Origin of the sequence: Luteibacter sp. 3190, assembly GCF_031456385.1 — a bacterium.
Lineage (GTDB): Bacteria > Pseudomonadota > Gammaproteobacteria > Xanthomonadales > Rhodanobacteraceae > Luteibacter.
The window spans coordinates 564,734-622,404 of sequence record NZ_JAVDUO010000001.1 but is presented as its reverse complement, the minus strand read 5'-3'; the positions used below and the strand labels follow the sequence as shown (position 1 = coordinate 622,404).

Genomic DNA, 57,671 nt, shown 5'->3' with positions numbered 1-57,671 from the left:
GATACGTGTCGTCGTCGTACACGCCGACCGGACCGCCGAGCACGACCATGAGGTCGTCGGCGAGCGGGTCGAGCGCGGCCAGGTTCGCCACCGGCGCGTCGACGTAGCGGATGTCGTAGCCGCGCTCGCGCAGCAGCGGCTCGATGTAGCCCAGGTCTTCGAAATGGATGTGGCGCAGGGCGACGCACGTCGTCATGGTTCGGGTATCCGTGATGCCGTCAGGGAGGGCTCTGCCGGTCGTTCTCGGCTTCGATCTGCTGGAAATCGAGATCGCGCTCGAGATAGTGCAGGAGTTCGTCGTGGATGCGCCCGGAGCGATGCAGGCGCAGCAGTTCCGCACGGCCGGCGGCGATGGCGGCCAGCACCACGTCGTAGTGGTCCATGCGACCGGTGCCGAGCGTTTCCGGCGCCTTCGCGTAGCGCTCCGCGATCGATACCCGGTACGTGTATTGCTCGAGCAGGCGCGGGTGGATGAGCGCACCCGTCTCGTCGTAGGCACGCGCCTTGACGGCTTCGAGTTGCGCGGCGTCGACGAGCACGAGCGCCTGCGCCTCGGTGAGGTGTTCCGACGCCGAGCGCTCCACGCGATCGAGGCCCAGCCAGCGGATCACCGGCGCGATCGTCCCGCCCTGCACCACGACGGTGACGAGGATCACCGCGAAGGCGGCGGCAAGCGTGAGGTCGCGACCGGGCACCGCTTCGGGCAAGGACAGGGCGATCGCCAGCGTCACCACGCCTCGCATGCCGGCCCAGCTGAGCAGGAACGACGCCTTCGGCGAGGGCGGCGCGGGATGCCTGCCGACCAGGCGCCCGAGCGGCACGCGCAGGTAATCCGTGGCGTAGATCCAGAAGAATCGCGAGAGGATCACGGCGGCGAGCACGGCCAGCAGGGGGACGCCAAGGGAGTCGATGGCGTTGCCCAGGCCACCGAGACGCTCGACGACGCCACGCAGCGAGAACCCGATCAGGATGAAGACCAGCGCTTCGAGCAGGAAGATCATGACCTCCCAGAACGCCGTGCTGCGCACGCGGATGTTCGCCGTGAACACGTCGTGCTGGTACCAGCCGAACACGATGCCGCAGGCGACCACCGACATCACGCCCGAGACGTGCAGCGATTCGCCGCCGATATACGCGGCCCACGGCGACAGGCACGACGCGGTGATCGCCAGGAACACGTGGTCGATGTAGCGCAGGGCGAAAACGAGCAATCCGCCCACCACGAGACCGACGACGATGCCGCCGACGGCGAGCCCCGCGAAGCTCAGCACGGCGGCCTGCGTGCTGAAGGCGCCGGTGAGCGCGGCCGCGACCGCGAAGCGGAAGAGCACCAGGCCGGTCGCGTCGTTGAGCAGGCTCTCGCCTTCGAGCAGCACGAGCAGGCGCCGCGGCAGGCGCACCTTGCCCAGCACCGCCTTCGCCGCGACCGCGTCCGGCGGCGATACCACGGCGCCCAGCGCGAAGCACGCGGCCCACGGCAGCGACGGCAACACCCAGTGCACCGTCACGCCCACGACGAAGGTCGTGAAGACCACGGCGCCCACGGCGAGCCAGAGGATGCCGCCGAGGTATTTGCGGAATTCGGACCACACGGTATAGAACGCCCCATCCATGAGCAGCGGCGGCAGGAACACCGTCAGCACCAGCTCGGGATCGAAGCTCACTTCCGGGATACCCGGCAGGAACGCGATGGCGATGCCACCGGCCAACAGCGCGGCCGCGGACGGAAGGCGCAGCCGTCTCGCGATCAGCTCGAGGGCGAGGATCGCCACCAGCAGGATCAGGATGAACTTGAATGTCTCGGTCGACGCCATGCGTCTGGTCCCCTTTGCCAACGATGCATCTTAGCGCCCGTGGCGCCTTCCGGATTGAAAGCGCCACGCACGCTGCCGACAGATGGACAAGACACCGTGCCGGAAGTCATGCATTGTCCTGCCCCGATCGATTTGCCAGACTCGATGAACCGTCCCTGAAAAAACGAGCCTGCCGATGCGATCGAAGCGCCCTGCCCTCCACGATGCCAGGACCGCGTTGTCGGTCGGCGTCGCCACGTTCTTCCTGGCGCTCGCCGCCGGCCCCGTCGCCGCGCAGCAGACGACGCTGACGCCCGAGCAGAAGGCCATGGTCGACAAGCGCAACGACATCGAGCGCCAGCTCGAGGACGTCGCGATCATCGATCGCAAGGTGATGGTGAAGATGCGCGACGGCAAGCGCATGGCGGCCGACGTCTACCGGCCGAAGAACGCCGGCGGCAAGGTACCGACGATCTTCGTGCGCACGCCGTACAACTTCAACTTCTGGGACGTGAAGCTCGGCGCGCCGCGCGACATGAGCCGGCAGCTCGCCGCGGTGAAGCGCGGCTACGCGTATGTCGACATGAACGAGCGCGGCCACTTCTTCTCCGAAGGCAATTACGAGATCCTCGGCGCGCCGCTCAGCGACGGTGTCGACGCCGTGCGCTGGATGACCTCGCAGCCATGGTCCAACGGCAAGGTCGGCACCACGGGCTGTTCGTCCACCGCCGAATGGCAGATGGCCGTCGTCGCCGAGAACGAGCCCGGCCTTGCCACGTTCAACGTGCAGGGCTTCGGTGCCGGCGTCGGCAAGGTCGGCCCGTATTACGAGCAGGGCAACTGGTATCGCGGCGGTGCCGTGCAGATGCTCTTCATCTCGTGGCTCTACGGCGAGCAGAACCAGGTGCGTCCGATGTTCCCGCCAGGCACGTCGCAGGCGGACCTGATCCGCGCGTCGAAGGCGTTCGATCTCGCCGCCGCCATGCCGCCGGTCGACTGGGACAAGGCGTTCTGGACGCTGCCCGAGAAGGACATCATGAAGGCGATCGACGGCCCGAAGGGCATCTTCGCCGATGCCATGGACGTGCCGACGGGCGGCAACATGATCGCGCGCACGCCGAACAGTCCGAACTGGTACAAGGGCGGCCTGTGGCACGAGAACATGAAGATCGACAAGCCGGGCCTGTGGTTCATGAGCTGGTTCGATGTCTCGGTGTCGCCGAACCTCGCGGCTTACAACCACGTTCGCGAGACCGCGTCCAAAGCCGTCGCCGATCAGCAATACGCCGTGATCGCGCCGGTGCTGCACTGCGCGTTCACCCGCGCCACCGAGCACACCATGATCGGAGATCTCGACGTGGGCGATGCCCGGTTCGACTACGAGGGCCTCGTGTTCGGCTGGTTCGACAAGTTCCTCAAGGGCGTGGACAGCCCGGTCGTCGACAAGCAGCCCAAGGTGATGTACTACGTGATGGGCGAGAACAAGTGGCGTAACTCGCCCACGTGGCCGCCGGTCGGCGCCATCACGCGCGAGCTCTACTTCACCAGTGGCGGCAAGGCGAACACGCTCTACGGCGACGGCAAGCTGGCCGAAAAGCCGGCCGACACCGACCAGCCGGACAGCTTCCTCTACGATCCCGCCAATCCGGTCACCACGCTGGGCGGCGGCGGTTGCTGCCAGGGCACCGCGGTGAAGTTCGGCTCGTTCGACCAGAATCCGCAGCTCACGCGCAACGACATCCTCGTGTACGACTCCGAACCCTTCAAGGAGGGCACCGAGGTCAGCGGGCCGATCACGGTGACGTTGTATGTCTCGTCGGACGCGAAGGACACCGACTTCACCTTCAAGGTGATGGACGTGTACCCGGACGGCAAGGCGTACAACATCACGGAGAACATCCAGCGCATGCGCTATCGCGACGGCTACGGGAAGCCGCCGGTGTGGATGAAGGACGGCGAGACCTACAAGGTCACGTTCCAGCCGATCGACACCAGCAACTTCTTCGCCGCCGGCCACAAGCTGCGCGTGGCGGTGACGAGCAGCAACTTCCCGCGCTTCGACCGCAACCTCAACACCGGCGGCAACAATTACGACGAAGCCAAGGGCGTGGTCGCGCACAACGTGGTGCATCACGACGCGGCGCATCCGTCGAAGATCGTCTACACGGTGGTGCCGCGGAACACACCGTAACCGTAAGCGCGCTCCTGCCTTCGGGTAGGAGCGCGCGTCAGGCGCTCACGCGGGCTTGCAGTCTTTCGTCACCTTGTCGGCGTTCGTCGTCACGCACAGGGTAAACCCGGGCGGCAGTCCGTCGACGAGGCGTTCCTCCCGTGCCGCCAGCGAGAACGCGCGTACTTCCCTGCCCGCGTCGAACACGGTGTACCAGCAGCGATCGGCGCGGCTCGCCTCGCAGGCGAAGCGCGCGCGCCCCATCCGTACCTCGGTGCGGCTTTCCAGCGTGACGGTGCCGTTCTCGCGAGCGCTCGCGGTGAGCGTGCGGTTGCCTGCGTCCGTGCAGCCGGCGAGGTTCAGGAAGCAGTAGATGATGGAGAGGAACAGACGCATGGTGGACTCCTCGCCTACATGGCCCGGAAGATGGTCATGAAGGGCTGGCTGACGCCCAGGGTTTCCGGGCGGCCGCGCAGGTGCAGGCAGCCCTTGCCGGTGTCGTCGCGTTCGACGGATGCGACCTGACGCAGATTGACGATCGTGGAGCGGTGGATCTGGCGGAAGATCCGCGGATCGAGCTGACGAAGCAGGTCCCGGATGGGCCGCGTCAGCAGCGCGTCGCCGTCGGCCGTCGCGACGAGCGTGTACTTGTTGTCCGCGCGGAAATAGATCACGTCCTCCACGAGGATCAGGCGCGTCGCCCTGCCCGCGCTCGCGGTCACCCAGGTCAGCGGCTCATCGGGCGACGTATCGAAGCGCGGCCCGAGGTCCCTGGCCAGCTGCGCCGTGCGGCCCGCATGGCGCGCCGCGTCGGCGAGGCGTCCGCGCAGGCGGGTCACCGTCTGCGCGAGGCGATCCTGCGTCACCGGCTTGAGCAGATAGTCCACCGCCCCGCGCTCGAAGGCGTCGACGGCGTACTGGTCGTACGCCGTGATGAACACCACCAGCGTCGCCGGGCTGATGTCGGCCGCCGCCGCGGCGACCTCCATGCCCGTCAGGCCCGGCATGCGGATGTCGAGGAACGCGACATCCGGACGATGGGTGGCGATGGCCTCCAGCGCCGCGCCGCCGTCCTCGGCCACCTCGGCCACCTCGAGGTCCGGCCACGCCTGTGCGAGTTCGCGCTGGAGCGCCGCGGCGAGCAGCTTCTCGTCTTCGGCAACGATGCACTTAGGCATGGTCGGCCACTCCCGTCGCGGGCAACGTGATCGTCGCCGCGACACCGTTCGGAAAATTGTTGCCGATGGAGAACGTCGCCGCGCTCCCGTACATCAGCCGCAGTCGTTCGCGCAGGTTCTTCAGGCCGATGCCGGTGCCCGCGCCGTCGCTGCGGAAGCCGAGTCCATCGTCGGCCACCGTGAGCGACAGGCCCGCCCCGTCGACGCCCGCGCGGATCCAGACGCCGCCACCGCCAGGCTTCGGCTCGAGACCGTGCTTGATCGCATTCTCGACGAGCGTCTGCAGCATCATCGACGGCATCGGCACGTTCTGCGCGTGCGCCGGAACGTCGACATGGATCGTCAGGCGCTCGCCCATCCGCAGCTGCATGATCTCCAGCCAGGCCGTCGAGCGTTCGAGCTCCTCGCCCAGCGTGGACAACGAACCGTCCGTGCGCGGCAGCGAACGGCGCAGGTAATCGATGAGGTGACCGAGCATGCGGTCGGCACGTGCCGGGTCGGTGCGCACGAGCTCCTGCGCGCTGGCGAGCGTGTTGTACAGGAAATGCGGCTCGACCTGCGCCTGCAGCAGACCGAGCTGCGCGGCCGTGAGCTCCTTCTCCATCTTGCTCTGGCGCACGTCGTCGCGTTCGCGGTTGCGCCGCTCGGCGAGGCGCTGCGTCGTGGCGCGCACCAGCGTCTCGATGTATTCGAGCGACGCGCCACCGTCGGGATTGAACCAGTCGATCCACGCGCCACCGTCGGGCTCGCAGACGTACATGACGCTGCTCGAACCGTCCCCGGGCGTCACGGTGGCCACCACCTTCGTGCTCCGGACGACGATCGAATACAGCCTCGACAGGCGCCCGCGCTGCTGCTTCTGCGGAAGGTCGGGCGGAATCTCCGCCCTCACCTGCAAGCCACCGCGCGTGCTGCCGACATCGCGCACGTTGGGCAGTTCGCGGACCACCGCCTCGACGATGGCGAACGCCTCGTCCGCCGGATAAGGCACCTCGACGCGACGGCGCTGCCGATTGGACACCGTCTCCCCGTCGATGCGCCCGGCGAGCACGCGTACGCGATACAGATGCGTGGCGCCGCGTGCGAGCGCGACGAGCAGACCGACGAACCACAGCGTGAAGACCCACGGCAGCAGCCGCTCGCCCCAGCCGATCGCATTGAGCGCGACGAGGAGCACGCACCATGCGGCCAGCCATGCCACGACGAGTCGGATCACGAACTTCAGGCTTGCCATCTGGGGAGCTTCCGTCTTCGAGTGGCCGGGAGCATACGACGCGGTCATCCCGCGGATCACGGCGCTTCCGACGAAACGGCGCCTGACCCGACGAAACGCCTGCCATGCGTGTCGCATCTCCCAACGGTGGCTTGCGCGGCGCAGCATGACCTCGCGGCCCCCATGGTCCATGCTCGGGATACGGCCAGCGGTGGGGACCGCGGGCCACGACACACTTCAAGGGGTTAACGCATGGCTTTATTGCTCGTCGTTTTCGCTGTCGTCGTACTCGCCATCTACCTCGGCATCCAGATGTTGCCGAAGAACCATCCCGCCAACTGGCTGCTCGGCATCGTCGGCGGTGCCTGCCTCGTCCTGGCCTGGTATGCGATTTTCCGACCCATGTTGCTCGCGTCCGGCGGTGGCGATCCGTCGCTCGTCGCGGTCGGCCTGACCGCGGCCGGCATCGTATCGTGCGTGCTCGGCATCGTGTGCCTCGGCGTCTGCGTCTGGCGTGACCCGGCGCGCTTCTGGATGCTGTCGATCGTCTTCATCGGCGTCATCGGCGCCACGCAGGTCACGGCGCTTTCCTGAGGAAAAGGAACGATGCGGCCCGCGTGGGCCGCATTCGTACCTCGTTCTCCCCAGCGAATCAGGCGGACGCGACGGGCCCGCCGTTGGCCGCACCGGCATACGCGTAGTCGAACGCGGAAAGCGTGGCGGTGCCCGCGACGCACTCGAGCACGGCGTGCGCGCCGAACGGCAGCGTCCATTTGTCGCCGCCATGACCGAACGAGAGGCCGCGAAGGATCGGCAGATTGCAAGCCTTGCCGAAGCGTTGCAGGGCGTGATCGATGTCGTAGCCGTTGTCGTATTCGCTGACGCGCTGGCCGCCAAGCCCGCCGATCACGATGGCGCGCTGCCGCTCCAGCACCCCGGCGAGTTTCAGCTCGTAGAGCATGCGTTCGATGCGCCAGGCCTGCTCGCCGACTTCTTCGACGAAGAGAATGCCGCCGTCGATCCGCGGCAGGTACGACGTGCCGACGAGACTGCACAACGCGGAGAGATTGCCACCCCAGAGCGTGCCTTCCACCAGGAGATCGCGCTGATCGTCGGCGCACGTCCAGCTCATGTCCGTGCGCGGCGAGAGCACCGTATGCCAGAAATGCCGCCACGTGTTCTCGCGCAGGTAGGGGGCCCCGAAATCGGCGACCAGCATGGGCCCGTGAAGCGATCCGATCGCGCTGCGGGCGTAGAGCGCGCACTGCAGCACCGTGAAGTCGCCGTGTCCGACCAGCACGCACGACTCGTCGAGGAACCGCGCGGCCAGGCCGTCGAAGTCGATGCGATCGAGCAGGGAGATCGCGCCATAACCGCCGCAAGTGGCCATGACGAGATGCGGCAACGGCACGCCCGGGTCCGCGAGCTGGTTGAGGTCGGCCGCGCGTTCGGCGTCGGTGCCCGCGAAACGCAGCATCACCCGATCGAGGACGTCGGTACCGTGCACGGTGTGGCCGGCAGCCAGGAGTCGTTCGACGCCGCGCTCACGCGCCGCGTGGTCGTCCGCGTAGCCGGAAGGCGCGATGAGCCTTATATCGAGTCGTTTTGGCATGTGGAGCAAAGCATCGCTCCCCGCATGTCCGAAGGCAACCATAAGTTGCTGCGGACCCTCCCCTCCCCTTGGCACGGGCATGGCGGGAAGGGTCCGGTGTCGGGCTATGACGGGCCTGAGCCTACCAGCCGTCGTATTCCTCGGCAGGGGCGAGGTCCTCGGCCCCGGCGCTGCGGGTCAACGTCTCGCGGGGCTGCTCGCCGAACACGCTGCGATACTTCTCAGCGAAGCGGGACAGATCCCACATGCCGCAACTCAGCGCGACGGATTTCACGGACCGACGGCCGGCTTCCGCCGTGACCAGGCTGCGATGCGCCGTGCACAGGCGAAGCATGGCCAGATAACGGTTCGGCGGGATGCCGAGCAGGTCGTCGAAGGCGTAGCGAAGGCCACGCTCGCTCGCGCCCGCCGCCTGGCAGAGCTCGAGCGAATAGATGTCGCGGCGGAGGTTCGCGCGCATGAACCGCTCGGCCCGTCGCACGACCTGGTAATGGGCACGGCGTCCGCGCGATGCGACCGGTCGATCCTCCGACGACGACGAGAGCGCGACGCGGATGTGTTCGTCGAGCAGGTCTTCGATCGGCCCCATCGCCGGTTCGCCCTGCTCCCGCACCTGTGCGGCGATCTGCCGGTAGGCGCGCCGGAGGTGCTCCGACCGGACCGAGAACAGCCGCAGCCGCTGGGCGGCCATGTCGACATCCGCATGGTCCGATGCGAGGAAGCGCGCACGGAAGCGGGCGTACGGTGCCACCACCAGGGTGAGATGCGTGCCGCGCTCGAACATGAAATCGGTGGGCGTGCCGCGCAGCAGCGTCACCGCCATGTCCGATTCGACGCTGACACCCTGGCACCAGCTGCGCTCGCCGGCCTCGTGCAGGTAGACCAGCATGCAGGCGTCTTCGGGAACGGTCAGCGAGCCGCGCACGTCGAAGTCGATGTGCGCGGTCAGGTACGTCACGCCCTCGTGGGTCGTGGATGCGATGGCGGCGCGAGGTCGCGCCGGACTCAGCGTGAGCAGATCGACCTCGCAGAGGCCGAGCGCCGCACCGAGAGTGACCAGATCGTAGTCTTCCAGGCCGTGAACGTCGGAAGGACGACTCATGCCGTTATCTCCCTGCCATGTGCAACCCATGCGTTCCGCATCGGCGGGAATGCCGCGGTCACCCGCGAGCCATTCCCGGCAACGCCCCTACCGCTGCCCGTACAGTTCCCTTCGATTCGCACCCACACCATCACGCACCCCCGCGCTCATTCCCCGCGGGTTGCTCACCCGCCTCGTCCCTACGCCGAATCGGATTCCCTGAAGGGGAAACTGTCCGCCGACGCCTATAACTAACGGTGTATGGGACCAAATGCCAGCACTTTGTGAATTTGCCGATTCGGCGTAGCGAGTGGCAGAAGTATTTGACGAATTTGGCAAATTTGCTGCTAGACGAGCATCTCCGGCAGGGCGACACCCGCACCCGCTACACTCGCTGGACGACGAGCCACGAAGGAACTCCTCCGCCGATGCGACGCCTCGCCCTTGCCTGCCTCACGGCCCTGACGCTGGCGGCCTGCCAGTCCCACGACGAAGAAAAGACCCCGGCCGCCGCCTCGACGGCACCGGCCCGCGCCTCCACCTCGCCCCCGCCTCCGATGCCCGCGGTGGCCAACGAGCATCACGACTTCAGCCCGGAGATCACGGGCGACGACTTCGCGGCGCACCTGCGCGTGATCTCGTCCGACGAGTACGACGGGCGCAAGCCCGGGACCCTCGGGGAACGCCTGACGACGAACTACATCATCGAACAGTTCAAGCGCATGGGGCTGGAGCCCGGCAACAAGGGCGACTGGATCCAGACGGTGCCCGCCGTCTCCACCACGCTGAACGGGCAGGACACGCTGGCCCTCGATGTCGCGGAAGGCGGCGGCACCGAGAAGTTCGCATTCGGAAACGACATGGTCGTCGGCACGCTCCAGGCGAAGTCCGATGTCGATCTGAAGGACTCGGACATCGTCTTCGTCGGCTACGGCGTCGACGCGCCGGAAGCGCAGTGGAACGACTTCGACGGCATCGACGTCAAGGGCAAGACGCTGGTGATCCTGGTGAACGACCCGGGCTGGAACGGCGCGGACAAGGCATTGTTCAAGGGTCGCGAGATGACCTACTACGGACGCTGGACGTACAAGTTCGAAGAGGCCGCGCGCAAGGGAGCCGCAGCGGCGTTCATCGTCCACCAGACGGAACCCGCCGCGTACGGCTGGAATGTCGTCCGCAGCGGCTGGACGACGCCCCGCCTCGATCTGCCCGAGAGCGAGGACCCCGCGCCGCGCCTGCCCATCGCCGGCTGGCTGACGCACGAATCGGCGCAGCGGCTGTTCGCGAAGGCGGGCAAGAACTTCGACGATCTGGCGAAGCAGGCGGACGTGCGCGGCTTCAGGGCCGTGCCGCTCGACGCCAAGGCATCGATCCACCTGCAGAGCACGATTTCCCACTCGCTGAGCAACAACGTGATCGGCATGGTCAAGGGCACCTCGGAGCCTGGCGAGGCGATCGTCTACTCGGCGCACTGGGACCACCTCGGCCACGATCCGGCGCTGAAGGGTCACCAGATCTACAACGGCGCCATCGACAACGGCACCGGCATCGCCGCGATGCTGGAGATCGCCGGCAAGTTCGCGCAGGAAAAGCCGAAGCGCTCAGTGATCTTCGCCGCGGTGACGATGGAGGAATCGGGCCTGCTGGGTTCCAAGTACTACGTCGCGCATCCGCCGTTCCCGCTCGACAAGACGGTGGCGGACATCAACATGGACGCGCTGCCGATCACGGGCGCCACGCGCGACATGGAAGTGACCGGCCTGGGCCAGGGCGATCTGGAGGACATGTTCGCCGACGTGCTCAAGGCCGACGGCCGCGTCGTCAGCGGCGACGCGTCGCCGGAGAAAGGCCACTATTTCCGCTCCGACCACTTCAACTTCGCCAAGGCCGGCGTGCCGGCGCTGTCGGCGGGCGGCGGTACCGACATGGTCCAGGGTGGCAAGGCCGCGGGCCTGGCCGCCGAAGAGGATTACACGAAGAACCGCTACCACCAGCCGACCGACGTGTACGACATGCGCTGGAACTTCGACGGCGTGACGCAGAACGTGAAGGCGTTCTACGCGCTGGGCGAGAAGCTCGCGAACAGCGACGTCTGGCCCATGTGGAAAGAAGGCAGCGAGTTCAAGGCGGTGCGGGAGAAGTCGCTGGCTTCGGGAGCCTCGAAGAAGGCGAAGTGATGCGTCGTCGCCGTGGATAGCGGGACGCTCCGGCGCGTCACCCCGGCGAACGCCGGGGTCCACGGCGGGGCGATCGGTCGTCGCGATGACGTGCGCGCATGTGACGCCTCGCGAAACCGTGCACCGAGGCCGTGGATACCGGCGTACGCCGGTATGACGGTGAGGGGCGCCGCGGCGTTCCGCTTGCCACGACTCTCGGGCGCGTCACCCCGGCGCACGCCGGGGTCCACGGCCGGGCGATCGGTTGTCGCGATGACGTTTCCGGCGTGTGGCCCATCGCGAAAACCGTGCACCGAGGCCGTGGATACCGGCATTCGCCGGTATGACGGTGAGGGGTCCCGCGGCGTTCCGCTTGTGCCGCCATGACGGTGAGGGATGCCACGACTCTCGGGCGCGTCACCCCGGCGCACGCCGGGGTCCACGGCCGGGCGATCGGTTGTCGCGATGACGTTTCCGGCGTGTGGCCCATCGCGAAAACCGTGCACCGAGGCCGTGGATACCGGCGTACGCCGGTATGACGGTGAGGGGTGCCGCGACGTTCCGCTTGTGCCGCCATGAGGGTGAGGGATGCCACGACTCTCCGGCGCGTCACCCCGGCGCACGCCGGGGTCCACGGCGGGGCGATCGGTTGTCGCGACGACGCTCGCTGCGTGTGGCGCCTCGCGAAAACCGTGCACCGAGGCCGTGGATACCGGCGTACGCCGGTATGACGGTGAGGGGTAACGCAGTCCTCAGTAGTTGACCTGCAGCTGCACGCGCAGCAGCTGGCCATCGATACGGCGATACGGTGCGGCGCTGACGTCCGTGCGGCGCATGTTGGCGTAGGCCACCGCGAGTTCGATCGCGCTCGACGGCTGCCACTCGACGCCGGCCTCCACCTCGTCGACCTCCATGCGAGGCGCATTGGTGTCGAACTTCGCGGCACCGCGGTACGTCTGCCACTTCGCGTAGGGAATCAGCGAACCGTATCCACCATCGAACTTGTACATCACCTGCGCGTAGCCACCGCGCAGCGACTTCGTGCGGATCGTGCGACGCGCGACGTCGAGCTCCGGTCCCTTGCCCACGGTCCACTCCGCCTGGAAGCCGAACGGCTGCGGGTAGTACACGACGTGCGCGGCGACGCGGCGATCCTCCGAACCGTCCACGGTGCCATCGACACTCGGCGTGAAGGTCCGCCCGTCGATCGTCGCGGACGCGGTGGAGACCTTGTAGCGGCCCGTGTAGGCATCGGCGCCGACTTCCAGGAACTGGCCGTTGGCGAACTTGAAGGGATAGGAGAAGTGCACCACCGAATGGAGCTTGTCGTTGCGGTCCGGGCGATTGGCGCCCTGCCCGTTGTACACGCCGAAGCCGACCACGCCGTAATCGCCCGAGCCCTTCAGGCCGGATTTGACGAGGTAGGCGAAGCGCTCCTTCGCCACGAGCGGCGACCAGTAGGCGAACACACCCAGATCGCGCTCGTCGCGCACGGCGGAATTCAGCGCGTCGGCGCGATCGAAGGCGAGCCGGTTCTGGCTGGATTGCAGGTCTTCCCAGCCGTACGGGATCTTCGACTGGCCGGCGCGGATGCGCCAGGTCTTTTCCTTGTCGAGCCAGAGGTCGGCATAGGCGTCGCGCAATTGCGCGAAGTTCGTGGTGCTCGATCCGGAAGGCGTGCTGGCGAGATCGGGCTGGATGTAGATCGACATGTTGTCGGTGACGTCGCCGCTGATGACGACGCGGGCGCGACGGATGCCGAAGCCCTGTTCGCGGCCGATGAAGCGGTCGCCCGGCGATTTCAGGTCCTTCGCGTCTTCGCCCAGCTCATGGTTGTAGCGCATCTGCACGTATCCCCGGATGCCGATCTTCTCGTACCAGGCCTTCGTCGACGGCTTCGCGCTCGCCACGGCGGGTGCCGCGGCGACGGCATTCGTGGCCGATGGCGCCGGTCTGGTGGCGGATGCGACCGCGGGCGCCGCCTCGTCGCTGGCCTGGACGAACTTGCCGAGCCGCGTCCGTCCGGGCCCCGGCTCCGCGAAGATCTGCCGCGTAGCCGTGTCGACGTACAGCTCGATGGCCGCCTGGGGCGAGCCGTCGGCCGCCGCGGTCCCGCACATCGTCCAGAAGGCGGCTGCGGGGAGGAACTTCTTCATCGCGTGCTTGCTCCGAATGGATTGAGAAAATACTCAAACGTCGGCGATTGTGCGATTAAATGTGACCAACACGCCCGACGCCGCTTACGCCGCGCACGTTATGCCGGGTCTGTGTCACTTCCATGACAGCCGCGCGCTCGAGCCACGCCGCAAACCGTTACTGCGCCGCAACACTTTCGTCATGACCACGTAACGGGGGATAATTCGGCCAGACGCGCCCTCGCCAGGGGACCGGCTCGACCGCAGTTGGCGAGGCACTCTCCCACCCCAGGACCTCCCAGGCGGAACCAAAACCATGTCTCTCGCAAGCACGCGCCGCATGCCGCGACGTCTCGTCATTGCCCTGTCCATCGCCACGGCGCTCACCGCTGGCACGGCCATCGCCCAGGACGCCACGCAGGACACGCAGACGTCCGCTCCGACCAAGACGGCCACCCTGCAGACCATCAACGTGACCGCCGAAAAGCGCACGGAAGACCTGCAGAAGGTGCCTATCTCCATGACCGTGGTCACCGCCGAGAAGCTGGAGGCCTTCGGCCAGGCCGGCGACGGCGTGCTGCAGCTCGCCTCGCGCGCGCCCAGCGTCTACGCCGAAACCTCCTACGGCCGCGAATTCCCGCGTTTCTACATCCGCGGCCTCGGCAACAGCGACTTCGACCTCAACGCGTCGCAGCCGGTCTCGATGGTCTACGACGACATCGTCCAGGAGAACCCGATCCTCAAGGGCTTCCCGCTGTTCGACCTCGAGCAGGTGGAAGTGCTGCGCGGCCCGCAGGGCACGCTCTTCGGCCGCAACTCGCCGGCCGGCGTGATCAAGTTCGACTCGCGCAAGCCGACCCAGGAAACCGAGGGCTACGCCCGCGTCTCCTACGGCTCCTATGGCACGGCCAACGCCGAGGCCGCGATCGGCGGCAAGCTGGCGTCGAACTGGTCGGGCCGCGTCTCCGCCCTCGCCCAGCACCGCGACGGCTGGATCGACAACGACTACACCGGCAAGAAGGACGATCTCGGCGGCTACAACGACCGCGCCGTGCGCCTCCAGGCCCTTTACAAGGCCTCGGAAGACTTCGATGCACTGATCAACGTCCACGGCCGCTGGCTCGACGGCAGCGCCATGGTCAACCGCGCCAACTCGATCACCCTCGGCGGCGACCAGTTCGTGCCGGGCTTCGATCGCGATTCGGTGTCGCAGGATGGCCGCAACAAGCAGCACCTGTTCACCTGGGGCAGCAACCTGCACCTGAACTGGCACTTCGGCGATCTCAACTTCGCGTCGATCACCGGCCTCGAGCGCGCCACCACGTACAGCCTCGGCGACGTCGACGGCGGCTACGACGCGTCCGAGACGCCGGCGAAGCCGAGCTTCACCAACCGCGTCACCCCGTTCTACTCCGAAACGGCCGACGCGCTGCCGAAGGATCGCCAGATCACGCAGGAATTCCGCCTGTCGAACGACTCGGCCGAGCGCCTGAAGTGGCAGGTGGGCACGTACTACTTCGACGAAGACATCGCGATCACGAACTTCAGCTACGACACGCTCAACAACCACGTGCTCAACGGCTGGGTCGACCAGAGCCAGCGCACGAAGGCGTGGGCGGTGTTCGGTTCGGCCGACTACCAGTTCACCGACGAATTCGACGTGCGCGCCGGCGCGCGCTGGTCGCACGACAAGCGTGACTTCAAGGCCGAGCGCTTTCTCGGCTTCACCGGCCCGGTCGGCCCGCTGACGTCGGATCCGACCGACTCGCGCTGGAGCGGCGACGTCACCGGCACCTGGCAGCTGTCGAAGAATTCGAACGTCTACGCGCGCGTCGCGAACGGTTTCCGCGCACCCAGCGTGCAGGGCCGCATCAACTTCGCCAACAGCATCTCGACGGCCAAGCCGGAGACGATCACGTCCTACGAGATCGGCTACAAGTCCACGTCGGACGACAACAAGCTGCGTTTCAACGCCGACGTGTACAAGTACAACATGCACAATCAGCAGCTGACGGCCGTGGGTGGTGCCACCAACGTCACGCAGCTGATCAACGCGAAGAAGACCGAAGGCTACGGCGCCGAGTTCGATCTCGAGGCCTACCTGACGCCGAACTTCTACATGACCGCCGGCGGCAGCTACAACCACACGGAACTGAAGGACCGCAACCTCGCGGTCGCTCCGTGCGGCGGCGGCTGCACGGTCATCGATCCGCTCAACGCCACCGGCAACGCGCTGATCGACGGCAACGTGCTGCCGAACGCGCCGAAGTGGATCGGCACGTGGACCGCCCGCTACGGCATCCCGTACGGCGAGAGCGGCGAGTTCTTCGTCTACACCGACTGGAACTACCGCAGCGAAGTGAACTTCTTCCTGTACGAGTCGGAAGAGTTCCGCAGCAAGCCGTTCCTCGAAGGCGGCATCCGCATCGGCTACAACTGGGACTTCGGCAAGCGCGAGGTCGCGTTCTACGGCCGCAACATCACCAACAAGAAGGTGATCACCGGCGGCATCGACTTCAACAACCGCACGGCGTTCGTGAACGACCCGCGCATCATCGGCGTGGAGTTCCGCGCGGAGCTGTAAGTCGCTCCGCGGCGTGACGATGACGGGCCCTTCGGGGCCCGTTTTTTTTGCTCGTCGCACCGGCGCATGCCGGTACGACGGCGAGCATGCCTGCAACCTTTTAGGCGTTCAGCGCATCTCTACCGTGCCTGCCCACCAGCACACCCCGGCACGGCATAGGCCATAAGTCATATGGAAATCAACGAAATTTCCGTTGACGGCTAAAAATCTGGTGTTATAGTTCACTACAACACCGGTCACCCACAGCACCACAGGAGCAGACACCATGAAAAGCCCGAACTACATCGCCCTGGCCGCCTCCTTCGCCATCGCCGCTTCCGCCCTGGTCGGCTTCCACAGCACCTCGACCACCGCCGCCCCGCTGACCGAGATCAACGGCGCCAAGGTCACCGACCTCGCCCCGATCGTCGTCTACGCCGATGCCGGCGCGGATGTCGCCTCCCTGTAACCCCCAAGAGCCTCCACACGTCATCGGAGTACTTCCATGAAAGCGCCGAACCTCATCGCCCTGACCGCTTCCCTTCTGATTGCCGGCACCAGCGTGTTCGCCCTGCGCTCCTTCGATGACCGCGCCGCCTCCATGCTCGCCGCGCCGCACTTCGTCAACGGCACCCGCGTCGTCGACCTGGCCCCGATCGAAGTGCGGCCCACGGACGCCGAAGTGCGCCAGGCCATGCTGGCGAGCGAAGACACCCTGGATTCGGCCGCGGCCGCCATCAAGCGCAGCGCCGAAGATCGCGCCGCAGCGCTCATCGGCGCGCAGCTGGCCATGCCCTACTATTCGTTCGGTAACGCACTGCGCCACACGGCGAAGGAATGAACTACATGTCCATCACCTGGAACGACAGCGTCCCGATCTACCGCCAGCTCCGCGAACGCGTGGTGGCGATGATCCTGGATGGCGCCTTGAACGAAGGCGATCCGCTGCCGTCGGTCCGCCAGGTCGCGGGGGATTTCCAGATCAACCCGCTGACCGTATCGAAGGCGTACCAGGAGCTGGTCGACGAACAACTGGTTGAGAAACGGAGGGGTCTTGGCATGTTCGTTATCGATGGCGCGCGCGACGCGCTGCTGAAAAGTGAAAGGGAGCGCTTCCTGCGCGAGGAATGGCCGGCCCTGTTCGCCCGCCTGCAGCGCATGGGCCTCGACCTCAAAACCCTGATGCGTGAAGCCAACGGCTCCACGGAGGACCCGTCATGACCGCGGTCGTTACCGCCACCGGCCTGACCAAGCGCTACAAATCTTCCCTGGCGCTGGACGGCGCCAGCTTCCAGATCGGCGCCGGCCGCATCGTCGGCCTGATCGGCCCGAACGGCGCCGGCAAGACGACCGCCCTGAAGGCGATCCTGGGTCTGACCACGTTCGACGGTCAGCTCAGCGTCCTCGGCCTCGACCCGCGCAAGGATCGCGGCAAGCTGATGGAGCAGGTCTGCTTCATCGCCGACGTCGCGGTGCTGCCGCGCTGGCTGAAGGTGCGCGACGCCGTGGATTTCGTCGCCAACACCCATCCCCGCTTCGACCGCGCCAAGTGCGACGCCTTCCTGGCCCGCACGAAGCTGCAGCCGGGGCAGAAGGTGAAGCAGCTCTCCAAGGGCATGATCGTGCAGCTGCACCTCGCGCTGGTGATGTCGATCGACGCGAAGCTGCTGGTGCTGGACGAGCCGACGCTGGGTCTGGACATCCTCTACCGCAAGCAGTTCTACCAGAGCCTGCTGGAGGATTACTTCGACGAGGAGAAGACGATCCTGGTCACCACCCACCAGGTCGAGGAGATCGAACACATCCTCACCGACCTGATGTTCATCCGCGACGGGAAGATCGTGCTCGATACCGACATGGACAGCCTCGGCGAACGGTTCTCCGAAGTCCTCGTGGGTTCGGAACTGGCCGCCGCCGCGCGCGAACTGAAGCCCCTGGACGAGCGCCAGGTCTTCGGCAAGAGCATCTTCCTCTTCGACAACGTCAGCCGCCCGCAGCTCGAACGGCTGGGCGAGGTACGGCGACCGTCGATCGGCGACCTCTTCGTCGCCACCATGAAGGGCACCTACGCATGAAAACCTTCTACTGGCTGGTCAAACGCGAGTTCTGGGAAACCAAGGGCGGTTTCTTCTGGGCGCCGGTCGTCACCGGCATCGTGTTCCTGGTGCTCAACGGCATGGGACTGGTGCTCGGCGAGGTGTTCGGACGCCGGGAGAACCCGCACTGGTGGGGCGGACTCCGCTTCGGCGGCGACGCGCAGCTGCAGGCGCACATGCGCCCGGAAGACCTCCAGCAGGTCGCCGCCGGCGTCGACATCATGTTCTACGCCGTCGCGGGCGTGATCCTCTGCGTCACCGCGATCGTGATCTTCTTCTATTGCCTCGGCGCCCTCTACGACGACCGCCGCGACCGCAGCATCCTGTTCTGGAAGTCGCTGCCGCTGTCCGATACCTCGACGGTGCTGTCGAAGGTCGCCAGCGCGCTGCTCCTGGCCCCGGCCATCGCGGTGGTGGTGGGCGTGATCGTGGCGCTGGTGCTCGGCATCCTGATCGCCATCGTCGCCGCGATCCACGGCGTCGGCGTCTGGTCGCTTCTGATGGCCTCGCATCCCATCCGCGTCGTGATCAACATGATCCTGCTGATCCCGCTCTATGCGATCTGGGCGCTGCCGACCGTCGGCTGGCTGCTGCTCTGCTCCGCCTGGGCACGAGGCAAGCCGTTCCTTTGGGCGATCGCCCTGCCCGTCGGCGCCGGCGTGATCGTCTCCTGGTTCGGACTCATGGGCATCGCCGGCCTGTCGAGCAACTGGTTCTGGAAGAACGTGGTCGGCCGTCTCCTCGGCAGCCTGATGCCCGGCGGCTGGATCGGCAACACCTCGTCGCTGGCGGGCCTCGACGACGACAACCCGGCGTCGCTCGTGAAAGGCATGGATCTGGCGTACCACTACAGCGCCCTTGCCAGCCCCGCGCTCTGGATCGGCGCCCTGGCGGGTGCGGCGATGATCGCCGGTGCCATCTGGTTCCGCCGCTGGCGCGACGACACCTGATCGTGAATCGACCTGGACGGCTCCCTCGGGAGCCGTCTCCATCTGGGGAGGACGCATGATGCTTCGCTCGACGCTGCTCGGATCGCTGCTCTTCGCTGTCACCGCCACCGGCGCGACCGCCGCCGAAAGACCGCCGCTGCGCGGGGCCGCGCTGGACGCGCGGATCACGCAACTCATGAAGGACGCCAACGTGCCCGGCTTCGCGATCGCCGTCATCGACGACGGCAAGGTGGCCTCGGTCAAGGCCTATGGCATGCGCGATGTCGAGAAGGGCCTGCCGCTGACCACCGATACCGTCATGTACGCGGCATCGCTGACCAAGGCCGCGTTCGCCTACGCCACGATGTCGCTGGTGCAAGCCGGGAAACTGAGCCTCGACGAAAGCATCGCCGCCGATCTGCCGAAGCCCCTGCCCGAGTACAAGAAATACGCCGACCTCGCCGGCGACGAGCGCTGGCGCAAGCTCACGCCCGCGATCCTGTTGAGTCATCGCAGCGGCTTTCCCAACTTTCGTTTCTGGCAGCCGGGAAAGGCATACGACCCGGACGGCAAGCTCTCGTTCTGGTTCGATCCGGGCACGCGCTACGGTTACTCGGGCGAAGGCATCAACCTGCTGCAGTTCGTGCTCGAGAACGGCAAGGGCATCGATGTCGCCACCCTGATGAAGGATCGCCTGTTCGTGCCCTTCGGGATGACGCGGACGAGCATGACGTGGCGGCCGGACTTCGCATCGAACCTTGCGATCGGTTACGACGAGAACGGCAAGGCGCTCGGTCATGACGAGCGCGAGTCCGTCCGGGCGGCAGGCTCGATGGATACGACGATCGCCGACTTCGCGCGGCTGGTGGCGGCGATGTCCCGGGGCGATGGCCTCGACGCCGCCACGTATCGCACGTGGCTCACGCCCGTCGCCCGCATCCACTCGCCGAAGCAGTTCCCGACGATCGGTCTGCCGGATACGACGGCCTATGACGACATCGCGCTGGGCTCGGCGCTCGGCGTCGTTACCTTCCAGTCGCCGCAGGGCCCAGCGTTCTTCAAGGGCGGTCACGACGACGGCACGAACAACCTGTTCGTCTGCCTGGAGCGATCGAAGACCTGCCTGCTGATGATGAGCAACAGCTCGCGCGGCGAGTCGATCTTTCCGTATGTGATCGACGATGTGCTGGGGCGGACGTGTTTCCCGGTGGCGTGGAACGGGTACGTGCGGTACGACCGCCGCGACGAAGCCAACGCCACGCCGGCGTGTAAGAAGTGATCGGTCTTCCGTGGCGTCAACGGCGGTTGCCGGCAGCCTCGCCGCGACCACCCGGCGCCCCGCCGTAGGCACCGGCGTGCGCCGGTGCGACGTGAGGGGGCCGGTGCGCTGAACGCACGAGACCCCTCACGGTCATCCCGGCGTACGCCGGGATCCACGGCCCCGGTCGTCAGGCTCGCGACGACGCCGACGCTGCTCAGCCACCGCCACCGCCGCCGCCATGGATGCCGCCCTTGGTCAGCGCGGCGGGGTCGAGCAGCTTCGCCAGTTCCGCCTTCGACAGGCCCGTGGTCTCCAGCGCCACGTCCAGGATCGGCCTCTTCTCCTTATAGGCCTGCTTCGCGGTCGCCGCGCCCTTTTCGTAGCCGATCACCGGATTGAGGGCGGTGACGAGGATCGGGTTCTTGTCCAGCGCCGCGCGCACGTTGTCCTCGTTCACGCGGAACCCCGCGATGGCCTTGTCGGCCAGCAGCGTCGTCACGTTGGCGAGGATCTCGATCGACTGCAGCAGGTTGTACGCGATCACCGGCAGCATGACGTTGAGCTGGAAGTTGCCCGACTGACCGGCGATGGCGATCGTGGCGTCGTTGCCGATCACCTGCGCGGCGACCATCGCGGCCGCCTCGGGAATCACGGGGTTCACCTTGCCCGGCATGATCGACGAGCCCGGCTGCAACGCCGGCAGCTCGATCTCGCCCAGGCCGGCGAGCGGGCCGGAATTCATCCAGCGCAGGTCGTTGGCGATCTTCATGACCGCGACGGCGAGCGTGCGCAGTTGGCCTGAGAGCTCCACCGGACCGTCCTGCGCGGCCATGCCCGAGAAGTAGTTGTCGGACGATTCGAACTTCACGCCCGTCAACTTCGTCAGTTCGACCGCGACGGACGGGCCGAACTTCGGATCGGCGTTGATGCCCGTGCCCACGGCGCTACCGCCCTGCGGCAGGCGCCGGGTGCGTTTGAGGGTGTCGTTGATGCGCTCGATGGCGTCGCCGATCTGCGCCGACCATCCCGAGAGCTCCTGGCCGAACGTGATCGGCATCGCGTCCATCAGGTGCGTGCGGCCGGTCTTGACGACCTTCTTCAGCTCCTTCGCCCGGCCGTCGATGGTCTTGCGCAGGTGCTTCAGGGCCGGCAGCAGCCGCTCGGTGGTCGCCAGCGTGGCGCTGACGAGGATGGCGGTGGGAATCACGTCGTTGGAGCTCTGCCCCGCGTTGACGTGGTCGTTCGGGTGGACCTTCGTGCCCGCGGCTTCGGCGAGGTGCGCGATGACCTCGTTGGCGTTCATGTTGGAGCTGGTGCCCGAGCCGGTCTGGAACACGTCGATCGGGAAATGCTCGTCCACCTCGCCGGCGGCGACCCGGGCCGCGGCGTCGCGGATCGCCCTGGCCGAGGCCTCGTCGAGGTGTCCCAGCTTCACGTTGGCGTCGGCGGCGGCCGATTTCACGAGGCCCAGCGCGCGGATGAACTCGCGCGGCATCGTCAGCCCCGACACGGGGAAGTTGTCCACGGCCCGCTGGGTCTGGGCCCCGTAGAGGGCTTTGGCGGGGACCTTCAACTCGCCCATGCTGTCGCGTTCGGTACGGAACTTCGTCATGCGCAGAACTCCGGAGGGGGACGCCCCATTGTAGGAGCGCGCCTCGCGCGCGACATCTTTTCGCGAGCGAACCCGGATCCGGCGCGCGAGCTCGGGGTTCCCCGCGAAAGGCTGTCGCGCGCGAGGCGCGCTCCTACGGGGCCAAGGCGCTGGCGGCCCGGTATAATCGCCGATTGACCGCCCCCGCCCCAGGAACGACCCCATGTCCCACGCCACGCTGACCGCCCTCTCGCCGCTGGACGGCCGCTACGCCGCCAAGGCCGGCCCGCTGCGTCCGATCTTCAGCGAATTCGGCCTGATGCATCGCCGCGTGCACGTGGAGATCCACTGGCTGCTCGCGCTCGGCGCCGACCCGGGCATCGTCGAGCTGCCGGCGTTCTCGGCGGAGGCCGTGACGCGCCTGCTCGCCATCGCTAACGACTTCTCCGCGGAGGACGGCGAGCGCATCAAGGCGATCGAGGCCACCACCAATCACGACGTCAAGGCGGTCGAGTACTTCATCAAGGAAAAGATCGGCAACGACCCGGCGCTCGCCCAAGCGAAGGAGTTCGTCCACTTCGCGTGCACCAGCGAGGACATCAACAACCTCGCCTACTCGCTGATGCTGCGCGACGCGCGCGAGACGGTGCTGCTGCCGGCCATCGACCAGGTCATCGCCACCCTGCGCGCCCTCGCGCACGAGCACGCCGGTCTGTCGCTGCTCTCGCGCACGCACGGCCAGACGGCCTCCCCGAGCACCATGGGCAAGGAACTCGCCAACGTCGTCGCGCGCCTGGAGCGCCAGCGTCGCCAGCTGGTGGCGATCGAGATTCCGGGCAAGATCAACGGCGCCGTCGGCAACTACAACGCGCACGTGATCTCGTACCCCGCCATCGACTGGCCCGCGCTCGCCGCCCGCTTCGTCGACGGCCTGGGCCTCACGTTCAACCCGTACACCACGCAGATCGAGCCGCACGACGGCATCGCCGAGTTCGCCGACGTGCTGCGCCGGATCAACATCATCCTGATCGACCTCGCACGCGACATCTGGGGCTACATCTCGCTGGGCTACTTCCGCCAGGCGCTCAAGGCCGGCGAAGTCGGTTCCTCGACGATGCCGCACAAGGTCAACCCGATCGACTTCGAGAACGCCGAAGGCAACTTCGGCCTGGCCAACGCCCTGCTCGGCCACTTCGCCGAGAAGCTCCCGATCAGCCGCTGGCAGCGCGACCTCACCGATTCCACCGTGCTGCGCGCGCTCGGCACGGCGTTCGGTCATTCGCTGGTGGCGCTGGAATCCCTGATGAAGGGCCTCGGCAAGCTCAACGTCAACGCCGAACGCATCGCCGCCGACCTCGACGCGAGCTGGGAAGTGCTGGCCGAGGCCGTCCAGACCGTCATGCGCCGCTTCGGCCTGCCGGAGCCGTACGAGCAGCTGAAGGCGCTCACGCGTGGCCAGGGCATCACGAAGGATTCGATGCGCCAGTTCATCGACGGCCTCGACCTCCCGGCCGATGCGAAGAAGGCGCTCGCCGAACTCACCCCGGCCAGCTACATCGGCCTGGCGGACAAGCTGGCCAGGGCGATCTGATCCGCAACGTCAAGGGACACAACGAGAAGCCCGTCACAACCGGGCTTTTCTTCGCCCTCTGTTCGGATTGCTCCATAGACTGGCGTGTTACCGGTCAGGTACCGTCGCTGCGCGGACAAAGACGCACTCAGCCGATGCATCGACGAGAGCACCACCGTTTAGGACTCGGCTAACACGAACTCGCGGGAGCATCGAATGAGGGCCAGGAACGTAATACTGAGTGCGGCCGTACTGATATCGACAAGTATCTCGGCTCAATCAGCGCAGACAAGGACGACGCAGGCGATGCGGCACGGTGCACCGATGGGTCTGACCGAGTCGTTCTTCGCCTGCGTAAATAGCGCCGGTCTGGATGAATCGAAGGTCAGCGAATGCATCTCGACTGAAAGGAAGGGACAAGATGCGCGCTTAAACAAGGCCTACGGCGTTCTGATGACAAGTCTTGACCCTAAGGCGAGAGACTCAGTGCGTGCCGCTGAACGTGCATGGCTGGATTTCAACACGAAGTCGGTAGCAGCAGAGACGGCAATCGGTGGATCGAATCAGGTGGCCAACATTGACGTATCTCAAGCGGAACTTTTCAGATTCTGCGAGCGCGCGAACGTCCTCGAGAGTTACATCTCATCCATCGGCAAATAAGTAACCAAATACAGTCAAGGAGGAGTCATGCCGGGTCCTGACACGCGAGATCGAGAGGCACTCTCCGGCGCTATCTTTTTTATTGTCGGTCGAGGAACGGAGGGTGGTCCAGCATCGTACCGCCTGAGTGTCGCAGGCGTAACTGATAGCACGTGGGGCGATCCGTCCCGAGTCAGAGACAACAGCGGTTACTCGATCGGGACCATACAAGTGGACTTGGGCCAGCGAGGCACGTGGTCGCTAGGTTCCGCCGATGGGTCGTCCATCCCGGGAGCAAAAAGCTACGTCGATGCCATCATCGACGAGTCAGCCGCACACGCGAAAGAGCATGGAAGCGTGTTCCCCGATGATCGCGCAGCCCTGCGATCAACGCTCCTCACGCATGGCAACGGCCAGAACGGCCGATCCACCATTTCATTTATTGATTCCAGAACCCGAAATGCAATCAACCACTGGGCATCCTCGGAGAACGGAAAGCAATGGATCCATTCGAACGTGGACTTCCCGCAGATAAAGAATGCCACCGAATCTGCAGCTCGAATGGTGGAAACCCACGGAAGGAATATCACTGACGAGCATCGCCTCGAGACGATCGCCATTCTGGCCAAGAGAGCAAATCAATAACCGACGCAGCTCCCGGCCTTCAAACGTGTTCTCGAGAATGGTGGCACTTACGAGGACGTCATGAGCACCGCACTCGATATCAAGTCGCACCACAGGACCTACGCCGGGCCGGAGGCAGCCGACCTTGCCGCGCGGTACCAGGCCGCATTCGCCGATCCAGAAAAGGCGGCTGCGATTGAACGCGCCCAGACAAAAGTTGCCAGCAGCACCTTTGACCCCTCGTCACAGGCTGACGACTCCGATATTCGCGAAGCTCTCAGCGCGATAGGCCAGCGTGTGAGGGCGCACGCGCCCGAGTCCGGCTCGCTCCGCCAGCACTCGTCAGGCGAGTCTGTGCGAGCCTTGCAATCGCAACTTAGCGAGCTCGGCATAACCGACGCACACGGTCGCGCACTCGTTTCTGATGGTAGCTTTGGACCATCCACCAGAGCCGCCGTCGAGAGTTTTCAGCGAGCTCATGGATTACAGGCTGACGGGGTAGCGGGCACGAACACCCGGGAGGCACTCCAGCGCGACCTGAGTCGGGCGCACGAAGTCTCGCGCATGAGCCTCAGCGACGGCCGCCATCCCGGCGTGTCGCTCTACACCCAGGCCCTCGAGAGGGTACGGGGCATCGACGAGCAATGGGGCCGTGCCACCGATCAGGCCAGCTGCAACCTGGCGGGGTCATTGGCCGTGGCGGCATGCTCCGAACGGATGTGCCGCATCGACCACGTCGTCATGAGCGACAATGGATCCCGAGCCTACGCCGTGCAAGGCGATCTCAATTCGCCGTTCAAGGTGCACGCCAATGTCGACGTTGCCCAAGCGGTAAATACCCCACTCGAGCAAAGCGGCGCCGCGTTTTTGCAGGCGGCCCAGCAAGCGGCAAACCAGCAGCAAAGCCAGGTTCAGGTACAGGAGGCACCCAGTCACCAGCCTGCCTTGCACCGATAAGCGGGATCACGCCATCGCACGCGAGCGCGTCCCCTCACGCGCCGTGCGGTCTCGCGTGGTGTTGAGAGGCCTGCTGCCCGTTTACAATCGCGCCCATGGCCATCAAGACCCCCACCCGTAAAGCCCTCCCCATCGAAGTGCGCGGCAGCGCCAGCCAGCCGCTGGGCATGAGCGCGGCCCAGTTCCTACGCGATTACTGGCAGAAGCGCCCGCTGCTGATCCGCAACGCGATCCCGCACTTCGAGGCACCGATCCAGCCCGACGACCTCGCCGGCCTCGCCTGCGAGGAGGGCGTGCTCGCGCGCCTGATCGTCCACGACGAGAAACGCGACCGCTGGACGGTGAAGACCGGGCCGTTCGACGAAGCCGAGTTCGGCAAGACACCGAAACGCGAATGGACCCTGCTCGTGCAGGACGTCGACAAGTGGGACGCAGACGTCGCCGCGCTGCTGGATCACTTCGCGTTCCTGCCCACGTGGCGCGTGGACGACATCATGGTGTCCTACGCCGAGGACGGCGGTGGCGTCGGTGCGCACGTCGACCAGTACGACGTCTTCCTCCTGCAAGGCATCGGCCAGCGTCACTGGGCGATCAGCGACGATCCGGACGCACCGCTCGATTTCCGCGACGACGTCGAACTCAAGCAGCTCAAGACGTTCGAGCCCACGCACGAATGGCTGCTCGAGCCGGGCGACATGCTCTACTTGCCCCCGGGGGTGCCGCACGACGGCGTCGCGATCGGCGACTGCATGACGATCTCCATCGGCATGCGCGCGCCGTCGCAGGCGGAACTGACCGGCGACCTCGCCGACTTCCTCGCCGAGCGGATGCCCGAAGAGCTCCGCTACACCGACCCCGACCTCGCGCCCGCGAAGCGGGCCGGGGAGATCGACAACGCGGCCCTGAACCGCCTGCGCCAGGCCCTGCCCTTCGCCGCCGCGCTCGATCGCGACCTGCTGGCCGACTGGTTCGGCCGGTTCATCACGCGCTACCGCAACGCGCAGGACGCCGCGGCGCCGCCGAAGGCCACGACCGAGGCGGCGCTGGACAAGGCCATCGACGCCGGTGCGACGTTCGTCCGCCACCCGTTCGCCCGCCTCGCCTGGGTGAAGGGAAAGAACGCCGTCACCCTCTACGTCAGCGGCCATGCGTACGAGACCTCGGCCGAACTCGCGGAACGCCTGTCCGGCGCGCGCGAGGTGACCTTCGACCGCGTGCCGTCGAAGGCCGACCGGGCGACCCTGCTGGCCCTGATCAACGACGGCCAGATCGGCATCCGCAAGGGCCGCCGCCGGTGACCTCCGCGGGCAGGCCTCTGGCGGCGGACGACCGGGCGAGCCTCGAGGCCGCCCTTCTCCAGCTGCTGGCGGGTGCCCGTCACCGTCTCGCGATCTACCTGCCCACGATGGAGCCGGGCATCCTCGAGAGCGAGGCCGCGCTCGCCGAACTGCGCCGCCTCGCCACCGGCGGCCGCCACGCGCAGGTCCGCATCCTCACGCACGACGCCGAACGCGCGCACCGCGAAGGACACCGGCTGGTCGCGCTCGCGCAGCGGCTGCCCACCGCCATGACCATCCGCGTGCCGACCGATGAGAGTCATCTGCGCTACGCCTCGGCCTTCGTCACCGATCTCGCCGGTGGCTTTCTGTTCAGGCCGAGCGCCACCCGGTTCGAGGCCCGCGGCGACCTCGACGCCCCCGGTGAGACCTCTCGCCTGACGGCGTATTTCGACGAAGTCTGGGAGCGGGCCGAGCCCGCCTGGCAGATAAGACCACTCGGGATCTGAGATCGCCGCGGCACGCGAGATTGGGTTGGCGCGGCGCAGCAGCACGGCGCTATAATTAACGGATTCTTATGCCGCGGGCAGTCCCCACATGCCCCGTGGCAGCCCGTCCTTTTCGTGTGTGCCGGTGGTGACGTGAGCGCAAACCTGATCCGCGAGTTTTCCGAATCCTCCCAACTCGCCGGCGGCAACGCCGACTACGTAGAGCAAGTCTACGAGGCCTGGCTGGCCGATCCCGGCTCGGTTCCGGCGGAATGGGACGGCTACTTCAAGACCTTCAAGGGCCGCGAGGCCGGCGACGTCCCCCACTCCGGCGCCATCGCCCGCATCGAGGCCGCGCAGAAACAGCGCCGCTCGGCGGTCGCCGCACCGGCGGCGGGTTCGGCCGACGACGCCTACGCGCAGAAGCAGGCCGGCGTCCTCCGCCTGCTCACCGCCTACCGCTCGCGCGGCCACATCGCGGCCCAGATCGACCCGCTCGGCCTGAGCGTGGCGGATATCGACACCCCGGACCTCGGCCTCGCCTTCCACGGCCTGTCCGACGCCGACCTCGACACCGAGTTCGACACCGGCACCTTCGCGGGCGGCGGCCAGCGCATGAAGCTGCGCGACCTGCTCGCGAAGCTCAAGCAGATCTACACCGGCACCATCGGTGCCGAGTTCATGTACATCTCCGACTACGACCAGCGTTCGTGGATCTACTCGCGCCTCGAGAAGGCGGCGGGCAATCCGGGCCTGCAGAAGGCGGAGAAGGTTCGCGTCCTCGAAGCGCTGACGGCGGCCGAAGGCCTCGAGCGCTACCTGCACACGAAGTACGTCGGCCAGAAGCGTTTCTCGCTGGAAGGCGGCGACAGCCTGATCCCGATGGTCGACGACGTCGTCCGCGCCGCCGGCGACAACGGCGTCAAGGAAATCGTGATCGGCATGGCCCACCGCGGCCGTCTCAACGTGCTGGTCAACATCCTCGGTAAGGCCCCCTCGCAGCTCTTCAACGAGTTCGAAGGCAAGTTCGAGCACGACGACAGCCCGATCCACACCGGCGACGTGAAGTACCACATGGGCTTCTCGGCCGACGTCAAGACGCCCAACGGCGGCGTGCACGTCGCGCTGGCGTTCAACCCGTCGCATCTGGAGATCGTCAATCCCGTGGTCGCCGGTTCGGTCCACGCGCGCCAGGCGCGCCGTGGCGATACCGCCCGCGAGAAGTCGGTCGCCCTGCTCATCCACGGCGACGCCGCCTTCGCGGGCCAGGGCGTCAACATGGAACTGATGCAGATGTCGCAGGTCCGCGGCTTCGCGGTCGGCGGCACGCTGCACATGGTCGTGAACAACCAGGTCGGCTTCACCACCTCGCGTCGCGACGACTCGCGCTCCACGCTGTACTGCACCGACCTCGCCAAGATGGTCAACGCGCCGGTCTTCCACGTGAACGGCGACGACCCGGAAGCCGTCATCCAGGTCACGCGCCTGGCGTACGAGTTCCGCAAGCAGTTCAAGAAGGACGTCGTCATCGACCTCGTCTGCTACCGCCGCCACGGCCACAACGAGGCCGACGAGCCGGCGGCCACGCAGCCGCTGATGTACCAGGTGATCCGCAAGCGTCCCACCACGCGCGACCTCTACGCGCAGGCGCTGGTCAAGGGCGGCACCATCGCCGCCGACGACGGCCAGAAGATGCTCGACGACTACCGCGGCCGCCTCGAGAAGGGCGAGCCGCTGATCTCCATCGATCCGAACCCGCAGCGCGACATCTCGGTCGACTGGACGCGCTTCCACGGCAACAAGCTGTCGATGGACGTCGATACCGGTGTGTCGCGCGAGACGATGGGCAAGGTGCTCGACGCCCTGCTCGACGTCCCGACCGACGTCACGCTGCATCCGCGCGTCGCGAAGATCTACGAAGACCGTCGCAAGATGGCCGCCGGCGAACTCCCGGGCGACTGGGGCTTCGCGGAGAACCTCGCGTACGGCACGCTGCTCGCCGAAGGCAACGACCTGCGCGTCGTGGGCCAGGACGCCGGCCGCGGCACGTTCTTCCACCGTCACGCGGTGCTGCACGACCAGAAGAGCGACGAGTGCTACATCCCGCTGCGCAAGGTCCGCCAGGGCGCGCGCGTGGAGGTCATCGACTCGCTGCTCTCCGAAGAAGCCGTCATGGCCTTCGAGTACGGCGAAGCCACCACCTCGCCGGACCAGCTCACCATCTGGGAGGGCCAGTTCGGCGACTTCGCCAACGGCGCCCAGGTCGTGATCGACCAGTTCATCAGCTCGGGCGAAGCGAAGTGGGACCGCCTCTGCGGCCTTGCGCTGTTCCTCCCGCACGGCTACGAAGGCCAGGGCCCGGAGCACTCCTCCGCGCGCCTCGAGCGCTTCCTGCAGCTGTGCGCCATGGACAACATGCAGGTCTGCGTGCCGACCACCCCGGCGCAGGCGTTCCACATGATCCGCCGCCAGCAGGTGCGCCCGGTGCGCAAGCCGCTGATCGTGATGACGCCGAAGTCGCTGCTGCGCCACAAGCTCGCCGTGTCGTCGCTCGACGAACTCGCCAACGGCCGTTTCCAGCTGGTGATCGGCGAGCATCGCGATCTGCCGGCCAAGAAGGTCAAGCGCGTCGTGCTCTGCTCGGGCAAGGTCTACTACGACCTGCTCGAAGACGCCGAGAAGCGTGGTCTGAACGATGTCGCCATCGTTCGCGTCGAACAGCTCTACCCGTTCCCGCGCCCGGAAGTCTCGGCCGAACTGGAAAAGTACGCTTCCGCCAAGGAAGTGGTGTGGTGCCAGGAAGAGCCGATGAACCAGGGCGCCTGGTTCCAGATCCGTCACCACCTGCAGGCCTGCATCGGCCCGAAGCACAGCCTGTCGTACGCCGGCCGTGCCCGTTCCCCGTCGCCGGCCGCCGGCCACCTCAACACCCATATCGCCGAACAGACGGCGCTCGTCGAACAGGCGCTGGTCGCGCCGGTCGGCACCGATCACGCAGCGGAGTAAGACAAGCATGTCCATCGAAGTCAAAGTCCCGGTCCTGCCCGAGTCGGTCTCCGACGCGCTCATCGCCACCTGGCACAAGAAAGCCGGCGACGCGGTCAAGCGCGATGAAAACCTCCTCGACCTCGAGACCGACAAGGTCGTTCTCGAAGTGCCGGCGCCGGTCGACGGCGTGCTGAAGGAAATCAAGTTCGAGGAAGGCGCCACGGTCACCAGCAGCCAGGTGATCGCCGTGATCGAGGAAGGCGCCGCCGCTGCCGCGCCCGCCCCGGCCGCCGCGCCCGCCGCCGCCGAGGCGCCGAAGGCCGCGAAGACCGAAGCCGCCGAGCCGAAGGGCGTCGACGAGCTCTCGCCGGCCGGCCGCCGCGTCGCGGTGGAAGAGAACATCGACCCGTCCACGGTCGCCGGCACCGGCCGCGACGGTCGCGTGACCAAGGAAGACCTGGTCAACGCCGGCAAGGGTGGCGCTGCCGCCCCGGCGGCGGCCGCCGCGCCGGCCGCGAAGCCGACGCCGGGTTCGCGCCCGGAAGAGCGCGTGCCGATGACCCGCATCCGCACCCGCATCGCCGAGCGCCTGATGCAGTCGAAGAACTCGATCGCGATGCTCACCTCGTTCAACGAAGTGAACCTCGCCGAGGTCGTCAAGCTGCGCAAGTCGCTGGGCGAGCAGTTCGAGAAGGCGAACGGCGTGAAGCTCGGCTTCATGAGCTTCTTCGTCAAGGCGGCCACAGAGGCGCTCAAGCGCTACCCGGTGATCAACGCCTCGGTGGACGGCAGCGACATCATCTACCACGGCTACCAGGACATCTCGATCGCCGTGTCGACCGACAAGGGCCTCGTCACGCCGGTGCTGCGCGACGTCCAGGACATGTCGTTCGCCGACGTCGAGAAGGGCATCATCGGTTACGCCAAGAAGGCCCGTGACGGCAAGCTCGGCCTGGACGACCTCCAGGGCGGCACCTTCACCATCACCAATGGCGGCACCTTCGGCTCGCTGCTCTCCACCCCGATCGTGAACCCGCCGCAGAGCGCCATCCTCGGCATGCACACGATCAAGGAGCGCCCGGTCGTCGAGAACGGCCAGATCGTCGCCGCGCCGATGATGTACATCGCCCTGTCGTACGACCACCGGATCATCGACGGCCGCGACGCCGTGCTGTTCCTGGTCGACATCAAGAACCAGCTCGAAAACCCGCAGCGGATGCTGCTGGGGCTGTAATGGCCGGCTGAACCCACATGTGAAGGCGGGAGTCGCGAGACTCCCGTTTTCATGTCCAGACCCCATATATGGGCGGTAGGCAATACCGCAGTGATATCCGGAGCTAAGCAATGAGCGACAAGTTCGACGTCATCGTCATCGGTGCCGGCCCCGCGGGCTATGTGGCCGCGATCCGCGCCGCGCAGCTGGGCCTGAAGACCGCCGTGGTCGACGCCTTCGTCGGCAAGGACGGCAAGGCCGCCCTGGGCGGCACCTGCCTCAACGTCGGTTGCATCCCGTCCAAGGCGCTGCTCGATTCCTCGAAGCAGTTCCACAATCTGACGCACAACTTCAAGGATCACGGCATCACCGCCGAGAACGCGAAGATCGACATCGGCACCTTCATCGGCCGCAAGGACAAGATCGTCAAGCAGTTCACCGGCGGCGTGACGATGCTGTTCAAGGCGAACAAGATCACCTCGTTCTTCGGCAAGGGCAAGCTGCTCAAGGGCAACCAGGTCGAAGTCACGGGCAACGACGGCAGCGTCCAGACCCTCTCGGCCACCAACGTCATCCTCGCGTCCGGCTCGGTGCCCATCGAGCTGCCGTTCGCGAAGTTCGACGGCAAGCACATCATCGACAACGCCGGCGCGCTGGATCTGGCCGAGGTGCCGAAGCGCCTGGGCGTGATCGGTGCGGGCGTGATCGGCCTGGAACTCGGCAGCGTGTGGAAGCGCCTCGGCGCCGAGACCACCGTGCTCGAAGCCCTGCCGAAGTTCCTGCAGGTCGCCGACCAGGACATCGCCAAGATGGCCGCCCGCGAGTTCGCGAAGCAGGGCCTCGACATCAAGGTCAACGCCAAGGTCACGTCGGCCGAGGTCAAGGGCGACGAAGTCCACGTCGGCTACACCGACAAGGACGGCAACGCGCAGACCCTCGTCGTCGACAAGCTGCTTGTCGCCGTGGGCCGTCGCGCTTACACCGCCGGCCTGCTGGCCGACGACACCGGCGTGAAGCTCGACGAGCGCGGCCGCATCGTGGTCGACGAGCACAACCACACCGGCGTCGACGGCGTCTGGGCGATCGGCGACGCGGTGCGTGGCCCGATGCTCGCGCACAAGGGCTCCGAGGAAGGCGTGATGGTGGCCGAGCTGATCGCCGGCAAGCCGGGTCACGTCAACCTGGATACCGTGCCCTGGGTCATCTACACCGAGCCGGAAATCGCCTGGGTCGGCAAGACCGAAGAGCAGCTCAAGGAAGAAGGGATCCCGTACAGGACGGGCGCCTTCCCGTTCGCCGCCAACGGCCGCGCCGTGGCGATGAACGAGGGCATCGGCCAGGTGAAGATGATCGCCCACGCCGAAACCGACCGCATCCTGGGCGTGCACATGGTCGGCCCGGCGGTGTCCGAGCTGATTCACGAGTGCGTCGTGGCGATGGAGTTCAAGGGCTCGTCGGAAGACCTCGCCCGCATCGTCCACGCCCACCCGGCGCTCTCGGAAGTCGTGCACGAGGCCGCCCTGTCGGTCGACAAGCGCGCCATCCACAAGGGCAACTGATCGCAAGCCACGAACGAAGCCCGCTCATGCTGTGTCGCATGGGCGGGCTTTGTCGTTTTCGAGCCACGGTGTCTTTGTAGGAGCGCGCCCTGCGCGCGACATGTTTTGAGGCCGAGCCCCGGAGCTGGCGCGCCGGGTTGCAGGAAGCGGCGAAAAGATGTCGCGCGCAGGGCGCGCTCCTACAAAAACATCGGAGAGAATGAGCATGCGTGAGATCACATCCCTCTGCGTCTACTGCGGCTCCAGCAGCGGCGCGCACCCCGAATACACCGAGGCCGCCTGGGCCTTCGGCACGCGCATGGCGCAGGAAGGCATCGCGCTGGTCTACGGCGGCGGCAAGGTCGGCCTGATGGGCACCGTGGCCGATGCCGTCATCGCGGGCGGCGGCCGCGTCATCGGCGTGATTCCGCGCCAGCTCGTCGAGAAGGAAGTCGCGCATACGGGGCTCACCGAACTGCATGTCGTTGAGACGATGCACCAGCGCAAGACGCGCATGTACGAGCTGTCCGACGCGTTCGTCGCCCTGCCGGGCGGCTTCGGTACGATGGACGAGATGTTCGAGATGCTGACCTGGGCACAGCTCGGCCTGCACACGTATCCCTGCGCGTTCCTCGACGTGCGGGGCTTCTACCGCAGCCTCGCCGCCACCATGGACCACATGGTGTCCGAGGGCTTCGTCAAGGCGGTGCAGCGCGACCAGGTGTGGTTCGGCGACGGTATCGACGCGCTCTTCGCGTGGATGCGCAGCTACGAGTCCACGTATGTGCCGAAGTGGATCACACCGACCTCTGTCGATAGCATCGGCTGATCGAGCCGGCCAGGGAGACACCCATGACATCGTTCCGAGCGTTCCGTATCCACCAGGACGGCGCCGGCCACCGCGCCGGCATCGAAACCATGGACACCGATAGCCTCTCGCCAGGCGAGGTGCTGGTCCGCGCGGAATGGTCGTCGGTGAATTACAAGGACGCCCTCGCCGGCACCGGCAAGGGCAAGATCCTGCGCACGTACCCCCTGAACGGCGGCATCGACGTCGCCGGCACGGTGGTCGCGTCGTCCGATCCCGCCTTCCGCGAGGGCGACAAGGTGCTCGCCACGGGCAGCGGCCTCTCGGAGACGCTCGACGGCGGCTACGGTGAGTACGTGCGCCTGCCCGCCGCCTGGACGGTCGCCCTGCCCGCCACGCTCACCACCCGCGAGGCCATGATCATCGGCACCGCCGGCTTCACGGCGGCCCTCGCGCTGCTGCGCATGACCGAGAACCGCCAGACGCCGTCCCTGGGGCCGATCGCCATCACGGGCGCCACGGGCGGTGTTGGCATGCTCGGCATCGACATCTTCAGCGGCGCCGGATACGAGGTCCATGCGATCAGCGGCAAGCCCGATCGCTTCGACTTCCTGCGCGGCATCGGCGCCACCACCTGCGTCGACCGTCACCAGCTCGCCTTCAGTGGCAAGCCCATGGAATCCGCCCGTTACGGCGGGCTGCTGGACAATGTCGGCGGGGCGACGCTCGCCGGTTTCCTGCCGGCCATCGCGCCGTACGGCAATGCGGCCATCTGCGGCCTCGCCGGCAGTCCGGCGCTCGAAACGACGGTCATGCCCTTCATCATCCGCGGCGTCAGCGTACTCGGCATCGCCTCGGCCGGCACCGCGCGCGACGTTCGGGACGAGGTGTGGAAGCGCCTCTCCTCGGAGTGGAAGCCACGCCACCTCGACACCATCTGCACGAAGGAAGTGGCACTTGAAGACGTGGCAGGCGTCTTCGGTGCGATGCTCGAGGGAGGATCCTTCGGTCGCACGCTCGTCCGGATCGCTTCCTGATACCTGCCTGGGCACGTTTGTGTTGCCGCACCATTGATACGGGCGCGGTGGCCGGTAGAATGGCCGCTCGCCAAGGGCGCCACGCGCGACGTTTTTTCGTCACCGCGGATCCGCGACACCTGCCGGGACGGCAGGCGTCTTCAAAGAACACATCGGGCACCGACCCGGGGGAAAGTGAATGGCTCGCATCCTGATCGTCGACGACTCGCCGTCGCAGCTGCTGGGTATCAAGCGCATCGTCGAAAAGCTGGGCCACGAGGCCATCACCGCCGAAGACGGCGCGCAGGGTGTCGAGGTCGCGAAGCGCGAAGTCCCCGACCTGATCCTGATGGACGTCGTGATGCCGAACCTCAACGGCTTCCAGGCCACGCGCACCATCAGCAAGGAAGAAACGACGAAGCACATCCCCATCATCCTGGTGACCACGAAGGACCAGGACACCGACAAGGTGTGGGGTCTGCGCCAGGGCGCGAAGGCTTACGTCGTCAAGCCGATCAAGGAAGAGGAACTGGTCGCGGCGCTGAAGGAACACCTGCCGGGCTGAAGAATGGACGGTGGTGCAGGAGCACGGCCGCCCGCCGTAGGAGCGCGCCCTGCGCGCGACAGCTCTTCGCGAAATAGCTCAGGACCTCAGCGTCCGGCCCAAAAGCTGTCGCGCGCAGGGCGCGCTCCTACAGATCCCCGGCAAGCGGTCCGTCCGGCGGTAAGCGTCACCCCCGCCGCGGATCGAACCCCGCGAAGGCATCCTTGAATTCCGCGTAGGCCGCCTGCTCCTCGTGCGTTTCCGGCACGGGCACGCGGATCTCCAGCACGACGATCTGGTCGCCCGGCTCCGATCCCGGCAGGCCACGCCCCTTCAGGCGCAGCTTGCGTCCCGACTGCGAGCCCGCGGGAATGCGCAGGTCCACGTGCCCGCCGAGCGTGGGTACCGGGACGGTCGCACCGAGCGCCGCTTCCCACGGCGTGATCGGCAGCACATGCGTCACGGTGCGTCCGTCGAGACGGAACCGGCTGTCGTCGCGGATGGCGATTTCCAGCAGCAGGTCGCCCGAGGGGCCGCCGCCGGTGCCCGGATGGCCCTGGCCACCCAGCCGGATCGTCTGGCCCGACGTGATGCCGGCCGGAATCTTCACCTCCAGCACCCGCTCGCCACCCGCAGAGTCGTTCAGCACCACACGCGTCTTGCCGCCGTTGTACGCGGTCTGCAGGTCGGTCTCGATCCGGGCCTGGATATCCCGCCCGCGGCGCGCCTGCGCCTGCTGGCCGCGCCCACGGCCGCCGCCGAACAGGCTTTCGAAGAAATCGCTGAAGTCGCCGCCACCGCGGCCACCCATGTCGCCGAAGTCGAACCCGCCGCCCTGCTGTCCCCAGCCCGGAGGCGGCCGGAACTGCTCGCCCTGCCGGTAGCCACCCGCGCGGAACTGGTCGTACTGCCGACGCTTCTCCGGATCCTTCAGGGCCTCGTTGGCCTCGTTGATGGCCTTGAACTTCTCTTCGGCCCCCGGCTCCTTGTTCTTGTCGGGGTGATACTTGCGGGCAAGCTTGCGGTACGCCGCCTTGATCTCGGCGTCGGTCGCTTCGGGCTTGACCCCTAGTGTCTCGTAGTAATCCTTGAACTCCACAGGCTCTCCCGCGCTTGTGTCGACCTGCCAAAAATACGAAATGCCCGCGGTGGACGGATCCACCGCGGGCCGGACACCTAAGCTTAGGCCGTTTTAGCCCGCGGTGTTGATCGCGATGCGACGGGGCGCGCTCTGGGCCTTCTTCGGAATCGCGATTTCGAGCACGCCGTTGCCACCGGACGCGGTGATGCCCTCGGCGTCGGCGCTCTCGGGCAGCGTGAAGCTGCGCTTGAACGCACCGGCCGCGCGCTCGACGCGGCTGAACTTGCCCTCGGCCTCGCTGGCGTACGCCTTGCGCTCACCCTTGATGCTGAGCACGTTCTTGTCCATCTGGATCTCGATGTCCGCGAGGTCCACGCCCGGCACGTCGGCCAGGATCAGGAAACGGCCGTCTTCCTCGCGAATGTCGACGCGCGGCGCCCAGGCGCTGGCGCTCGCCGTCGGGGCGGCGATATCGCTGCCGAAGAACGTCTCGAAGACGTTGCGGACGTCGCCGCCGAACACCGGCGCACGACGGAACGAAACCTGACGAAGCTGGTTCATCTGTTTGACTCCCAAGAAGTTTTCCGGCCCCTCGGCCGTCTGGAAACAAACATATGACCGGCGATCCGCGATTCAAGTGCCCCGCCGACGCGGTTGTCTTCGCTTCAGCCGGTGCCCCCTTCGCTTACACTCGGGGCTTTCCCCATCGCAGGAACGAACCATGACGATTGCCGTCGGCGACCGCATCCCCGAAGCCACCGTTGCCACCTTCAAGGACGGCATCGTGACCCACTCCACCCTCGACCTGCTCGGCGAGGGCAAGGTCGTGGTGTTCGCCGTCCCGGGCGCCTTCACGCCGACGTGCTCCAACAAGCACCTGCCGGGCTACATCGAGCACATGGCGGATTTCGAATCGCGCGACGTGAAGGTGTTCTGCCTGTCGGTCAACGACGCCTTCGTCATGGACGCCTGGGGCAAGGACCGCGGCATCCCGCCGAAGCTGCACATGCTGGCCGACGGCAATGCCGCGTTCGTCCGCGCGCTGGGCCTCGAACTCGACGGCACCAAGAACGGCATGGGCATCCGCGCGAAGCGCTTCGCGATGTACATCGTGGACGGTGTGGTGAAGGTGCTGAACATCGAAGCACCGGGCGAGTTCCGCGTGTCGTCCGCCGAGGCGATGCTGGAAGCGATCGACGCGTAACCTAGGCCGCCCCACAGGCCAAGAAAAAGCCGCCTTTCGGCGGCTTTTTCTGTTTACGCTTCGGCGTTGTCGCCGCCGTCCACCGGGCCGCTTTCGATCGGCGGCATGTCGGCAGCGGCCTCGCCTTCCGGCGTTTCGCCTTCGCCTTCGATCTCTTCCTCGGCCTCGAGGCGCACGACTCCGATCAGCTTCTCTTCCTTCGGCAGCTTGATCAGCGTGACGCCCTGCGTATTGCGGCTGAGCTGCGAGACTTCCGACACGCGCGTGCGCACCAGCGTGCCCTGGTCGGAGATCAGCATGAGCTGCTGGGCTTCCGTGACCTGCGTCGCGGCGACCAGGTTACCGTTGCGCTCCGAGCACTGGATGGCGATGACGCCCTGCGTGCCGCGGCCCTTCTTCGGGAACTCCTCGAGCGCCGTGCGCTTGCCGTAGCCACGCTCGGTCGCCGTCAGGATATCGCCCTCACCCGCCGCCACGATCAGCGACACCACTTCGGCGTCGTCCGCGAGGCGCATACCGCGCACGCCCGTCGCGGTACGGCCCATCGAGCGCACGCTGCCTTCGTCGAAACGCACGGACTTGCCGTTCGAGGCGAACAGCAGGACGTCGCTCTCGCCGTCCGTCATGGCGACATCGACCAGCGCGTCGCCCTCGTCGAGGTTGATCGCGGCCTTGCCCTTCTGCAGCTGGAACGCGAACTCGGTCAGCGGCGTCTTCTTCACCGTGCCGTTGCGCGTGGCGAAGAACACGAAGCAGCTCGGGTCGTAATCCCGCACCGGCAGCAACGCCTGCACCTTCTCGCCCTCACCCAGCGGCAGCAGGTTGACGATGGGCTTGCCGCGCGCGCCGGGACCGGCTTCCGGCATCTGGTACACCTTGAGCCAGTAGACGCGGCCGGTGCTGGTGAAGGTGAGCAGCGTGTCGTGGGTGTTGACCACCCACAGCTGCTGCACGACGTCTTCGTCCTTCAGCGCCGAGGCCGAGCGACCCTTGCCGCCACGACGCTGCGCGCGGTAGAGGCTGGCCGGCTGGCGCTTGATGTAACCCGTGTGCGAGAGCGTGACCACGACGTCTTCCGGCGCGATCAGGTCGAGGACGTTGAGGTCTTCCTGCGAATGCTGGATCTCGGTGCGACGCTCGTCGCCGTAATCCGTGCGGATCTGTTCCAGTTCCTCGCGGATGACTTCGAGCAGGCGGGCCGGGTTCTCGAGGATCTCGATCAGGCCGCGGATCGTGTCGAGTATCTCGCGATACTCGTCGGAGAGCTTCTCCTGCTCCAGCCCCGTGAGGCGGTGCAGGCGCATCTGCAGGATTTCGGTCGCCTGGGCTTCGGAGAGCTGGTAGCCGTCGTCGCGCAGGCCGTCGCGCGGATCCATGTCCTCGGGACGCGACGACGCCGCGCCGGTGGCGGCGAGCAGCGCCCGGACCATGCCCGGCTCCCAGCGACGGGCGACCATGCGCTCGCGCGCTTCGGCCGACGAGGCGGACGTGCGGATCAGCTCGATCATCTCGTCGATGTTGGCGAGCGCGACCGTGAGGCCTTCGAGGATGTGGGCGCGCTGGCGGGCCTTGCGCAGTTCGAAGATGGTGCGGCGGGTGACGACTTCGCGGCGATGGCGGATGAACGCCTCGAGGATGTCCTTGAGGTTCAGCAGCTTCGGCTGGCCGTCGAGCAGCGCGACCATGTTGATGCCGAACGTGACCTGCAGCTGCGTCTGCTGGAACAGGTTGTTCAGCACGACGTCGGCCATCGCGTCGCGACGGATCTCGATGACCACGCGCATGCCGTCCTTGTCGGACTCGTCGCGCAGCTCGCTGATGCCCTCGAGCTTCTTTTCCTTGACCAGCTCGGCGATCTTCTCGATCAGGCGCGCCTTGTTCACCTGGTACGGCAGTTCGTGGACGATGATCGTCTCGCGGCCGTTGGCTTCCGTTTCGATCTCGGTGCGCGCACGCACGAGGATGCGGCCGCGGCCGGTGCGGTACGCCTCGACGATGCCGGACGAGCCGTTGATGATGCCGGCGGTCGGGAAGTCCGGACCCGGGATGTGGGTCATGAGTTCATCGATGCCCAGCGACGGCTCTTCGATGAGCGCGAGCGTGGCGTTGATGACCTCGGTCATGTTGTGCGGCGGGATGTTCGTCGCCATGCCGACGGCGATGCCGGCCGAACCGTTGACGAGCAGGTTGGGCACGCGAGTCGGCAGGACCAGCGGCTCGTGCTCGCTTTCGTCGTAGTTGGGGCCGAAGTCGACGGTTTCCTTGTCGATGTCCGCCATCAGCTCGTGCGTGAGGCGCGCCATGCGCACCTCGGTGTATCGCATGGCCGCCGCGTTGTCGCCGTCGACCGAACCGAAGTTGCCCTGGCCGTCGACGAGCATGTAGCGCAGCGAGAACGGCTGCGCCATGCGGACGATCGTGTCGTAGACCGAGGCGTCGCCGTGCGGATGGTACTTACCGATCACGTCACCGACCACGCGGGCCGACTTCTTGTACGGCTTGTTCCAGGCGTTGCCCAGTTCGTTCATCGCGAACAACACGCGGCGATGCACGGGCTTGAGTCCGTCGCGCACATCGGGGAGCGCACGCCCCACGATGACGCTCATCGCGTAATCGAGATAGCTCTGGCGCATCTCGTCTTCGATGTTGACGCGGATGACTTCTTTGGCGAGTTCTGCCATCAATCGGCTTCCTGGATGTTGCGTGAGTGCCCCCGCCGGCTAGGTGTCCGCGCTTCGCGCCGCACCACCGACTCAACCCGTCGATGGTAGCACAACGCGTGTGGAAATGACAGCTAAAAAGGCCGTAAAATCAGCGGTTTACGACGAGCTTTTGGGCGCCCTGAAAAGCACCGCGCGGGCGAGCGCGAAATTGGCGATCGAGCCGGCCGCGGAACCGGCGGCGACGGCCACCGCGGGCCACGTGTGCAGCTCCGGGAACGCCCGGAACGCGAGCACGTAGACGCCGTTGTTGACCACCGCGCCGAGTGCCATCAGGCCCATCCAGTGCAGCCACTCGGCGTGTCTGCCACGCCCCGAATCGCGGTGCGCGAAGGTGTGCGTGCGGTTCCACCACCAGGTGACGGTCGCCGCGCTGAGGAACGAGACGACGCGCGCCGTGTACACGTTCCATCCCGCCAGCCCCACCAGCGCCTGCGCGATGCCGGCGTCCACGCAGAGGCCGAGCACGCCGCCGATCGCGAACAGCGCGACCTCGCGGCGCAGGTGGATCACGGGAACATGATCCGCATCTGTTCTTCGTCGGGCTTCAGGATCACGCCACGCTCGGTGACAATCGCGTCGATCAGCTCCGCCGGCGTCACGTCGAACACGGGGTTCCAGGCCTCGGCGCCTTCGATGACCGTGCGCGTGCCGCCGACCGAGAGCAGCTCCGTCGCGTCGCGCAGCTCGATCTCGATGTCGGCACCGTCGGCCGTCGCCATGTCCACGGTGGTCGACGGCGCGACCACCATGAACTTCACGCCGTGATGGCGCGCGGCGATCGCGAGCTGGTAGGTGCCGATCTTGTTCGCGGTGTCGCCGTTGGCCGCGATGCGGTCGGCGCCCACGATCACCCATTTCACCTTGCCGTCCTTCATGAGATGCGAGGCGGCGGAATCGGCGATGAGGCGCGCGGGGATGCCATCGCGCACCAGTTCCCACATCGTCAGGCGCGCGCCCTGCTGCCAGGGGCGCGTCTCGCCGGCGAAGACCTGCTCGATGTGTCCCATGGCGACGCCGGCGCGGATCACGCCGAGCGCGGTGCCGTAACCGGCGGTGGCGAGCGAGCCGGTATTGCAGTGCGTGAGAACGTGCGAACCGGGCTCGATGAGCGCCGCGCCGAGTTCGCCCATGTGGCGATTGGCGGCGAGGTCCTCGTCCTGGATCGCCTGCGCCTCGCGCTCGAGGGCGGCAGCGTCCGCGCCCTGGAGCACCCGCGCGTTCATGCGATCGAGCGCCCACATCAGGTTCACCGCCGTGGGGCGCGCGGCGCGCAGCGTCGCCATGGCCGTCGGCAGGTCGACGCCTGCCTGCGCGGCCAGCACGACGCCCCATGCGGCCGCGATGCCGATCGCCGGCGCGCCGCGCACCGCGAGGTCGCGGATGGCGCGCGTGACGTTGTCGGCGGTGGTGCAGTCGAACCAGATTTCCTCGGCCGGGAGACGGCGCTGGTCGAGCAGGCGCAGGCGGTCGCCGTGCCATTGCACGGCGCGGATGGAGTCGTGGGAGTCGAGGGTGTTCATCGATGGATTATCGCATGGCGGCCGCCGCTGGCGCGGCGGTTCGCCAATGCGATCGGCTCCCACCCTCCGCCAGACATCCCTTCAGGCGGCTGCCGGCGACGGCGATTCAGCGCTCCGCCAGCCACGTGTGGATGGCGGGGGGCACGAGTTTCTGCGCGCGGCCGGACACGTAGATGCCGATGTGGCCACCCTGGAACGGCAGCGCCGTGTAATCGTCGCTGCCCACCAGATCGCCGAGCGGCGTGGAGGCGGCGGGCGGCACGAGGTGGTCCTGTTCCGCGTAGATGTTCAGCACGGGCTGCTCGATGCGTTTCAGGTCGACGCGGCGACCGCCGATGCGCACCTCGCCCTTCATGAGCTGGTTCTTCTGGAAGAAATCGCGCGCGAATTCGCGGAACGCTTCACCCGCCTGGTCGGGCGAATCGAAGATCCACTTCTCCATGCGCAGGAAGTTCTCCAGCTCCTTCGGATTGTCGAGGATGTCGACGAGGCCGATGTACTTCTGCTGGTTCAGGCGCACGGGCTTCAGCGTGAGGTATGCGAAGTTCATGACATCGGCGGGCACGTTGCCCACGGTGTCGACGAAAAGGTCGATGTCGACGTTGCGCGCCCAGTGCGAAAGCATGTTGTCCGGCGTGTGGAAATCGACTGGCGTCACCATCGTCACGAGGTTGCGCACCTTGTCCGGATGCAGCGCCGTGTAGCAAAGGGAGAACACGCCGCCCTGGCAGATGCCCAGCAGGTTCACCGCTTCGCCGTCGTGCCGTTCGCGGATGGCGTCGACGCAGCGGTCGAGGTACCCATCGATGTAATCCTCGAGCGTGAGCCAGCGATCGGCCCCATCCGGATAACCCCAGTCGACCAGGTACACGTCCTCCCCCTGCGCGAGCAGGTTGCGCACCATCGATCGGTCTTCCTGCAGGTCCACCATCCACGGCGTGTTGACCAGCGCGTAGCAGATCAGCAACGGCGCCTTCGCGGTCGGCGGCTTTTCGCCCCTGAAGTGCCAGAGCGTGAGCTTGTCTTCCGTGTATACCGCTTCGCGCGGCGTGGTGCCGAGCTCGATCGGACCCACGCGCTTGAGCGATTCCATGCCGGCCTCCAGCTTGCGCCGGAACGCCTCCATCTCCGCCTGCGCGCGCTGCGGATCGAACGGGAACGGAGGCGTGGTCATCGGCCGCGGCTCTTCGGCGAGCCGGAGGCTTTCGTGGCTTTCGTGGCTTTCGTGGCTTTCGTGGCTTTCGTGGCTTTCGTGGCTTTCGTGGCTTTCGTGGCTTTCGCGCTTTTCGCGGCCTTCGTTGCCTTCGTACCCGTGAGCGTCGCGACCTGGGCGCGGAGCGCCTCCACTTCCGCCTTCAGCCCCTGCATGTGCCGGAGCTCGCGACGCACGGCCTGCAGGCGCTCCCCGAGGCTGTCCACTTCCTTACGGGTGGGCATCCCCGCCTGGGTCGCCGCGCGCTCCACCTGGCGCTGCTGGAGCATCTTCAGGTGCATCTGCGCGTTGACCATCGCGGCGTAGACCTCGCGGAACTCGGCGGAGAGCGCCGCCTCGGCGTAGCTCTCCTCGGCGAGGTTCACCCAGCGGTCGTACACCGAGCGCATCGAGTCGGCGTCGGACGGCGGGCCCTGCTCGCGCAGCGCCGCGTTGGCGCGCTCATGAACGCCCTGCAGGAGCGCCTGGTAGCGCTGGTAGTGACCGGCGTAATCGATCCAGGCGCGCAGCAGGGCCTGCTGTTCCTCCTGCTGCTCGCGTGTCAGGCCGAAAGCTGGCAGCGACAGGGCTTCGTTGGCGACCCGGGCCCACTCGTCGAAGCGCTGCTGCTCGTGCGGGGCGGCGCCAGGTGGCGGCCCGTAGCCGAACGGTGGCATGCCGGCGAACGGACCCGAGGGCGCCTCGCCGCCTGCGTAGGAACGCATCCAGTCGCCGTAGCCGCCGAGGCCGGCGAAGAGCCGGGCCATGATGTCGGCGGACGGCATCGCTTCCGCCGGCGAGGCTTTCGGGTCGAACTGCCGCGACCACGCCTCGACGCCTTCGCGGACCCAGGCCTGGTACTGATCGATGAAATCGTGGGGTTTATCGGACATGTGCGCATCGTACCGCGAGGGGGACCGATGCGCCGAGGCGCCGGCTTCCGACCGGCGGCGCGACACCGGCTCCGGGCCCGCTGCCGCGGGATCGCCGATACGATCGGCTCCCACCCGAAGGACATCAGCGCATAAAAAAACCCGGCATCTCGCGATGCCGGGTTTTTTATCGCAATGCAGGCGATGGATCAGCCCGCGGCGCTTTCTTCCTCGGTGACGGCCTTCATCGACAGGCGGATGCGGCCCTGCTTGTCGACTTCCAGCACCTTCACCTTGACGATATCGCCTTCCTTCAGCTTGTCGGAGACCTTCTCCACGCGCTCGCTGGAGATCTGCGAGACGTGAACGAGGCCGTCCTTGCCCGGCATGATCGTGACGAACGCGCCGAAGTCCATCAGCTTGGCGACCTTGCCCTCGTAGATGCGGCCCGGCTCGACGTCCGAAACGATCTGCTCGATGCGCTTGCGCGCGGCTTCGGCCGCTTCGCGGTTGACCGAGGCGATGACGACGTTGCCGTCGTCCGTGATGTCGATCGTGGTGCCGGTCTCTTCCGTGATCGAACGGATGGTCGCGCCACCCTTGCCGATCACTTCGCGGATCTTGTCCGGGTGGATCTTGATCGTCAGCAGGCGCGGCGCGAACTCGCTCATTTCCGAACGGGCCGTGCTGATCACCTTCGCCATCTCGCCGAGGATGTGCAGGCGACCGCGCTTGGCCTGGGCCAGCGCCGTGCGCATGATCTCTTCGGTGATGCCGTCGACCTTGATGTCCATCTGCAGCGCGGACACGCCATCGGCGGTACCGGCCACCTTGAAGTCCATGTCGCCGAGGTGATCTTCGTCACCCAGGATGTCGGAGAGCACGACGAAGTCGTCGCCTTCCTTCACGAGGCCCATGGCGATACCGGCGACCGGCGACTTCAGCGGAACGCCCGCGTCCATCATGGCCAGCGACGAACCGCAGACCGAGGCCATCGACGACGAGCCGTTCGACTCGGTGATTTCCGAGACGACGCGGACGACGTACGGGAACTCTTCGATCGTCGGCTTGACGGCCTGCACGCCGCGCTTGGCGAGGCGGCCGTGGCCGATCTCGCGACGCTTCGGGCTGCCGACGCGACCGGTTTCACCGACCGAGAACGGAGGGAAGTTGTAGTGGAACAGGAACGTGTCCTTCCACTCGCCTTCCGGCGCGTCGATGATCTGCGAGTCGCGCGTGGTGCCGAGCGTGGCGACCACGAGGGCCTGCGTCTCGCCACGCGTGAACAGCGCCGAGCCGTGCGTGCGCGGCAGGACGCCGACGCGCACCGAGATCGGGCGGACGTCGTCGAGCTGGCGGCCGTCGATGCGGACCTTGGTCGACAGGACGCCGTCGCGCAGCGTGCGGTATTCCACCTCGCCGAAGGCGGCACCGATGTCGCCATCGGTCCAGCCGTTGGCTTCGGCGTCGGCGGCGATCGCCGTCTTGACGTCCGACTTCAGCGCGCTGATCACGTCGCGGCGAGCGAGCTTGTCGCGGATCTGGAAGGCTTCGGCGAAACGCGTGCCGACGGCCGCCTTGACGGCGTCGTACAGCGCGGTCTTCGGAGCCGGAGCTTCCCACTTGAACGTCTTCGCGCCGGCTTCGGCGACGAACGCGTTGATCGTGGAGATCGCGGCCTGCATCTGCTGGTGGCCGAAGACCACCGCGCCGAGCATGACGTCCTCGCTGAGCAGCTTGGCTTCCGACTCGACCATCATCACGGCGCTGGAGGTGCCGGCGACGACGAGGTCGAGGTCCGAGGTCTTCAGCTGGGTGGCGGTCGGGTTCAGGATGTACTGACCGTTGGCGTAACCGACGCGGGCGGCGCCGATCGGACCCTTGAACGGGACGCCGGCGAGCGTCATGGCGGCCGAGGCGCCGATCAGCGCCGGGATGTCACCGTCGACTTCCGGGTTCAGCGACACGACCTGCGCGATGACCTGGATCTCGTTGCGGAACTCTTCCGGGAACAGCGGACGGAGCGGACGATCGATGAGGCGCGAGGTCAGCGTCTCCTTCTCGGTCGGGCGGCCTTCACGCTTGAAGAAGCCACCCGGGATGCGACCCGCGGAGTAGAACTTCTCCATGTAGTCGACCGTGAGCGGGAAGAAGTCCTGGCCTTCGCGCGCCTTCGGCGCGGCGACGACCGTCACCAGGACGACCGTGCCGCCCATGCTGACCATGACGGCACCGGAGGCCTGCCGGGCGATTTCGCCCGTCTCCAGTGTGACTTCATGACTACCGTACTGGAATGACTTGGTTACTTTCGCCACTTCGATGTCTCCTCGTCCTGTTCCGGTGGTTTAGCGGCGCAGGCCGAGGCGTTCGATCAGGGACTGGTAGCGAGCGAGGTCGCTCTTCTTGAGGTAGGCCAGCAGCGTCTTGCGCTTGTTGACCATCTTCAGCAGACCGCGACGCGAGTGGTGGTCCTGCTTGTGCGCCTGGAAGTGATCCTGCAGCGCGGTGATGTTCGCGGACAGCAGCGCGACCTGGACTTCGGTCGAGCCGGTGTCGTTTTCCTTGCGACCGAAGTCCTTGATGATCTGGCTGGTCTGTTCGACGGTGAGCGACATGTGTATCGATTCCTTAAAAAGCGGATGCGAGACTTGCGCAACCTCAACGACTGCCGATGAAGTTGCGCAAGCCTCGCTTTTGATGAAAGCCGTTAAACGAGCACGTAATTGTAACGTCCTGCGCGTAGCGGCAACAAGCCCGGTCAGACGGGCGGCAGGTTGAACCCGCGCAGGACCCGGAGGATACCGTCCCCGCCCACCTCGCCCAGGGCCATCAGGCGCCCGTCGGCGCCGCGGACGCCGCAGCGCCCCGCCGACGGACCCGGGCCCAGCGGCACGGGCTGGCCGAAACCGAGCACGCGCGTCTGTTCGGGGTCGAGATCCACCCGGGGGATATGCGCCAGCCCCGCCTCGACGGGCAGCAGGCAGGCGTCGAGCGGGTCCGGGCCGGCCTCGGCCGCCTCGCGGAGCTGGTCGAGCGTCACCATGGCGGGTGCCAGGAACGGGTCGACCCAGAGCCGGCGCAGGCCGGTCAGGTGGGCACCGCAGCCCACGTTCGCGCCGAAATCGACCGCCAGGCTCCGGACGTAGGTGCCCGAACCACATTCGACATGGAGGCGGACGGTGTCGCCCGTCCGCCCGATCACGTCGAGCCGGTAGACGTCGACCTCGCGGGAGGGGACGTCCACCGTTTCGCCGCGGCGGGCGCGGACATATAGAGGAACACCGTCCTGCTTGATGGCCGAATAGGCGGGCGGAACCTGGACGATGCGGCCGCGCAGCGGCGCCAGCGCGGCGTCGATCGCCGCGTCGTCGAGCTCGGGCACGGGACGCGTTTCGACGACTTCGCCCTCGAGATCGGCCGTGGTCGTCGTCTGGCCCAGCTTCACCTCGGCCTCGTACGCCTTCCGCGAGCCCAGCAGCCAGCCGGCGATCTTGGTCGCCTCGCCGAAGCAGAGGGGAAGCAGGCCCGTGGCCAGCGGGTCGAGGCTGCCGGTGTGGCCGCCCTTGGCCGCTCCGACGAGCCGGCGCGCCGTCTGCAACGCCTGGTTGGAGCTGAGACCGAGCGGCTTGTCGAGGAGGAGGATGCCGTGGATGTCGCGGAAGGAGCGGCGATTCATGCGCGAAGGATGGCGATCAGGTTTCGTCGGTATCCGCCGGCGGCACGGGGTTCTCGCGCAGCAGGCGCTCGATGCGCTCGCCGGTGTCGACCGACTCGTCGTATTTGAACTTCAGCTCGGGCACGCGACGCAGGCGCATCGAACGCGACAGCGTTCGGCGGAATTCGGGGGCGAGCTCCTTCAGGGCCTTGACGGCCTCGGCGGACCGTTCGGGCATCAGCGTGGTGACCCACACGGTGGCCCAGTCGAGATCCTTGGTGACCTCGACGTCGGACACGCTGACCGAGGGCAGCGCGTGGTCGCGCACGGCGGCGTGGACGAGCAGGCCGATTTCGCGGCGGAGCTCGGCGGACACGCGGTCGGTGCGCTTGAAATCGCGGGAAGGCATGGGGAGGGCACTCCGGGAACCATTGGCCTGAGGCCAAGAAGGAGATGGGAGATGGGAAGTGGGGGCGCATGTACGTGCGCCTGAGGGAACCGGATACGCCCCGCGGCGCTACCGGTACCGCTCACGACGCATCCATGCGCCCCCATTTCCCACCCCCCATCTCCGCTTTTCTTACAACGTGCGGGCCACTTCGATGCGCTCGAAGCACTCGATCTGGTCGCCGACCTTCACGTCGTTGTACTGCTTCACGGCGATACCGCATTCCATGCCGTTGCGGACCTCGTCCACCAGCTCCTTGAAGCGGCGGAGCGATTCCAGCTCGCCCTGGAACACCACGACGTTGTCGCGCAGCACGCGGATCGGCTTGGAGCGCTTGACGAAGCCTTCGGTGACCATGCAACCCGCGACCGCGCCGAACTTCGACGAACGGAACACGTCGCGAACCTGCGCGATACCGATGATCTCTTCGCGGATCTCCACGCCCAGGAGGCCCGAGGCCGCCTGCTTCACCTGGTCGATGACGTCGTAGATGATCGAGAAGTAACGGACATCGAGGCCGTTCGTATCGATCACCTTGCGCGCCGAGGCGTCGGCACGGACGTTGAAGCCGATGATCAGCGCCTTCGAGGCCGCCGCCAGCGTCGCTTCCGACTCCGTGATGCCGCCCACGCCGGACGAGATCACGTTCACCTTCACCAGGTCGTTGCCGATCTGGGTGAGCGAGTCGCGGAGTGCTTCCACCGAACCCTGCACATCCGCCTTGACCAGGATGTTGAGGGTCTGCTGGCCTTCGCCCTGACCCATCTGGGCCATGATGTCTTCCAGACGGTTGGACTTCGACACCAGCCGGTTCTCGCGACGCTTCAGCTGACGCTCGGCCGCGACTTCGCGGGCCAGGCGCTCATCCTTCACGGCGACGAAGTCGTCACCCGACTCCGGCACGCCCGACAGACCGAGCACCTGCACGGGGATCGACGGACCGGCTTCGTTGACCTGCTTGCCGGTTTCGTCGACGAGCGCGCGCATGCGGCCGTATTCGACACCGCAGACCACGAAGTCGCCCTTCTTCAGCGTGCCCTGCTGCACCAGCACCGTGGCCACCGGACCACGACCGCGGTCGAGGCTCGATTCGATCACGACACCCGAGGCGCGGCCGTCGGCCACCGCCTTGAGTTCCATGATCTCGGCCTGGATCGAGATCGCGTCGAGCAGCGCGTCGACACCGTCGCCGGTCTTCGCCGAGAGCGGCACGAACGGCGTGTCGCCGCCCCACTCTTCCGGAATGACTTCCAGGTTGGCGAGGCCCTGCTTCACGTTGTCCGGGTTGGCGTCGGACTTGTCCATCTTGTTGAGCGCGACGATCAGCGGCACCTTGGCGGCGCGCGCGTGCTTCACGGCTTCCTGAGTCTGCGGCATGACGCCGTCGTCGGCGGCGACCACGAGCACCACGATGTCCGTGGACTGCGCGCCACGCGCACGCATCGACGTGAACGCGGCATGGCCCGGGGTATCGAGGAACGTGATGACGCCACGGCTGGTTTCGACGTGGTACGCGCCGATGTGCTGCGTGATGCCACCCGCCTCGCCCGACGCCACCTTGGTACGGCGGATGTAGTCGAGCAGCGAGGTCTTGCCGTGGTCGACGTGACCCATGATCGTGACGACCGGCGGACGCGTGACCTTCTCGCCGTCGAGCTCCACGCTCTGGGTGTGGGAAGCCAGCGCGGCTTCGGCGTCGTTGTCCGTGGCGCGGACCGGGTTGTGGCCCAGCTCCTCGACGACGAGCGCGGCCGTGTCGTGGTCGATCGTCTGGTTGATGGTCGCCATGACGCCCATCTTGAACAGCGCCTTGACCACCTCGGCGCCCTTCACGGCCATCTTCTGCGCGAGGTCGGCAACGAGGTTGTTGTCGCCGATCACGACGTCGCGCACCACCGCGGCGGTGGGACGCGTGAAGCCGTGCGGACCCGTCGGCGCGGAACCGCCACGCGGGGCTTCGGCACGACCGCGCACCTTGCCGCCACCGCGACGGTTGCCGCCGCTGGAGCGACGCGCGCGATCGGCGTCGGACAGGTGCAGCTCGCCGGCGGCGAATCGCTTGCCGCCCGGCTCGCGCTCGCCACGACCGCCGTTACCCGCACCGCCACCGCCGTGCTTCGGACGCGCGGCGCCACGATCGCCCGACGGCGCGGCCGTCGAGGTCGGCGCCGGACGGGCCGCGGACGGGCCGGCCGGACGCGCCGCTGCCGCCGGGGCGGGAGCGGGTGCCGGCGCGGGAGCCGGGGGCGGCGCAGGCTTGGAGACCACGCGCTCGCGCTTACGCGGCTCGTGGATGCGCGGCAGGATCATGCCCAGCGAGCGCGTGTCGAGCTTGGCCGTCTGATGGCCCACGCCATCGTCGCCGGCCGCGGGAGCCGTGGCGGCCGGGGTCGCCGGCGCCTCGGTGTCGACGGCAGACGAAGCCTCGGCGCGCGCCTGTTCAGCACGGGCCTGTTCCGCCGCGGCGGCTTCCGCCTGGCGGCGTGCCTCGGCGGCGGCCTCTTCCTGGCGACGGGCTTCGGCCTCGGCCTGCACGCGTGCCTCTTCGGCCTCGCGGCGACGCTCGGCTTCCTCGTGGCGCTGGGCCTCTTCGTGCTCGCGCTGGGCCTGCGACTCGGCCAGCTTGCGCGTGGCCTCCTCGCGTTCCGGATCGTGCGACGCGTCTTCCGCGATCGCACTGCGCTTGACGTAGGTGCGCTTGGCGCGGACCTCGACGTTGACCGTCTTGGCCGGACCGGCGCCACGGCCCGAGCCCGAGTTCACCTTCAGCTCGCCGACCGTGCGGCGCTTCAGGGTGATCTGGCGCGGCGCCGAGTCGTCCGCTTCCGGAGCCGGCTCGTTCTTGCCATGCGTGCGGCGCAGGAAACCGAGCAGCTTCACCTTCTCGGTGCTGCTGATCACCTGATCCGCGTTGTTGAATTTCATCCCGGCCTGGTCGAGCTGCCCAAGGAGCTTCTCGACTGGCATTTCCAGGACCTGTGCCAGTTGTTTGATAGTGACGTCCGACATCGTTCTTTATTCTCCGCCGTTCCCGCGCGTAACCATACGTGCCGTCGATGACCCGTACGGCTGCCTCCATCCCTGGCGGGAAACCTCTCGGCTTCCCTCGAGGCGCCCGTCCAGGGCGCTTCCGGATTCGCGCTTAGCCGCCCTTCTCCAGTCGGGCGATCATCGGAGCGCGCGCGGCCATGATCAGCTGCGAAGCGCGTTCCTCGGTCATGCCTTCGATATCGATCAGTTCGTCGACGGCGAGGTCGCCCAGGTCGTCGAGCGTCTTCACGTTGCGCTCCGCGAGCGCGAAGGCGGTGGGTTCGTCCATGCCTTCCAGTTCGAGCAGCTCGGCCGCCGGACCGTTCTCGTCGATGCCTTCCTCCACCGCGAGGGCGTCGGTGAGCAGCGCGTCGCGGGCGCGGGCGCGGAGTTCCTCGACGATGTCCTCGTCGAAACCTTCCACGGCCAGCAGCTCGCCGGCCGGGACATAGGCGATTTCCTCGACCGACGAGAAGCCTTCCGAGACCAGGATGCCGGCGATTTCCTCGTCGACTTCCAGGCGGTCCATGAACAGCTGCAGCGCGGCCTGCTGTTCGGCTTCCGACTTCGCGGTGACCTGGTCCTGCGTCATCACGTTGAGCTGCCAGCCGGTGAGCTTGCTGGCAAGGCGCACGTTCTGGCCGCCGCGGCCGATCGCCTGGGACAGCTTGTCCTCGGCGACCGCGATGTCCATCGAATGCTTTTCCTCGTCCATGATGATCGACTGGACTTCGGCCGGCGCCATCGCGTTGATGACGTACTGCGCCTGGTTCTCGTGCCACAGGATGATGTCGACGCGCTCGCCGTTGAGCTCGTTCGACACCGCCTGCACGCGCGAACCGCGCATGCCGATGCACGCGCCGATGGGATCGGTGCGGCTGTCGTGGGCGACGACGGCGATCTTGGCGCGATCGCCCGGATCGCGGGCGCAGCCCTTGATCTCGACGAGACCCTGGCCGACTTCCGGCACTTCGAGCTTGAACAGTTCGATCATGAACTCCGGCGCGCTGCGCGAGACGAACAGCTGCGGACCACGGATTTCCGACTTCACCTCGTACAGGTAACCGCGGACGCGGTCGCCGACGCGCGCCGATTCGCGAGGAATCGTCTTGTCGCGCGGAATGAAGGCCTCGGCGTTGCTGCCGAGGTCGAGGTACACGTTGCCGCGCTCGACGCGCTTGACGATACCGGTGACCAGTTCGCCGACGCGGTCGCGGAAGGCGTCCACGACCTGCTGGCGCTCGGCTTCGCGCACGCGCTGCACGATCACCTGCTTCGCGGCCTGCGCGGCGATGCGGCCGAACTCGGCGTTCTCGATCTGGTGCTCGATCCAGCCGCCGACCTCGGCGACTTCGTCCTCACCGGCCTCGTCCTGGGCGTCCATCAGACGGATCTGGAAGGACGGATCCTCCATCTCGCCGTCGTCCGCGATGATCTCCCAGCGACGGAAGGTCTCGTAATCGCCGCTGTTGCGATCGATTTCGACCCGGATGTCCGGATCCTCATCGGGGTAGCGCTTCTTGGCGGCCGAGGCCAGCGCCGCTTCCATGGCTTCGAAAATGACTTCGCGCGGCACGCCCTTCTCGTTGGCGACCGCGTCGACTACCAGCAAAAGTTCTTTGCTCATTGCCGCTACTCCCGTAAGGATGCCCCGCGGCACCCCGTCGTTTCTGTTATTTGGATTTCTTTCCGCCCGTGGGCTTCGGCTGCGGCGCATAGCCGAGTGCCACCCAGTCGGGAACCACGCGGGCGCTCTCGACGTCCGCATGCTCGAATTCGAACCGGCCCGCTTCGCCCTGCACCACAATGTGCTCGCCGTTTACTTCAACGACGTTGCCCTTGAGGCGGCGACGGCCGTCGATCGGGGCCTTGAGCACCACCTTGACCTCCTGGCCGGCCACGCGGGCGAACTGCTCCGCCGTGAACAGGGGGCGGTCGATACCGGGCGAGGAGACTTCCAGTACATAGTTGCCCGGGATCGGGTCTTCAACGTCCAGGAACGCCGAAAACTCGCGGCTGGCGTCCTCGCAGTCGTTGACGTTCACCTCGGGCGGAATCTCCGCTGCTTCGCGGCGCTCGCGCTCGGCCTCGACGACGTCGAGGTAGACGCGCAGCGTCTGCTGGCCGTCGACCGGCAGGAATTCGATGCCCAGAACCTCGAGGCCGCGCTCGGCCACGATGTCGCTGAATCGTTGGGAAAGTGCTTTGGTGTCCACGTTACCTGCGGTTTTTCCGGTGGCCAGAAACAAAAAAAGGGCGCGAACGGCCCATTCCTTTCGTTCGCCGATGTATCCGACACTTTCCTCCCGCGCGCGCCGCGATGCCCTGACGGCGCTCACAGTCGTGTCGCAGGACGCCTCCGTGCGCCCAACAAAAAAGCCTCACGAGGAGGCTTTCTTGTAAAAAGAAAGTTCCTGAAGCGCCCACCGGTGAGAGGCCGAAACCGTCACCAACACCGCTTAAGATTCACTGATTCTATCGTAAAAGCGCACTTCCCTGCAAGGTCGCCACTGGCTGCGCCGCAGGGCGCCGCCAGCCCGAAATCCCCCACGGCTGGCGCGCTCCATGAGACCGCCGCCACCCATACTGCCGGGATGGAAGAAGAAACGCCCTACCCCCGCTTCGCCTCCCGTGGCCGTGCTTTCGTCTACGTGTTGCCCTGCCGGGACGAGGATCTCCTGAAGGTGGGGTTCTCCCGCGAGCCTTTCACCCGGTTCAGCACCCTGCACCGCCGATTCTTCGACTTCTTCGACCTGGACCGGGGCCTGCTGCTCGACGCCGGGCGTGTCGCCGAGGCCCGGCGGGTGGAACGGCGGCTGATCGAGACCTTCGCCACGCACCAGGCGATGGCGCCGTTGGTCGTTCCCGACTCGGCGGCGGGCCATACCGAGTGGTTCCGAGGCGCCGCGGAGCCCATCGGCGAGCTGCTCGCCGGGATCGCGGCGACCGACGCGTTTCCGCTCCAGTCCATCCGGCCCTGGCTCCGCCAGCACCTCGCCGCGCGCGCCGACCTGCTCCACGACTGGTCCCTGCGGCTCCACGAGACGCTCGAATGGGCGAGGCACAACGCGCCGGACGATCCCGGCGCCGTCCGGATGCGGCGGGCGCTGCTCGACACGCTCGACCTGTTCGCCGCGGCCGGCATCGATCCTTGCGGGCTGGTGCCGGACGCGGTGGCCGGCTGGTACCGCGACGGCGATCACCGCCGCCTGTTCCCGGCGGACTAGGCCTCCGAGAGCGGCGCCGCCGCGAGAACGCGCCAGCCCGCATCGGCGCGCTCCATCACGTGGACCTCGCGGGCCCGGCAGGCGACCTCGCCGCTGGCGAGGAGGCGGCCCCGGCAAGTCGCCACGATCGCGTCGTGATCGCGGCGGACGTTACGCGCGACGGAAAGGTGCGGCACGAAGCCATCGAAGACGGGGCCGGCACGGGGACGGTCCGGGAACGAGGCCTCCAGATCGACCACGAGACGCGCGATCGCGTCGGCCGGCGTGGGCCCGAGCCAGACCGTCGAAGGGAACGTCCCGACGTCGGCGAGGCGGAACGAAAAAGCGGCGTGACGTGCGGTCACGCCGCGCAGGCGATCGAGGACCTCCGGCGTCACCGAAGGGCTGTCGATGAACGGATAGACGAGCGTGATGTGCGCGCCCAGCCCGCGCCGCGCCGACGGGTCCATCCGCGCGCGGAGGTCGCCGACGAGCGGTTCGGCTTCGGGAACCAGCAAGGCGAGCAAGGTCCGGGGCATGGACCGACTGTAACGCGCCCCGTCACTCACCGGTACCCTACGCCGGGCTCGAGGCCCTTCCGAGCGGCAGATAGATATCCGTCACCGCCTCGTGCTCCGGCACATCCGGAAAGAACGCGACGCGCTGAAGGAACAGCGGCGCATCGCGCGGCTCCTCGTCGCTCGCGGTCAGCCAGTCGGCGTAAAGGAAACGGATGGCGTCGCCGAGCAATGCGTCGGAACCGGTATGCCGCAGCACCGCGCAGCGTCCCCCTTCGATCGTCGCGGCCACGATACCGGCATCGTTCGCTTCCACGACGTCGCACGACGCGCAGATGTCGAGGCGGTATCGCTCGGGAGGCGTGGTCTCGGGATCGTCGTGAAGCACGTTCCAGGTCGCACTTCGGGATGGCGAGAGTCCGGTCGCCCGACGCCACGCGATGAAGCGACGCACCGATTCGCCGATGCGGGCCGGATCGCCGACGTGCGGCAGGCACGCGACGCGCACCGGGGAGACATCGACGATCCGAACCTCGTCGAGACGATGACCTGCAGGCATGTGGAACCTCCTTACTTCGTCGAGTTCGCGCCAGGCCGTTGCCCAGACGCGCCAATCGGGTGCCTCGCGGAACGCGGAGGGCGACTGGCCCAGCCGCTGCCGGAACGCGCGGGTGAACGCGTCCGGACTTTCATAGCCGGCGTCCAGCGCGATCGTCGTCATCGACGCGTCCGGACGGAACGCCGCCTGCCACGCGGCGCGCTTGAAGCGCGACAGCTGCACGTAGCGATGCACGGTCATGCCGGTCAGCGCCGAGAACCGCCGGTGGAAGTGGAACGGCGACCATGCCGCGACGCGCGCGAGCGTCTCCAGCGAAAGATCGCCGTCGAGATGGACGTCCATGTGGTCGAGGACGCGGCGAAAGCGAAGGTGCGAGGAATCGTTCATGGAACAAGCGTAGCGAGCGCGATGGGATGGCGCACGACCGATCTTGCGGACATGGCCCGGTCGCCTACCCGGCCTCCGGGCATATCACCGCGTTTTCGGCAACGCGACGATGTGACACCCCGGGGCATCGCCGACGTCCGCGTCTCGTGGCACGATGCACGCCTGCGCGCCACTTGAGGGGGAGGAAGCACAGGTATGCGAACGCCGGGGCGATACCTGGGCTACGGGGCCGTGCTCCTCGCCTTTCCTTTGGTGCAGGTCCTGGCGCCGCTGGTCGCGGGTCGCGATCTTCCGGAGCTGGCTTATTACCTGATGCTCACGGCGTCCGGGCTCGCCTGCCTCGCCGCTATGGCCGCCTTGCGATGGCCCTCGTACGACCGGAGGACCGTGGCCTGCCTCGCGCTCGGCCTCGCCTGCTGGGTCGCCGGCATGGGCTACGCCATCGCCCGGTCCGGCACGGAACAGAACCTCATATCCACCTATGTGCTGTTCGTCAGCTTCGGGCTGCCGCTGCTCTACGCGGCCGTCGCGACGCGCGACGAACCGACCACCCCGGCGCGCCGCGTCGTGGACGGGGCGCTTCTCATTCTGCTCGTCATCCTCTGCTACCTCGGAGTGCGCGACCTCAGCGACGGGAATGGCTTCCTGAAGAATGAGGACATGGTCTGGGTCGTCGTCGCCTTCGACGTCGAGAACATCTTCCTCTTCTTGACCTTCCTCATCCGCACCTTCGCCGCGCAGGACGAGAAGGAGTACCGGTTCTTCCGGCTGACGACGATCTTCCTCGGCCTTTACGCCCTCTCGGCGGGCATCCACAATCACGACGAGCTCTACCCGGACCTGCCCGTCCTCCGCCAGCTCGCGGACGTGTTGCCCACCCTGCCCTTCGCCGCGCTGCTCTGCCTGCTCCACCACGGCCGCACGCCGCGCGCCTTCGATCCCGCGGGAAGGCTATGGGCGCGGCAGCTGGCGGCCGGATTCGCGCCCGGCCTCCTGCTGGCGGCCATCTTCGCGCTGAGCCTCGGCATCCGCGACTCGCAAGGGATGTTCGGACGCATCGTCATGGCGCTGGCCATGCTCTGCTACGTCGTCCGCGTGGTGCAGACGCAGTTCTGGTTCGCCGCCACGCGCGACCGGTTGTCCGACGCGCTGACCGCGGTCGAGCGCGTCTCGCTGCTCGACGAGCTCACGGGCATCCCTAACCGCCGCGCGTTCGAACAGGCCTTCGCGGAGCGTGTCCGCGAGGCCTCGCGCGACGGTAAACCGATCAGCGCGCTGATGATCGACGTCGACCTCTTCAAGACCTTCAACGACACGCGCGGCCACCCCGAAGGCGACATCGCCCTGAAAGCGGTCGCACGCCTCCTCGCGGGCGCCTTGCGCCGACCGGCCGATTTCATCGCGCGCTACGGCGGCGAGGAATTCATCGCCCTGCTGCCGCTGGCCCCGGCGGAGGGCGCGCAAGTCGTCGCGCGACGCATGACGCGCGCCGTGTACGACGCCCTGCTCGAATACGACCACGGCATCGACGGCCGGGTCACGGTGAGCATCGGGGTCGCTACCGCGGTGTCCGCCGACGCACGCGACCTCGTCCGTCACGCGGACCAGGCGCTCTATCTCGCGAAGAGCGCGGGCCGTAACCGCTATGCGACCAGCGGCGAACCCGAGGTCGCCCTGCCCCTGCCCGGTTAGGCAGCCGTAGCTTCGGCTCTGGCCCTCGCGACGAGAGCCTTGCGACGAATCAGGAACATGAGGGCGCCGAACGGCACCGAAACGCCGAGGATCCATGGGCCGAACGGTACGGCCGCCGTGGACGCCGCCAGCAGCTGAAACGAG

Annotated in this window: 51 protein-coding genes (2 of these 51 running past the window's edge); 25 read left to right on the top strand and 26 right to left on the bottom strand. The window is 67.0% G+C overall.

What is annotated here, in order from left to right; all coding sequences use genetic code 11:
* Positions 1–196, bottom strand: the start of a protein-coding gene (locus tag J2X58_RS03010; protein WP_310046329.1) for a glutamine amidotransferase. It extends 500 nt beyond the left edge of the window; the window shows 196 of its 696 coding nt (coding positions 1–196); the start codon lies at positions 194–196; its stop codon lies beyond the left edge, outside the window.
* 22 nt (positions 197–218) lie between these two features.
* Positions 219–1,814, bottom strand: coding sequence for a Na+/H+ antiporter (locus tag J2X58_RS03005; RefSeq protein WP_310046328.1), 1,596 nt, complete (start codon positions 1,812–1,814; stop codon positions 219–221).
* A gap of 175 nt (positions 1,815–1,989) precedes the next feature.
* Between J2X58_RS03005 and J2X58_RS03000 the strand changes: the two genes are divergently transcribed.
* Positions 1,990–3,984, top strand: coding sequence for a CocE/NonD family hydrolase (locus tag J2X58_RS03000; protein WP_310046327.1), 1,995 nt, complete (start codon positions 1,990–1,992; stop codon positions 3,982–3,984).
* A 45-nt stretch (positions 3,985–4,029) separates the two neighbouring features.
* Here J2X58_RS03000 and J2X58_RS02995 read toward each other — a convergent pair whose 3' ends face one another.
* From J2X58_RS02995 to J2X58_RS02985, 3 genes are read right to left on the bottom strand one after another with little or no spacing between them, the layout of a single operon-like run.
* On the bottom strand, positions 4,030–4,359 hold the full coding sequence (locus J2X58_RS02995; RefSeq protein WP_090054078.1) for a hypothetical protein: 330 nt from the start codon (positions 4,357–4,359) through the stop codon (positions 4,030–4,032).
* A 14-nt stretch (positions 4,360–4,373) separates the two neighbouring features.
* On the bottom strand, positions 4,374–5,141 hold the full coding sequence (locus J2X58_RS02990; protein ID WP_310046324.1) for a LytTR family DNA-binding domain-containing protein: 768 nt from the start codon (positions 5,139–5,141) through the stop codon (positions 4,374–4,376).
* Positions 5,134–6,375: a histidine kinase gene (locus J2X58_RS02985; protein WP_310046323.1), complete on the bottom strand. Its 1,242-nt coding sequence runs from the start codon at positions 6,373–6,375 to the stop codon at positions 5,134–5,136. The genes J2X58_RS02990 and J2X58_RS02985 overlap by 8 nt, the downstream gene beginning before the upstream one ends.
* A gap of 231 nt (positions 6,376–6,606) precedes the next feature.
* Here J2X58_RS02985 and J2X58_RS02980 point away from each other — a divergent pair, with 231 nt between their 5' ends.
* Positions 6,607–6,948, top strand: a complete 342-nt coding sequence (locus tag J2X58_RS02980; RefSeq protein ID WP_139206062.1) for a hypothetical protein — start codon at positions 6,607–6,609, stop codon at positions 6,946–6,948.
* 58 nt (positions 6,949–7,006) lie between these two features.
* Here J2X58_RS02980 and J2X58_RS02975 read toward each other — a convergent pair whose 3' ends face one another.
* Both J2X58_RS02975 and J2X58_RS02970 read right to left on the bottom strand, forming a co-directional pair.
* Positions 7,007–7,966, bottom strand: coding sequence for an LD-carboxypeptidase (locus J2X58_RS02975; protein WP_310046320.1), 960 nt, complete (start codon positions 7,964–7,966; stop codon positions 7,007–7,009).
* A gap of 121 nt (positions 7,967–8,087) precedes the next feature.
* Positions 8,088–9,068: a helix-turn-helix domain-containing protein gene (locus tag J2X58_RS02970; protein ID WP_310046319.1), complete on the bottom strand. Its 981-nt coding sequence runs from the start codon at positions 9,066–9,068 to the stop codon at positions 8,088–8,090.
* Between the two features lie 407 nt (positions 9,069–9,475).
* On the opposite strand from J2X58_RS02970, the gene J2X58_RS02965 reads away from it, so the two are divergent.
* On the top strand, positions 9,476–11,224 hold the full coding sequence (locus tag J2X58_RS02965) for a M28 family metallopeptidase (protein ID WP_310046318.1): 1,749 nt from the start codon (positions 9,476–9,478) through the stop codon (positions 11,222–11,224).
* 731 nt (positions 11,225–11,955) lie between these two features.
* Here the strand turns inward: J2X58_RS02965 and J2X58_RS02960 are convergent.
* The gene (locus tag J2X58_RS02960) at positions 11,956–13,359 is read right to left on the bottom strand and encodes a porin (protein ID WP_310046316.1); all 1,404 of its coding nucleotides are present in this window, start codon (positions 13,357–13,359) and stop codon (positions 11,956–11,958) included.
* A 295-nt stretch (positions 13,360–13,654) separates the two neighbouring features.
* Here J2X58_RS02960 and J2X58_RS02955 point away from each other — a divergent pair, with 295 nt between their 5' ends.
* The 7 genes from J2X58_RS02955 to J2X58_RS02925 all read left to right on the top strand — a co-directional run bounded on the left by J2X58_RS02955 (position 13,655) and on the right by J2X58_RS02925 (position 20,205).
* On the top strand, positions 13,655–15,922 hold the full coding sequence (locus tag J2X58_RS02955; RefSeq protein ID WP_310046315.1) for a TonB-dependent receptor: 2,268 nt from the start codon (positions 13,655–13,657) through the stop codon (positions 15,920–15,922).
* Between the two features lie 265 nt (positions 15,923–16,187).
* Positions 16,188–16,370 carry a hypothetical protein gene (locus J2X58_RS02950; RefSeq protein ID WP_090054091.1) on the top strand — a complete coding sequence of 61 codons (183 nt, stop codon included), beginning with the start codon at positions 16,188–16,190 and terminating at the stop codon, positions 16,368–16,370.
* Between the two features lie 36 nt (positions 16,371–16,406).
* Positions 16,407–16,742, top strand: coding sequence for a hypothetical protein (locus J2X58_RS02945; protein ID WP_090054092.1), 336 nt, complete (start codon positions 16,407–16,409; stop codon positions 16,740–16,742).
* Positions 16,743–16,747: 5 nt separating this feature from the next.
* Positions 16,748–17,122: a GntR family transcriptional regulator gene (locus J2X58_RS02940; protein ID WP_029213371.1), complete on the top strand. Its 375-nt coding sequence runs from the start codon at positions 16,748–16,750 to the stop codon at positions 17,120–17,122.
* The gene (locus tag J2X58_RS02935) at positions 17,119–17,976 is read left to right on the top strand and encodes an ABC transporter ATP-binding protein (protein WP_090054094.1); all 858 of its coding nucleotides are present in this window, start codon (positions 17,119–17,121) and stop codon (positions 17,974–17,976) included. The genes J2X58_RS02940 and J2X58_RS02935 overlap by 4 nt, the downstream gene beginning before the upstream one ends.
* Positions 17,973–18,947, top strand: coding sequence for a hypothetical protein (locus tag J2X58_RS02930; RefSeq protein ID WP_310046313.1), 975 nt, complete (start codon positions 17,973–17,975; stop codon positions 18,945–18,947). The genes J2X58_RS02935 and J2X58_RS02930 overlap by 4 nt, the downstream gene beginning before the upstream one ends.
* Before the next feature lie 55 nt (positions 18,948–19,002).
* The gene (locus J2X58_RS02925; protein WP_310046312.1) at positions 19,003–20,205 is read left to right on the top strand and encodes a serine hydrolase domain-containing protein; all 1,203 of its coding nucleotides are present in this window, start codon (positions 19,003–19,005) and stop codon (positions 20,203–20,205) included.
* 196 nt (positions 20,206–20,401) lie between these two features.
* Here the strand turns inward: J2X58_RS02925 and J2X58_RS02920 are convergent, their stop codons facing one another.
* Positions 20,402–21,799 carry a class II fumarate hydratase gene (locus J2X58_RS02920; protein WP_310046310.1) on the bottom strand — a complete coding sequence of 466 codons (1,398 nt, stop codon included), beginning with the start codon at positions 21,797–21,799 and terminating at the stop codon, positions 20,402–20,404.
* Between the two features lie 202 nt (positions 21,800–22,001).
* Between J2X58_RS02920 and purB the strand changes: the two genes are divergently transcribed.
* From purB to pilH, 12 genes are all read left to right on the top strand, one after another.
* Positions 22,002–23,369, top strand: a complete 1,368-nt coding sequence (gene purB / locus J2X58_RS02915; RefSeq protein ID WP_090054100.1) for an adenylosuccinate lyase — start codon at positions 22,002–22,004, stop codon at positions 23,367–23,369.
* Between the two features lie 303 nt (positions 23,370–23,672).
* Positions 23,673–24,008: a lysozyme inhibitor LprI family protein gene (locus tag J2X58_RS02910; RefSeq protein ID WP_310046308.1), complete on the top strand. Its 336-nt coding sequence runs from the start codon at positions 23,673–23,675 to the stop codon at positions 24,006–24,008.
* A gap of 27 nt (positions 24,009–24,035) precedes the next feature.
* Positions 24,036–24,632 (top strand): hypothetical protein, encoded by a 597-nt coding sequence (locus J2X58_RS02905; RefSeq protein WP_310046307.1) that lies wholly within the window; start codon positions 24,036–24,038, stop codon positions 24,630–24,632.
* Between the two features lie 60 nt (positions 24,633–24,692).
* A complete protein-coding gene (locus tag J2X58_RS02900; RefSeq protein ID WP_310046305.1) occupies positions 24,693–25,568 on the top strand; it encodes a peptidoglycan-binding domain-containing protein in 876 nt (291 codons plus the stop codon).
* A gap of 95 nt (positions 25,569–25,663) precedes the next feature.
* Positions 25,664–26,866, top strand: a complete 1,203-nt coding sequence (locus J2X58_RS02895) for a cupin domain-containing protein (RefSeq protein ID WP_310046302.1) — start codon at positions 25,664–25,666, stop codon at positions 26,864–26,866.
* On the top strand, positions 26,863–27,354 hold the full coding sequence (locus tag J2X58_RS02890; RefSeq protein WP_310046301.1) for a hypothetical protein: 492 nt from the start codon (positions 26,863–26,865) through the stop codon (positions 27,352–27,354). The genes J2X58_RS02895 and J2X58_RS02890 overlap by 4 nt, the downstream gene beginning before the upstream one ends.
* 132 nt (positions 27,355–27,486) lie before the next feature.
* Complete coding sequence (locus tag J2X58_RS02885; RefSeq protein ID WP_310046300.1) at positions 27,487–30,339, top strand: 2-oxoglutarate dehydrogenase E1 component; 2,853 nt, start codon at positions 27,487–27,489, stop codon at positions 30,337–30,339.
* Positions 30,340–30,346: 7 nt separating this feature from the next.
* Positions 30,347–31,555: a 2-oxoglutarate dehydrogenase complex dihydrolipoyllysine-residue succinyltransferase gene (gene odhB, locus J2X58_RS02880; RefSeq protein ID WP_090054108.1), complete on the top strand. Its 1,209-nt coding sequence runs from the start codon at positions 30,347–30,349 to the stop codon at positions 31,553–31,555.
* A 110-nt stretch (positions 31,556–31,665) separates the two neighbouring features.
* Positions 31,666–33,093: a dihydrolipoyl dehydrogenase gene (lpdA, locus tag J2X58_RS02875; RefSeq protein WP_090054110.1), complete on the top strand. Its 1,428-nt coding sequence runs from the start codon at positions 31,666–31,668 to the stop codon at positions 33,091–33,093.
* Positions 33,094–33,298: 205 nt separating this feature from the next.
* Positions 33,299–33,901 (top strand): TIGR00730 family Rossman fold protein, encoded by a 603-nt coding sequence (locus J2X58_RS02870; RefSeq protein WP_310046298.1) that lies wholly within the window; start codon positions 33,299–33,301, stop codon positions 33,899–33,901.
* A gap of 23 nt (positions 33,902–33,924) precedes the next feature.
* Complete coding sequence (locus J2X58_RS02865; RefSeq protein ID WP_310046296.1) at positions 33,925–34,917, top strand: acryloyl-CoA reductase; 993 nt, start codon at positions 33,925–33,927, stop codon at positions 34,915–34,917.
* A 178-nt stretch (positions 34,918–35,095) separates the two neighbouring features.
* Positions 35,096–35,461, top strand: a complete 366-nt coding sequence (pilH, locus tag J2X58_RS02860) for a twitching motility response regulator PilH (protein ID WP_090054116.1) — start codon at positions 35,096–35,098, stop codon at positions 35,459–35,461.
* Between the two features lie 166 nt (positions 35,462–35,627).
* Here pilH and J2X58_RS02855 read toward each other — a convergent pair whose 3' ends face one another.
* Both J2X58_RS02855 and J2X58_RS02850 read right to left on the bottom strand, forming a co-directional pair.
* A complete protein-coding gene (locus J2X58_RS02855; RefSeq protein ID WP_310046295.1) occupies positions 35,628–36,539 on the bottom strand; it encodes a DnaJ C-terminal domain-containing protein in 912 nt (303 codons plus the stop codon).
* Positions 36,540–36,632: 93 nt separating this feature from the next.
* Positions 36,633–37,082 carry an Hsp20/alpha crystallin family protein gene (locus J2X58_RS02850; protein ID WP_090054121.1) on the bottom strand — a complete coding sequence of 150 codons (450 nt, stop codon included), beginning with the start codon at positions 37,080–37,082 and terminating at the stop codon, positions 36,633–36,635.
* A gap of 160 nt (positions 37,083–37,242) precedes the next feature.
* Between J2X58_RS02850 and J2X58_RS02845 the strand changes: the two genes are divergently transcribed.
* Complete coding sequence (locus J2X58_RS02845) at positions 37,243–37,725, top strand: peroxiredoxin (RefSeq protein ID WP_090054123.1); 483 nt, start codon at positions 37,243–37,245, stop codon at positions 37,723–37,725.
* Positions 37,726–37,778: 53 nt separating this feature from the next.
* Here the strand turns inward: J2X58_RS02845 and gyrA are convergent, their stop codons facing one another.
* From gyrA to rimP, 12 genes are all read right to left on the bottom strand, one after another.
* Complete coding sequence (gyrA, locus tag J2X58_RS02840) at positions 37,779–40,406, bottom strand: DNA gyrase subunit A (protein WP_090054125.1); 2,628 nt, start codon at positions 40,404–40,406, stop codon at positions 37,779–37,781.
* A 138-nt stretch (positions 40,407–40,544) separates the two neighbouring features.
* The gene (locus tag J2X58_RS02835; RefSeq protein ID WP_310046293.1) at positions 40,545–40,958 is read right to left on the bottom strand and encodes a GtrA family protein; all 414 of its coding nucleotides are present in this window, start codon (positions 40,956–40,958) and stop codon (positions 40,545–40,547) included.
* The gene (gene mtnA / locus J2X58_RS02830) at positions 40,955–41,968 is read right to left on the bottom strand and encodes an S-methyl-5-thioribose-1-phosphate isomerase (protein WP_310046292.1); all 1,014 of its coding nucleotides are present in this window, start codon (positions 41,966–41,968) and stop codon (positions 40,955–40,957) included. The genes J2X58_RS02835 and mtnA overlap by 4 nt, the downstream gene beginning before the upstream one ends.
* Before the next feature lie 106 nt (positions 41,969–42,074).
* Complete coding sequence (locus J2X58_RS02825; protein ID WP_310046291.1) at positions 42,075–43,142, bottom strand: class III poly(R)-hydroxyalkanoic acid synthase subunit PhaC; 1,068 nt, start codon at positions 43,140–43,142, stop codon at positions 42,075–42,077.
* The gene (locus tag J2X58_RS02820; protein WP_310046290.1) at positions 43,139–44,053 is read right to left on the bottom strand and encodes a poly(R)-hydroxyalkanoic acid synthase subunit PhaE; all 915 of its coding nucleotides are present in this window, start codon (positions 44,051–44,053) and stop codon (positions 43,139–43,141) included. The genes J2X58_RS02825 and J2X58_RS02820 overlap by 4 nt, the downstream gene beginning before the upstream one ends.
* A 188-nt stretch (positions 44,054–44,241) precedes the next feature.
* Complete coding sequence (gene pnp, locus J2X58_RS02815) at positions 44,242–46,347, bottom strand: polyribonucleotide nucleotidyltransferase (RefSeq protein WP_310046288.1); 2,106 nt, start codon at positions 46,345–46,347, stop codon at positions 44,242–44,244.
* A gap of 30 nt (positions 46,348–46,377) precedes the next feature.
* The gene (gene rpsO, locus J2X58_RS02810) at positions 46,378–46,647 is read right to left on the bottom strand and encodes a 30S ribosomal protein S15 (protein WP_090054134.1); all 270 of its coding nucleotides are present in this window, start codon (positions 46,645–46,647) and stop codon (positions 46,378–46,380) included.
* Between the two features lie 143 nt (positions 46,648–46,790).
* A complete protein-coding gene (gene truB / locus J2X58_RS02805; protein ID WP_310046285.1) occupies positions 46,791–47,708 on the bottom strand; it encodes a tRNA pseudouridine(55) synthase TruB in 918 nt (305 codons plus the stop codon).
* A gap of 16 nt (positions 47,709–47,724) precedes the next feature.
* The gene (rbfA, locus tag J2X58_RS02800; RefSeq protein ID WP_310046283.1) at positions 47,725–48,096 is read right to left on the bottom strand and encodes a 30S ribosome-binding factor RbfA; all 372 of its coding nucleotides are present in this window, start codon (positions 48,094–48,096) and stop codon (positions 47,725–47,727) included.
* Positions 48,097–48,267: 171 nt separating this feature from the next.
* Positions 48,268–51,144, bottom strand: a complete 2,877-nt coding sequence (infB, locus tag J2X58_RS02795; RefSeq protein WP_310046281.1) for a translation initiation factor IF-2 — start codon at positions 51,142–51,144, stop codon at positions 48,268–48,270.
* A 133-nt stretch (positions 51,145–51,277) separates the two neighbouring features.
* A complete protein-coding gene (nusA, locus tag J2X58_RS02790; RefSeq protein WP_090054143.1) occupies positions 51,278–52,792 on the bottom strand; it encodes a transcription termination factor NusA in 1,515 nt (504 codons plus the stop codon).
* A 46-nt stretch (positions 52,793–52,838) separates the two neighbouring features.
* A complete protein-coding gene (rimP, locus tag J2X58_RS02785; protein ID WP_090054145.1) occupies positions 52,839–53,381 on the bottom strand; it encodes a ribosome maturation factor RimP in 543 nt (180 codons plus the stop codon).
* 378 nt (positions 53,382–53,759) lie between these two features.
* Here rimP and J2X58_RS02780 point away from each other — a divergent pair, with 378 nt between their 5' ends.
* Entirely contained in the window at positions 53,760–54,392 is a 633-nt protein-coding gene (locus J2X58_RS02780) for a GIY-YIG nuclease family protein (protein ID WP_090054147.1), read from the top strand.
* Here J2X58_RS02780 and J2X58_RS02775 read toward each other — a convergent pair.
* Positions 54,389–54,910, bottom strand: a complete 522-nt coding sequence (locus J2X58_RS02775; RefSeq protein WP_177191134.1) for a 2'-5' RNA ligase family protein — start codon at positions 54,908–54,910, stop codon at positions 54,389–54,391. The two genes, J2X58_RS02780 and J2X58_RS02775, sit on opposite strands and share 4 nt — an antisense overlap.
* A gap of 37 nt (positions 54,911–54,947) precedes the next feature.
* On the bottom strand, positions 54,948–55,835 hold the full coding sequence (locus J2X58_RS02770) for an AraC family transcriptional regulator (RefSeq protein WP_310046278.1): 888 nt from the start codon (positions 55,833–55,835) through the stop codon (positions 54,948–54,950).
* Between the two features lie 195 nt (positions 55,836–56,030).
* Between J2X58_RS02770 and J2X58_RS02765 the strand changes: the two genes are divergently transcribed.
* Entirely contained in the window at positions 56,031–57,527 is a 1,497-nt protein-coding gene (locus J2X58_RS02765; protein WP_310046276.1) for a diguanylate cyclase, read from the top strand.
* Here J2X58_RS02765 and J2X58_RS02760 read toward each other — a convergent pair.
* Positions 57,524–57,671 carry the 3' end of a hypothetical protein gene (locus tag J2X58_RS02760; protein WP_310046275.1) on the bottom strand. The gene runs 656 nt beyond the window's last position, so 148 of the gene's 804 nt are visible here — the last part of the coding sequence; the start codon falls outside the window, past its right edge — the gene reads right to left on this strand; its stop codon occupies positions 57,524–57,526. The genes J2X58_RS02765 and J2X58_RS02760 overlap by 4 nt on opposite strands.

Bases quoted from the DNA above. Each gene is read 5' to 3' on its own strand.
- J2X58_RS03005 (WP_310046328.1), bottom strand. From the start codon at position 1,814: ATGGCGTCGACCGAGACATTCAAGTTCATCCTGATCCTGCTGGTGGCG.
- J2X58_RS03000 (WP_310046327.1), top strand. From the start codon at position 1,990: ATGCGATCGAAGCGCCCTGCCCTCCACGATGCCAGGACCGCGTTGTCG.
- J2X58_RS02995 (WP_090054078.1), bottom strand. From the start codon at position 4,359: ATGCGTCTGTTCCTCTCCATCATCTACTGCTTCCTGAACCTCGCCGGC.
- J2X58_RS02990 (WP_310046324.1), bottom strand. From the start codon at position 5,141: ATGCCTAAGTGCATCGTTGCCGAAGACGAGAAGCTGCTCGCCGCGGCG.
- J2X58_RS02985 (WP_310046323.1), bottom strand. From the start codon at position 6,375: ATGGCAAGCCTGAAGTTCGTGATCCGACTCGTCGTGGCATGGCTGGCC.
- J2X58_RS02980 (WP_139206062.1), top strand. From the start codon at position 6,607: ATGGCTTTATTGCTCGTCGTTTTCGCTGTCGTCGTACTCGCCATCTAC.
- J2X58_RS02975 (WP_310046320.1), bottom strand. From the start codon at position 7,966: ATGCCAAAACGACTCGATATAAGGCTCATCGCGCCTTCCGGCTACGCG.
- J2X58_RS02970 (WP_310046319.1), bottom strand. From the start codon at position 9,068: ATGAGTCGTCCTTCCGACGTTCACGGCCTGGAAGACTACGATCTGGTC.
- J2X58_RS02965 (WP_310046318.1), top strand. From the start codon at position 9,476: ATGCGACGCCTCGCCCTTGCCTGCCTCACGGCCCTGACGCTGGCGGCC.
- J2X58_RS02960 (WP_310046316.1), bottom strand. From the start codon at position 13,359: ATGAAGAAGTTCCTCCCCGCAGCCGCCTTCTGGACGATGTGCGGGACC.
- J2X58_RS02955 (WP_310046315.1), top strand. From the start codon at position 13,655: ATGTCTCTCGCAAGCACGCGCCGCATGCCGCGACGTCTCGTCATTGCC.
- J2X58_RS02950 (WP_090054091.1), top strand. From the start codon at position 16,188: ATGAAAAGCCCGAACTACATCGCCCTGGCCGCCTCCTTCGCCATCGCC.
- J2X58_RS02945 (WP_090054092.1), top strand. From the start codon at position 16,407: ATGAAAGCGCCGAACCTCATCGCCCTGACCGCTTCCCTTCTGATTGCC.
- J2X58_RS02940 (WP_029213371.1), top strand. From the start codon at position 16,748: ATGTCCATCACCTGGAACGACAGCGTCCCGATCTACCGCCAGCTCCGC.
- J2X58_RS02935 (WP_090054094.1), top strand. From the start codon at position 17,119: ATGACCGCGGTCGTTACCGCCACCGGCCTGACCAAGCGCTACAAATCT.
- J2X58_RS02930 (WP_310046313.1), top strand. From the start codon at position 17,973: ATGAAAACCTTCTACTGGCTGGTCAAACGCGAGTTCTGGGAAACCAAG.
- J2X58_RS02925 (WP_310046312.1), top strand. From the start codon at position 19,003: ATGATGCTTCGCTCGACGCTGCTCGGATCGCTGCTCTTCGCTGTCACC.
- J2X58_RS02920 (WP_310046310.1), bottom strand. From the start codon at position 21,799: ATGACGAAGTTCCGTACCGAACGCGACAGCATGGGCGAGTTGAAGGTC.
- purB (WP_090054100.1), top strand. From the start codon at position 22,002: ATGTCCCACGCCACGCTGACCGCCCTCTCGCCGCTGGACGGCCGCTAC.
- J2X58_RS02910 (WP_310046308.1), top strand. From the start codon at position 23,673: ATGGGTCTGACCGAGTCGTTCTTCGCCTGCGTAAATAGCGCCGGTCTG.
- J2X58_RS02905 (WP_310046307.1), top strand. From the start codon at position 24,036: ATGCCGGGTCCTGACACGCGAGATCGAGAGGCACTCTCCGGCGCTATC.
- J2X58_RS02900 (WP_310046305.1), top strand. From the start codon at position 24,693: ATGAGCACCGCACTCGATATCAAGTCGCACCACAGGACCTACGCCGGG.
- J2X58_RS02895 (WP_310046302.1), top strand. From the start codon at position 25,664: ATGGCCATCAAGACCCCCACCCGTAAAGCCCTCCCCATCGAAGTGCGC.
- odhB (WP_090054108.1), top strand. From the start codon at position 30,347: ATGTCCATCGAAGTCAAAGTCCCGGTCCTGCCCGAGTCGGTCTCCGAC.
- lpdA (WP_090054110.1), top strand. From the start codon at position 31,666: ATGAGCGACAAGTTCGACGTCATCGTCATCGGTGCCGGCCCCGCGGGC.
- J2X58_RS02870 (WP_310046298.1), top strand. From the start codon at position 33,299: ATGCGTGAGATCACATCCCTCTGCGTCTACTGCGGCTCCAGCAGCGGC.
- J2X58_RS02865 (WP_310046296.1), top strand. From the start codon at position 33,925: ATGACATCGTTCCGAGCGTTCCGTATCCACCAGGACGGCGCCGGCCAC.
- pilH (WP_090054116.1), top strand. From the start codon at position 35,096: ATGGCTCGCATCCTGATCGTCGACGACTCGCCGTCGCAGCTGCTGGGT.
- J2X58_RS02850 (WP_090054121.1), bottom strand. From the start codon at position 37,082: ATGAACCAGCTTCGTCAGGTTTCGTTCCGTCGTGCGCCGGTGTTCGGC.
- J2X58_RS02845 (WP_090054123.1), top strand. From the start codon at position 37,243: ATGACGATTGCCGTCGGCGACCGCATCCCCGAAGCCACCGTTGCCACC.
- gyrA (WP_090054125.1), bottom strand. From the start codon at position 40,406: ATGGCAGAACTCGCCAAAGAAGTCATCCGCGTCAACATCGAAGACGAG.
- mtnA (WP_310046292.1), bottom strand. From the start codon at position 41,968: ATGAACACCCTCGACTCCCACGACTCCATCCGCGCCGTGCAATGGCAC.
- J2X58_RS02825 (WP_310046291.1), bottom strand. From the start codon at position 43,142: ATGACCACGCCTCCGTTCCCGTTCGATCCGCAGCGCGCGCAGGCGGAG.
- J2X58_RS02820 (WP_310046290.1), bottom strand. From the start codon at position 44,053: ATGTCCGATAAACCCCACGATTTCATCGATCAGTACCAGGCCTGGGTC.
- rpsO (WP_090054134.1), bottom strand. From the start codon at position 46,647: ATGTCGCTCACCGTCGAACAGACCAGCCAGATCATCAAGGACTTCGGT.
- truB (WP_310046285.1), bottom strand. From the start codon at position 47,708: ATGAATCGCCGCTCCTTCCGCGACATCCACGGCATCCTCCTCCTCGAC.
- rbfA (WP_310046283.1), bottom strand. From the start codon at position 48,096: ATGCCTTCCCGCGATTTCAAGCGCACCGACCGCGTGTCCGCCGAGCTC.
- infB (WP_310046281.1), bottom strand. From the start codon at position 51,144: ATGTCGGACGTCACTATCAAACAACTGGCACAGGTCCTGGAAATGCCA.
- nusA (WP_090054143.1), bottom strand. From the start codon at position 52,792: ATGAGCAAAGAACTTTTGCTGGTAGTCGACGCGGTCGCCAACGAGAAG.
- J2X58_RS02780 (WP_090054147.1), top strand. From the start codon at position 53,760: ATGGAAGAAGAAACGCCCTACCCCCGCTTCGCCTCCCGTGGCCGTGCT.
- J2X58_RS02775 (WP_177191134.1), bottom strand. From the start codon at position 54,910: ATGCCCCGGACCTTGCTCGCCTTGCTGGTTCCCGAAGCCGAACCGCTC.
- J2X58_RS02770 (WP_310046278.1), bottom strand. From the start codon at position 55,835: ATGAACGATTCCTCGCACCTTCGCTTTCGCCGCGTCCTCGACCACATG.
- J2X58_RS02765 (WP_310046276.1), top strand. From the start codon at position 56,031: ATGCGAACGCCGGGGCGATACCTGGGCTACGGGGCCGTGCTCCTCGCC.